The following is a 57,671-nucleotide window of genomic DNA, read 5'->3' as shown; positions in this document are numbered from 1 at the left end:
CCGCGGTACCGGAGCAGCGCGGATTCGATCTCGCCGAGTTCGATGCGGAAACCGCGGATCTTGACCTGGAAGTCGCTGCGGCCCAGGTACTCGAGCTGGCCGTCGGTGTTCCAGCGCGCCAGGTCGCCCGTGCGGTACATCCGGGCCCCGGGACGGAGCGGGTCGGCCACGAACCGGGTCGAACTGAGCCCGGCCCGGCCGAGGTAGCCGCGGGTCACCTGGTCACCGGAGACGTACATTTCCCCGATGGTGCCCGGGGGAACCGGGTGCAGGCGCCGGTCGAGGACGTGGACGTGCAGCCCGGCGATTCCGCGGCCGATCACACTGGCCGACGCGGACTCGGCGAATTCGCGGTCGAGCGCGAGGTAGCTGACGTGGACCGTCGTCTCGGTGATGCCGTACATGTTCACCAGCGTCGGGGCGGAGTCGTCGTGCCGCGAGTACCAGCGGCCGAGCTGTCCGAGGTCGAGAGCCTCACCACCGAAGATCACGTACCGCAGCGCGAGCGCCGCCGCGTTCACGTCGATCTCCGAGACGATTCGGTCGGTCTCGGCGAGCTGATAGAACGCGGTCGGGGTCTGGTTGAGGACGGTGACCTGCTCGTTCCGCAGGAGTTCGTGGAACATTTCCGGCGACCGCGCCGTGTAGTAGTCGACGACGACGAGTCGGCCGCCGTAGAGCAGCGGACCCCACAGCTCCCACACGGAGAAGTCGAACGCGTACGAGTGGAACATCGTCCACACGTCGTTCTCGTCGAACCCGTAGAGCGGCTGCGTGTTCGCGAACAGTGTCAGCACGTTGCGGTGCGAGACGACCACGCCCTTGGGACGGCCCGTCGACCCGGAGGTGTAGATGACGTACGCCACCGACGAGGAGTCGAGCGGCGTCACCCGGTCGGCGTCGGCGATCGTCGCCGGCGACTGCTGCGCGAGGTCGGCGGTGGTCTCGGGGTCGTCGAGCAGGATCGCCGGGGTCTCCGAATCCGGCAGGGCGGAGACGTCTCCCGTGGTGGTGATGACACAGTTCGGTGCGGCGTCCTCGAACACGAACGCCAGCCGGTCCGCCGGGTAGGTGATGTCGACGGGCAGGTAGCCGCCGCCGGTTTTGATCACCGCCAGCAGGGCGATGATCAGATCGCAGGTGCGTGGAAGTGCCACGGCCACCAGCGTTTCCGGCCCCACTCCCTGGGCGATGAGCAGGCGGGCCAGCCGGTTCGACCGGGCGTCGAGCTCCGCGTACGTCAGTGCCACGTCCTCCGACGTCACGGCCGTGGCGTCGGGGAACCGGGCCACGCTCTGCGCGAACCGGTCCGCGAGGGTGTCGGTGCCCGCGTCGAATCCGGCGGTGTTCCATTCGGTCGCCATCGCCGACCGCTCGGCGGCATCGGTGATCACGATGTCCCCGACCGGGGCCAGCGGGTCGGAGGTGACGGCGCCGAGGATGCGCAGGAACCGGTCGGCGAACGTCCGGACGGTGCCGGCGTCGAACAGATCGGTGGCAAAGATGAACGACGCGGCGATACCCGACGCCACCCCGTCCGCGTCGAATCCTTCCTCGACACTGAGCTGCAGGTCGAACTTGGCGACCTCGAGATCGAAATCGACGGCGGCCGCGGTCAGTTCCGGGAGCTCGAGCCGCGGTGTCTCGTTGTTCCGGAACTCGAGCAGCGCCTGGAACAGCGGCGAGTGCGCGGTGGAGCGCTCCGGCGCGAGAACGTCGACGAGCCGCTCGAACGGCAGGTCCGAATGGTGGAACGCGGCCAGGTCGGTGGACCGGACCTGATCCATCAGGGCGCCGAAACCTGCCGCCGGGTCGACGGCGCTCCGCAGCACCAGGGTGTTGACGAACATGCCGACCATGTCGTCGAGCGCCGCGTCACCGCGGCCGGCGATGGGTGTGCCGACCGCGATGTCCTCGGTGGACGAGAGCGCGGACAGCAGCACCGACAGGGCCGCGTGGACGGCCATGAACATGGTGGAGTTGTGCTTGCGCGCCAACGCCGCCAGCGCCCGGTGCACGTCCGCCGGAATCGTGAAGTCGACCTGCGCACCGCGGAACGACTGCTGGACCGGCCGCGCCCGGTCGGTGGGCAACTGCAGGAGTTCGGGCAGGTCGGCCAGCTGATCGGTCCAGTACCGGAGTTGCTGGGAGATCAGCGATTCGGCGTCGCTCTCGTCGCCCAGCAGTTGGAGCTGCCACAGGGTGTAGTCGGCGTACTGCACCGACAGCGGGTTCCACTGTGGTGCGCTTCCCGCGATGCGGGCGGCGTACGCGGTCATGACGTCCCGGGCGAGCGGGGTGAGCGAGAACCCGTCGGCGCAGATGTGGTGCACCACGATGACGAGCACGTGGTCGTCGGGGGCGAGTGCGAACAGCGCCGACCGCATCGGCACGTCGGCCGTCACGTCGAAGCCTGCCGTCGCGAGACCGGCGATGTGCTCCCTCAGTTCGTCCTCGGACACCTCGACGATCTCGAGGTTCGGCGTCCACTGACCCGGTGAGAGGACCACCTGGGTCGGTTCGCCGTCGTGGGACGGGAACACGGTCCGCAACGATTCGTGGCGGACGAACACGTCCGTCACCGCCGCGCGCAGCGACTCCACGTCCAGGTGACCGGTCAGCCGCACGGCAAGGGGGATGTTGTAGGCCGCCGACGACGTGTCGAACTGGTTGAGGAACCACATCCTCTTCTGCGCCAGGGACACCGGCACGTGCGCGGGCCGCGGCATCGGGCCGAGCGGGATCCGGACGTGGGCGCCGTCCTGCGCGGGTGCGAATGCCGTCGACTCGATGAGGCGGGCCAGTTGATGGATCGTCGGCGCCTCGAACAGGGTGCGGACGCCGATGTCGGTGTCCAGTTCGGCGGTCAGGCGTGCGGCGACACGGGTGGCGATCAGCGAGTTTCCGCCGATGTCGAAGAAGTTGTCGTCGATGCCGACTCGTTCGATGCCCAGGACCGTGGTGATGACGTCGGCGATCGTGTGTTCGAGGACCGTCGAGGGCGGCCGGAAGTCGTCCGACGTGGGCAGGAACTGCGGTTCGGGCAGCGCCGCCCGATCGAGCTTGCCGACGGGGGTGAGCGGGATCTCGTCCAGGATCATGATGCTCGACGGCACCATGTGTGCGGGCAGCAGGTTCGCCGTCCACTCCTTCAGTTCCGGCGGTTCGAGTGCCGACTCGGCCTCCGGCAGCACGTAGGACACGAGCACGGTGTCGCCGGCGGGACCGGGGCGCCCGAGGGTGACGGCGAACGCCACGGACGGGTGCGCGGCGAGTGCGCTGTCGATGTCGCCGAGCTCGATGCGGAAGCCGCGGATCTTCACCTGGAAGTCGGTGCGGCCCAGGTATTCGACCGTGTGATCGGACCGCCACCGCGCGAGGTCGCCGGTGCGGTACATCCGGTCGCCCGGCTGGCCGTAGGGGTTGGCGACGAACCGCTCGCTGGTCAGCCCGGCGCGTGCATGATAGCCGCGGGCCAGGCCCTCACCGGAGATGTAGAGCTCGCCGGCGACGCCGACGGAGACCGGTTGCAGCCGCGAGTCGAGAATCACCTCGGAGACGCCGCGGACGGGGGCACCGATGGTGACCGTCTCCCCCACCTGCAGGTGGTCGCTGAGGTTGCTCATGATGGTGGTCTCGGTGGGACCGTAGCCGTTGTACATGGTGCGGCCCGGCGCCCAGCGGGTCACCAGTTCCGGCGGGACGGCCTCGCCGCCGGCGACCACGTTCTGGAACACCTCGAGCCCCTCGGGGTCCACCGAGGCCAGGGCCGCGGGGGTGACGAACCCGTGGGTGACGCCCTCGGTGCGGATCAACTCCGCGAGTTCCTCGCCGCCGTACACGGACGGCGGCACGATCACCATGGTCGCGCCGACGGCGAACGACAGCAGGTATTCGAGGACCGAGGCGTCGAAGCTCGGTGAGGAGAAGTGCAACGCCCGCGACGTGGAATCCGTCGCATAGCGGGTCCGCTGCTCCTCGGCGAAATTGTCGAGACCGCGGTGGCTGACCACCACGCCCTTCGGCTTGCCGGTCGAGCCGGACGTGTAGATGACGTACGCCGGGTGTGCGAACCGCAGGGGCGCGACGCGGTCGTCGTCGGTGACGGTGTCGGTGGACATGGCCCGGATGGCCGTCGCGGTCTCGGTGTCGTCCAGGGTCAGCCACCTGACCGTGTCGGGGAGCCGGCCGTGGTCGGCCTCCAGGCGGAGACCGAACGTGCACCCGGAATCCGTGACCATGTGCTCGACCCGCTCACGCGGGTAGGTCGGATCGACCGGAACGAACGCCGCGCCGGTCTTGGTGATCGACCAGACCGCCAGGACCGATTCGATGGACCGTGAGATACCCAGGGCCACGATGTCTTCCGGGCCGACGCCGCGGTCGATGAGCAGACGCGCGAGCTGGTTGGACCGTTCGTCGAGTTCCCGGTAGGACATCCGGCGGTCCCCGAACACGAGTGCGGTCGCGTCACCCGCCGCGGCGGCCGTCTCGGCGAACATCTGCGGCAGTGTCCGCACGGAGCGGCCGGGCAGGCCGCGGGCCGGAACCAGTTCGGCCTCCTCGACGTCGGTGAGCAGCCGCAGCTGCGCCAGTTTCATCCCGGGGTGCTCGGCGAGCGCGATCAGCGCCCGGACGATCCGGTCGCCGATCCGCTCCACGTCGGCCCGGTCGAACAGCTCCTCGACGTACTCGAGCTTCAGCTGCAGGTTCTCGTGCGCCGAGGCGATCAGCGCCAGCGGGTAGTGGGCGGCGTTCGCGCTGTCGTGCACGTCGAGGACGTGCATGCCGGCGATGTCGGTCTGGTCGGTCAGCCCCTCCCGATCGACGGGATACGACTCGAACACGGTCAGCGTGTCGAAACCGGCACCGGGACCGGCCACCGACTGGATGTCCGTCAATCCGACGTAGTGGTGGTCGAGCAGCGCAGCTTGCTCGCCCTGGATGCGTTCGAGCAACTCCCCCAGCGTTTCCCGCGGGTCGAGAACCACGCGCACCGGCAGGGTGTTGATGAACAGGCCCACCATCGACTCGATCCCCGCGATCTGCGGAGGCCGACCGGACACCGTCCCACCGAAGACCACATCGGAGCGGCCGACCAAGCCGCCCAGCACGATTCCCCACGCGGTGCGGATCAGGGTGCTGAGGGTCAGGCCGTGCTCGCGTGCGAGCACACTCAGCTGATCGGTGCGGTCGACGTCGAGTTCGACGAGCAGTTCGCTGGACTGTGTGTCGCTCTGCACCGACGCGTCGGCAGGCGCGAGCAGCGTCGGCTCCTCCACCCCGGCGAGGGCGCGCTGCCACACACCGAGGGAGTCCTCGGTGCTGCGGTGCGACATCCACGCGAGGTAGTCGCGGTACGGGTGCACCCGCGGCAGCGCCGTGGCGTCACCCTCCGTGGCGTACAGGGTCAGGAGGTCGCGGATCAGCAGCGGCATCGACCAGCCGTCGAGCAGGATGTGGTGGTTTGTGATGATCAGGCGCTGCTCGTCCCCTCCGATCTGGATCAGCATGAACCGCAACAGCGGCGGGGTGGCCATGTCGAACCCGCGACGCCGGTCGGCGTCGAGGAGTCGCCCGATCTCGGCCTCGCGGCTCTCCGCGTCCAGCCCGGACAGGTCGATCTCCGTCCAGGGCAGCTCCGCGGACCCGTGGATCGCCTGGACCGGGGTGCCGCCCTCGTCGTAGACGAACGACGCGCGCAGGTTCGCGTGTCGGTCGAGCAGGGCCTGCCCGGCCACCCGCATGCGGGACGGCACGGCACCGCGCAGTTCGAGAGTCACCTGCACCGTGTACGAGTCGATCGTCTGATCGGCCAGCAGTGCGTGGAACAGCAGTCCGGACTGCAGCGGCGACAGCGACCAGATGTCGGACAGCGCCGGGAAGCGCGATTCGATGCGGTCGATGGCGTCCTGGTCGAGGCTGACCAGTTCGAGGTCGGACGGTGTCACGCCGCCGGCGTCGGGGCGGGCCGCGTACGTCGTGAGCGCGGTGAGCGCCCGGACCCACAGTTCGGCGAGTTCCCGGACCTCGGCGACGGTCAGGACACCGGCCGCGTACGCCCAGGTGGCGCGCAGCTGAGGCCGGTCCTCCACCTCGGTGGTGACCGCGTTGACGTCGATGGCCGAGGTGACCGGGGTGTCGAGGTCCTGCGCACGGTCCATGTCGACTTCACCGGTCGGCGTCCAGCCGGCGCGGGTGGCCGCCTCGGACAGGTCGGCGGCGAAGCGTCCCAGGTAGTTGAAACTGATCTGCGGCAGCGAACGGGCCGCGAGCAGCGGGGCGGTGTCGGCGTTGAGGTACCGCAGCATGCCGTAACCCATGCCGTGGTCCGGGATCGCGAGGAGTTGTTCCTTGATCGCCTTGATCGCGGAGCCGGCGGCCTTGCCGCCGTCGAACGCATCGTCGAGGTCGATGCCCGACAGGTCGAGACGCACCGGGAACATGGCCGTGAACCAGCCGACGGTGCGGCCCAGATCGGCGCCCGGCACGACCTGGTCTTCACGGCCGTGACCCTCGAGGCTCACCAGGGTCCCGTCGACGGACCTGCCGTGCAGGGTGTGGCCGCGGGTGCGCCGCCACTGGGTGACCGCCATCGCCAGCGCGGTGAGCAGTCCGTCGTTCACGCTGCCGTGGATGGCCTCCGGCAGGGCCGTGAGGACGGCCTCGCTGACCTCGGCGGGCAGCTGCACCGTGACGCGGCCGACGGTCGCGTTGACGTCGATGTCGGGGTCGAGCGGGCGGCTGCCGACGAGCGGGTCCTCGCAGTCGAGGATGCGCTGCCACAGGTCCAGTTCGCCTGCCCGGCTCGCGGCCTCGTCGACCAGTCCGTGCGCCCACCGGCGCATGGACGTGCCGACCTGTTCGAGAACCGGTTCCTGGCCTGCCGAGATCTGCGCCCAGGCGGTCGCGAGGTCGGGGACGAGGATGCGCCACGACACACCGTCGACGACGAGGTGATGCGCGACGACGAGCAGGCGGCCGCCGGATTCCCCGGCATCGAACCACACCACCTGCACCATGACACCGGCCGCGGGATCGAGCCGGTCCAGCGCGGCGTCGAGTTCCGCGATCACCGTCGCCGCGAATGCCCGGGTTCCCGGGGCGGTGGACACGGGGACCCGGCGGATCAGGTCCTGGGCGTCGACCTCGCCGACCGGGCGGACGGCGAGGTGCGAGTCCTCGGCGGAGACGATCAGCTGCGCGCGCAGCATGTCGTGCCGGTCGAGTACGGCCTGGAACGTGGCGCTCAGGGGTTCGAGTTCGCGCAGGTTCGGCGGTGCGGTCAGCAGCGCCGACTGCGACATGCGGTTGAACTCGCCGCCCCGTTCGAGCAGCCACTTCGTGATCGGGGTGGTCGGCATGTCGCCGACTCCGCCACCGGGCAGTTCGTCGAGGACGACGACGTCGGCGGCACCCACCCACGACGCCACCGCGGCGAGACCGGCAACGGTCTTGGCCTCGAACACGTCCCGCGGGGTCAGCACCACACCCGCCGCCTTCGCGCGGGCCACCAACTGGATCGACATGATGCTGTCGCCGCCGAGGGCGAAGAACGAGTCCTCGACACCGGCCGATTCCAGACCGAGGACCTCGGCGAACAGTCCGGCGAGCACCTCCTCCATCTCCGACACCGGCGCGCGGCCGGTCGACACCCGGGCGCCGAAGTCGGGTTCGGGCAGCGCACGGCGATCCAGCTTGCCTGCGGGGGTGAGTGGCAACTCGTCGAGGACGATCAGCGCGGACGGCACCATGTACGGGGCGAGGAATCCGCCGACGAATTCGAGGACGGCCTCCGGGTCGAGTTCCGCGCCCGCCGTGGGGACGAGGTACCCGACGAGCCGGTTCGCTCCGGTGCTGCCCCTGTGCGCGGACACCACCGAACGGGCGACCCCCGGGTAACGCGTGAGGGCGGTCTCGATCTCGCCGAGTTCGATGCGGAAACCGCGGATCTTCACCTGGAAGTCGCTGCGGCCCAGGTACTCGAGCTGGCCGGCACCGTTCCAGCGCGCCAGGTCGCCGGTCCGGTACATGCGGGCCCCGAGACCCCCGTACGGGTTGGCGACGAAACGCTCCGCCGTCGTTCCCGCCCGGTCCTTGTAGCCGCGGGCCAGACCGGAACCGCTGACGTACAGTTCGCCGGTCACCCCGTTGGGCACCGGGTGCAGGCGTGAATCGAGCACCATCTCCCCGGTTCCCATCGGCGGACGGCCGATGGTGACGCCCTCACCGGGAATCATCGGTCCCGTCACGCTCGACACGACCGTCGCCTCGGTGGGGCCGTAGGCGTTGAACATCCGCCTGCCCCCGGTCACCCACTGCGCCACCAGCTCCGGCGGGCACACGTCGCCACCGGTGGCGACGCACTCGAGCTGGTCGAGACCCACGGGGTCCACGGACGCCATGGCCGCCGGGGTGATGAACGCGTGCGTGACCCGGCCTTCCCGGAGCACGTCGGCGAGTTCGGTGCCGCCGATGACGGACGCCGGAGCGATCACCATGGTCGCGCCGGAGCCGACCGCGAGCAACAGTTCCAGGATCGACGCGTCGAAGCTCGGCGACGAGAAGTGCAGCGTGCGCGACCGCGGGGTGACCCCGAAGCGGACGCGTTCGTCGGTGGCGAAGTTCGCCAGGCCGCGGTGGGTGACGACGACACCCTTCGGGGTGCCGGTGGACCCGGACGTATAGATCAGGTAGGCCGGATTCTCCAGCGCGAGCGGGTGTGTCCGGTCGGCGTCGGTGACGACCGCGGCGGAGTGCGCGCTCACCTCGTCGTCGAATCCGGGTGCGTCGACCACGACGTAGGACGTGCAGTCCGGCAGCGTGGGACGGAACTCGGCGACGGTGAGCGCGAGCGCCGCACCGGAGTCGCTGAGCATGTGGACGATCCGGTCGGTCGGGTAGTTCGGGTCGACCGGGACGAACGCGGCACCGGTCTTGGCGACCGCCCACAGCGACAACACCGACTCCGGCGAGCGCGCCAACGCCAGCGCCACCACCGATTCCGGGCCGATGCCACGCCCGATCAGCAAGCGGGCGAGCCGGTTCGACCGCTCGTCGAGATCGCGGTACGTCACCTCACGGCCCTCGTAGGACAGCGCGGCCGCCTTGGGGTCCACGGAGGCCGCGGCCGCGAGCAGTTCGGGCAGGGTCCGAGGTTCGGCGTCGGGTCCGTCCATCACCGGGGTGAGCGCCGCACGTTCGGACGCCACCATCAGGTCGATGTCACCGACGGCCATCCCCGGCTCGGACGTCACCGCGTCGAAGATCCGCTGCAGGTAGTCGGCGAAGCCGGCGATCGTGGACGCGTCGAACAGGCTCGACGCGTACGTGAAGGCCGCGGAGATCCCCGCCGGCTCCCCCGACGCCCCGAATTCCTCGGTGAGGGTGAGTTGCAGGTCGAAGTTGGAGATGTCGGTGGCCAGGTCGAGGCCGGTGACGGTCAACCCGGGCAGCTCCAGCCGCGGGCGCTCGTTGTTGCGGAACTCGAGCACCACCTGGAACAGCGGCGAATGCGACGTCGCGCGTTCGGGTGAGATCGCGTCGACCAGCCGCTCGAACGGCAGATCCGCGTGGTGGAAGGCGTTCAGGTCGGTGTCGCGGACCGTGGACAGCAGGTCGGTGAACGTGCCGGCCGGCTCGACCGGGGTGCGCAGCACCAGGGTGTTGACGAACATGCCGACCATGTCGTCCAGGGCGGCGTCGCCACGACCGGCGATGGGCGTGCCCACCGACACGTCGTCCGTGTCGCCCAGCCGGGCCAGCAGCACGGCGAGCGCCGCGTGCACGGCCATGAACACACTCGAATTGTGTTCGCGGGCAGTCGTGATCAACCGGCTGTGCACCTGCGGGTCGATGCTGAACGAGTGGATCCCGCCGCGCATCGACTGCTGCGTCGGCCGGGGGTGGTCCGTCGGCAGCGCGAGGAGTTCCGGAAGCCCGGCGAGCGTGTGCGTCCAGTAGTCGAGCTGCGCGGCCAGCAGGCTGTCGGGGTCGTCGGCGTTGCCGAGCACCCGGTGCTGCCAGAGCGCGAAGTCGGCGTACTGCACCGGCAGCGGCGTCCAGTCCGGTGCCTGTCCCCCGGTGCGGGCCGCGTAGGCGGTCATCACGTCCCGGGCGAGCGGGGCCATGGAGAAGCCGTCGGCGCTGATGTGGTGGACGACGATCACGAGCACGTGCTCGCCGGGATCGGTACGGAACAGGGCGGCGCGCACCGGCACCGACACGGTGACGTCGAACCCGGCGCCCGCCAGTCGCGAGATGTGCTCGGGCAGTTCCGCTTCCGTCGTCGCTATCGGCGACAGGTCGGGCACCACGTCCTCGGTCGGCAGGATCACCTGGACGGGTTCGCCCTCCACCATCGGGAACCGGGTGCGCAGCGACTCGTGCCGGTCCATCACGTCGGCGACGGCGTCCTGCATCGCGTCCTCGTCGAGGTCGCCCGTCAACCGCACCGCGAGGGCGATGTTGTAGGCCGGGGAGTCGAGGTCGAACTGGTTGATGAACCACATGCGCTTCTGCGCCAGCGAGACCGGCAGTCGATCGGGGCGCGCCCCGGCCACCAGCGGCGGCCGTTCGGCGCCCTGCACGGCCTCGGATTCGATCCGGGTGGCCAGCGTCGCGACGGTCGGGGCGTCGAAGATCTCCCTGACCCCGATCCGGCTGCCCAGCGCGGCGTTCACCCGCGCGACCAGCCGGGTGGCCACCAGTGAGTTGCCGCCGAGGTCGAAGAAGCTGTCGTACACACCGATCCGGGGCGCGTCGAGCAGATCCGCGAAGATCGACGCGAGGATTTCCTCGATCGGGTTCCGCGGAGTGACGAATTCGGCGGACGGGCTGAGGAACTCCGGCTCGGGCAGGGCACCCCGGTCCAGCTTGCCGGTGGCGCCGAGCGGGAACCGGTCGAGCACGATGATCCGGGTCGGCACCATGTAGGCGGGCAGCGCCTCCGCCGCCGCGTCGCGCACGACGGCGGTGTCGATGTCGGCGCCGGCCACGGGAATCACGTAGCCGACGAGGCTTTCGCCGGTGGCCTCGCTGCGGTGCACGGTCACGACCGCCTGCGCCACCGACGGGTGTGCCAGCACCGCCGCCTCGACCTCGCCGAGTTCGATGCGCTGACCGCGGAGCTTGACCTGGAAGTCGCGGCGGCCGATGTACTCGATGCTGCCGTCGGCACGCCAGCGGACGACGTCGCCGGTGCGGTACATCCGCTGTCCCGGCGCGCCGAACGGGTTCGCCACGAACCGGTCGGACGTCAGATCGCTGCGGCCGACGTAGCCGCGGGCCAGCTGGATGCCGGCCAGGTACAGCTCGCCGTGCACCCCGACCGGCACGGGGTGCAGCCGGGAGTCGAGGACGTACACCTGCGTGTTCCACACGGGTGCCCCGATCGGGACCGAGGCCCGGTCGCCTTCCGTGCACTCCCAGTAGGTGACGTCGACCGCCGCTTCCGTCGGGCCGTACAGGTTGTGCAGCGCCGCGGACCCGAATTCCCGGAACGCATCGGCGGTGGCGGGCGGGAGCGCCTCACCACTGCAGAACACCTGGCGGAGCGAACCGCACAGTTCCGGTTCGGCGCCCGCCGTGAACACCGCGAGCATCGACGGCACGAAGTGCATGGTGGTGACCTGGTGGTCGGCGATGATGTGGGACAGGTAGGTCGGGTCGCGGTGACCGTCCGGCGCGGCGAGGACGAGTCGAGCACCGACCTCGAGGGGCCAGAACAGTTCCCACACGGACACGTCGAACGTGACGGGCGTCTTCTGCAGCACGACGTCTGTGTGGTCCATCCGGTACGTGTCCTGCATCCACAGCAACCGGTTCACGATCGCGCGGTGGCTGACGGCGACCCCCTTGGGCCTGCCGGTCGATCCGGAGGTGTAGATCACGTAGGCGGTCGAATCGGGGTGGATCGGACCGCCCCGCTCGGCGGCGGTGATCGGGGTGCTCGGCCGCCGGGACAGGTTCAGGGTGTCGATCTCGATCACCGCCGCACCCGCCGCGCTGTCGACGCCCTCGCACCGGTCGCGGGAGGAGGTGAGAACGCATGCGGGCTCGGCACTCTCGATCACGTAGGCGATTCGCGAGGCGGGGTGGTCGGGGTCGAGCGGAACGTACGCTGCCCCGGTCTTCTCGACCGCGTAGATCGCGATCATCAGCTCGAGTGAACGGCGCAGGGCGACGGCGACCCGGGATTCGGGTCCGACGCCGCGGGCGAGGAGTTCGCGTGCCAGCCGGTTGGCGCGGGCATCGAATTCCGCGTACAGCAGTTCCTCTTCGGCGAACACGACGGCCACGGCGTCCGGGGTCCGGGCCACCTGCGCCTCGAACAGGCTGACCAGGGTCGCCGAGTCCGGCACGGCGACATCGGTGTCGATCCACTGCTCGAGCATCCGGTGGGTCTCGTCCGCGCCGATCAGGTCGATGTCGCCGACCTTCGCATCCGAACCGGCGGTGATGGTCTCGAGCAGGGTGACGAAGCGTTCGGCCAGCGCCGTCATCGTCGGCGGGTCGAACAATTCCGACGCGTACGAGAATTGGACGTCGAGCGCACCCGGGGCGCCGGATTCCTCGGTGTGCTCGGTGAGGATGACCTGCAGGTCGAACTTCGCGGCGCCGGTCTCGAGCGCCTCGACCTCCACGTCGAGCCCGGGCAGCTCGAGCCGCGTGTTCGCGAATCCCTGCAGCACCAGCATCACCTGGAACAGCGGTGAATGTGCCTCGGAGCGGGTCGGCTTCAGTTCGTCGACGAGCCGCTCGTACGGCAGATCGGTGTTGCTGAACGCCGCCAGATCCACGGAGCGGGTGTGCGAGAGGATCTCGGGGAAGCTGCGATCGGGGTCGACGGTGGTGCGCAGGACGACGGTGTTGACGAACATGCCGACGACGTCGTCGAGTTGGCGCTCCCCTCGACCGGAGACCGGGGATCCGATCGACACGTCGGATGATCCGCTCGACCGGGACAGCAGGACCGCGAGGGCGGCGTGCACCACCATGAACAGGCTGGCGTCGTTGGCGCCCGCGATCTCGAGCAGGGCGGCGTGGATGCGCGCCGGGATCGAGAAGTCGGCGGTGGCGCCGATCATCGACTGCCGGGCCGGGCGCGGCCGGTCGGTCGGCAGATCCATGACCTCGGGGGCGCCGTCGAGGGTGCGGGCCCAGAACGCCAGCTGGCGTGCGAGGAGGCTCGTCGGATCGTCGGGGGAACCGAGCAGCTCGCGCTGCCACACCGCGAAATCGGCGTACTGCACCTCGAGCGGTGCCCACTGCGGCGTGTCGCCTGCGGCACGGGCGTGGTAGGCCACCATCACGTCCCGGGTCAGCGGTGTCATCGACAGGCCGTCGGCGGCGATGTGGTGCACCACGAACACCAGCACGTGATCGTCGGTCGCGGTGCGGTAGAGCTCCGCCCGGATCGGCGGTTCGACGGTGACGTCGAAACCGGTTGCGGCGTCGGCGATCAGGCGGGATTCGAGCTCGTTCTCGGCCACCTCGACCGCGTCGAGGTGCGGGCTCACCTCCGCGACCGGCAGAACCACCTGAATGGGACCGTTGGGGGTGTTCGGGAACACCGTCCGCAGCGACTCGTGCCGGGTGAGGACGTCACTCACCGCGGTCCGCAGCGCCTCCACGTCGAGCGTGCCGCGCAGCCGGATACCGACGGGAATGTTGTATGCGGGCGAGGCGGTGTCGAGCTGGTTGATGAACCACATCCGCTGCTGCGCCAGCGACACCTGCACCGGGCCGGACCCGGCCCGCGGCGCGAGCACGGGGCGGGCGGAGGTGCGGGGCCCGAGAGCGTCGACGCGGGCACTGAGCAACGCGACGCTGGGCGCCTCGAACAGATCGAGCACCCCGATCTCCGTGCTGAGGGCCGCGTTGACCCGGGACACCACGCGGGTCGCGACGAGGGAGTCGCCGCCCAGGTCGAAGAAGCTGTCGTCGACGCCGATGCGTTCGACTCGCAGAAGCGCCGCGAACACCTCCGCGATCTGCATCTCGGTCGGGGTCACCGGCGCCCGGTAGACGGTGGAGGTGGCCTCGAACTGCGGTTCCGGCAACGCCTTCCGGTCGAGTTTGCCCGCCGGGGTCAGCGGGACCTCGCGGAGCACCATCACCCGGGCGGGCACCATGTGCGCGGGCAGCGCGGCCGCGGCGTGCTCGAGGATGTCGCCGACGACGATGTCCGTCCCGTCCTCGGGGAGCACGTACGTCACCAGCACCGTGTCGCCAGACGGTGCGGTCCGTCCGACCGTGGTCGCGAACGCCACACTCGGGTGCGAGCGGACGACGGCGTCGATCTCGCCGAGTTCGATGCGGAACCCGCGGATCTTCACCTGGAAGTCGGTGCGGCCCAGGTATTCCAGCTGTCCGGCAGCGTTCCACCGCGCCAGGTCTCCGGTGCGGTACATCCGCTCGCCGGGCGCCCCGTGGGGGTCGGCGACGAACCGTTCGGCGGTCGGGATCGACCGATTGTGGTACCCGCGTGCCACACCGTCGCCGGTGATGTACAGCTCGCCGGGGACCCCTCTCGGAACGGGGTGCAACCGCGAATCGAGCACCAGCAGACCGCAACCACGGGACGGACGGCCGATCGTCACCGGTTCGCCGACCGTCAACGGTCCGGCCACGCTCGCGACGACGGTGGCCTCGGTCGGGCCGTATGCGTTGAACATGACCCGCCCCGGCGCCCACTGCGCCACCAGCGCAGGAGGACAGCTCTCACCACCGGTGACGACGCACCGGATGTGGTCGAGGCCGGTGGGATCGACGGATGCCAGCGCGGCGGGGGTCACGAACGCGTGCGTCACCCGTTCCCGACTCAGCAGGTCCGCGAGTTCGGTACCGCCGTACACCGTCGACGGCGCCACCACCATCGTGGCGCCGGCACCCACCGCGAGAAGCAGTTCCAGGATGGACGCGTCGAAACTCGGTGACGAGAAGTGCAGGGTGCGGGATCCCGCGGTGACGGCGAACCGCTGCCGCTCGTCCTCGGCGAAATTGGCCAGGCCGACGTGGGTGACGACGACACCCTTGGGTGTGCCGGTGGAACCGGACGTGTAGATCAGGTAGGCCGGGTCCGCGGTCCGCAGCGGCCGGAGGCGGTCGGCATCGGCGACCGTGCCGGCTGCGTGCTGCGCCAGGTCCCGGCCGAACGACGCGTCGTCCATCACGAGCCACGGCGTGGTCTCCGGCAGCGACGACCGGTGCGCCGCCACGGTGAGACCGACGACCGCACCGGAATCGGTGAGCATGTGTTCGATGCGATCGGCCGGATAGTTCGGGTCGACCGGGACGAACGCGGCCCCGGACTTCGCGACCGCCCAGGTGGCCAGCACCGACTCGATCGACCGCGCGATCGCCAGCGCCACAACCGAACCCGGCCCCACCCCGTGCCCGATCAGCATGCGGGCGAGACGGTCCGACTGCGCGTCGAGTTCGGGGTAGGTCAGGGTGCGTCCCTGATAGACGAGAGCGTCCCCGTCGCCGCCCGCCTCCACGGCGCGCGCGAGCAACGTGGGAAGCGTGCGGGGCTCGACCGAGGGTTCGTCGCGGACCGGCGCGAGTTCCGCGTATTCGACCTGCTCGAGGAGGTCGACGTCCCCGATCGGTGCGGTGGGTTCCGCCGTCACCGTCTGCAGGATCCGGACGAAGCGCGCGGCCAGGGCCTCCGCGCTGGCGCGGTCCCAGACGTCCGTCGCGAACCGCAACCGGCCGTTGATGCCGCCCGACTCCGATTCGGTGAGGGAGAACACGAGATCCAGACCCAGGGCCCGGTGTTCGCGCTGGATCGGGCTGACTGTCACGTTGCCCGACGAGTCGTGCGGATGCCCACCGTCGGTGAACTCGAGCATCACCTGGAACAGCGGTGTGTGCGAGGGATCGGATTCGGCTCCCAGGGCGGCGACGAGGTCGTCGAAGGGCAGCGCCGCATGCGTGAAGGCGGCCCGGTCGGCGTCCCGGACCCGGCTCAGGTGGTCGACGAACGACGATGCGGTGTCCACCTGCGACCGCAGGACGGTCTTGTTGAAGAATGCTCCGGCTTCCGGGTCGTCGGAGTCGGCCGCCTCCCGCCCGACGATCGGCGTTCCGATCACGACGTCGTCGGTGTCGCCCAGCCGGCCCAGTAGAACGGCCAGCGCGGCGTGCAGCGCGGTGAAGATCCCGGTGCCCGCCTCCTCGGCAAGCAGTGCCGCGCGGCGCTGTACCTCGGCGTCGACGGCGAACCCGACGACCTCACCGGCCCCCGCCCGCTCGGCCGGGCGCGGCCGGTCCAGCGGCAGTGCCGCCACCTCCGGCAGGCCCGCCAACTCCCGCTTCCAGAACGCGAGCTGGGCCTCCCGCTCGAGGAACCGCGCACCGAGGCGGGCACTCTCGGCGTGAATGTCGGCGGTCCGCGTCTGCGGCTCGGCAGTGACGAACTCCTCGACGAGCTCCACGAACCTGCGGTGGTGGGCGCGCAACTCCTCCGAGCCGTACCGGTTGGGGTTGCCGCGGAAATCGAGGAGCGTCTGCCCGTCACCGCTCTGATAGATGTTGACCAGCAGGTCGTCCACCGGGCCCGACGTCACGATGTGGTATTCGCCCGTGACCGTCCCCAGCGTGAACGCCTGGTGGAACAGCATGACGTTCACCATCGGGCCGGCGAGGCCCTCCGCGGTGCCGGCGAGCCCGGCATCGCGGCGGATGTCCTCGAGGCTGCACCGCTGATGGCGCAGCGCACCCATCAATTCGAGCTGCGTTCGCTGCACGAGCTCGGCCACCGTGTCTTCCGGGCGGACGGTGATCCGCAGCGGGGCGACGTTGACGAGCATGCCACCGGACCGCTGCAACGGCGCCGTGGTGCGCGCCGACACCGGCAGGTTGATGAGCACGTCCCGCTTGCCCGTCATCCGGGACAGATAGCACGCGAACCCGGCGAGCAGCACGGCCGCCGACGTGGCGCCGACCCGCTGATCCGATTCACCGAGGAAGCCCAGTGCGGTGTCGGAGATCTTCGCGCTCTCGAGCCGGCTCTTCGCCGCCGCGGGGGCGTCGTGGGTGGCGAGCGTCGATCCGTGCTCGATGCCGACAATGCGTTCGGCCCAGTACAACCGGTCGTTCTCGAATCGGCTCGACGCCCGGTACTTCTGGTCCAGCTCGTAGAGGTCGCGCAGATCCAGCGCACGGTTCGGTTCCGGTTCGGTGCCCTCGACCGTCGCGGTGTACAGCGCCGCGATCCGGTTCACCATGGTCATACCGCTGTACCCGTCGAGCGCGACGTGGTGAATTCTGGTGTACCACAAGTAGTGCTGCTCACCGACCTGGAGAACGGTCATCTCGACGAGCCGGTCCCGGGTGAGCCGGAGCGGTGTCGCGTAATCCTCGTCGATCCACACCTGCGCGGCACCCATCGGGTCGGACTCGCCCCGGAAGTCGAGGAAGCCGATCGACGGGTCGATGCTGAAATCGACCGCCTGGTAAGGCTCCCCGTCGACGTCCAGCAGTCGCAGGAACGGCGACTGGAACTCCTGACCCGCCCGGACCGCCGCATCGCTCAACAGGTCCAGGTCGATCTCGCCCCGCAACTCGATGTACTGGGCGATGAACTTGGGAACCGTGGGGCTCAGTTGTTGGGCAAACCACATGCTGCGTTGCACCGAGGAGAGCGGGAAGGCCCCTTCGGGAACGGTCACATCTTCGGCGCCGTTATTCGGCTGCGGCGAATTCACACTCGTCATCTCGTTCCCCCAGCGGGTAGAAGACCTTGGATGCGCAAGTCCTGCGCGTGAGACGGACCCACCGACGCCGGTCTCCCACGCTGTACTGATCGTGCTGTACGCGCGGGCCCGGTGTGCGTCGATTCGTGATGTTCGTTTCGGAATCGCCGTCGACGGGCGACGGTCGGACCGGTCGGGCAGAGTGCGTCCTACGCTCCCCCGCCTCTGTCCGAGGCTCAGCGGAAGCGTTCGGCCTCACGTGCGAGTTGCACGAGGTCGGCGCACAGGGACTCCACCTCATGGGCCGCCGCACCTTCGGCAACGGCTGTCGCCACGTCCTCGGCGGCACATCGAACCTGGAAAACCCGGTCGACCATGGCGGAGGCTTCCTCCGAGGTGAGCACCACCGCATCGGCGGGGATGCTCGTGCCCTTGACCTGGTTGCGCTGCTCGTATGCGCGCTGCCGGCAGGATTGGCGGCAGTACCGGCGGCGCCGCCCCATCCCCGTCTCGGCCACTTCGCGGCCGCACCACACACAGGAATCGGGTCTGCGGGAGGCGCCGGTCATGGTCAACCACCTTACTGCGCGGCGCCTCGACGCCCGCCCGGTAAGATGTCGAGGTTGCATCTGCGCGGCGTGCGGGAACCAATCGGGAGGCCGTGGCGTTGTAGATGAGTGTGAACGCTTGGTTCTGGTCCAGGCGTACTCGCGCGGAGACGATCGAGGAGAGGACACAACCATGGCAGATCGCGTACTTCGAGGAAGTCGACTCGGAGCGGTGAGCTACGAGACCGACCGTGACCACGACCTCGCGCCCCGTCGGATGGCCAAGTACCGGTGCGACAACGGTGAGGTCTTCGACATTCCCTTCGCCGACGATGCCGAGATTCCCGGCACGTGGCTGTGCCGCAACGGCCTCGAGGGAACCCTGGTCGAGGGGACTGCGCCCGAAGCCAAGAAGGTCAAGCCGCCGCGTACCCACTGGGACATGCTGCTGGAACGCCGTTCCAAGGAGGAACTGGAGGAGCTGCTGAAGGAGCGCCTCGACCTGCTGAAGGCGAAGCGCCGCGGAGCCTGACATAGGCAACCGAACCGTACGAACGCCGTCTCGGCTCTGCCGGGGCGGCGTTCGCCGCGTTCGGGGAGGCTGCGACCCCGGCTTCGGCGCGGACGGGGTGTTCGACACGGACGAGCTTCTGTTGGTCACTGGGCTGGTCACCGTCTCGACAGGACTCATCCAAGTACTCCGATCTGCTGAACGCGGGCGCGTTACATTCCGAGCACACAAAGCACCGAGCGTCACGCCCCGAACACGCAGTCGAAGAAACCACGTATGACCGACCTCTCGGGCTTCCGTACCGTTTGAGAGGTAGGTCACATGACCGCTCTCAATCTACTATTCGGTACCGCGGAGTCAAGGGTTTGGTCTTCTCTTCGGGTAGATCTCACACCTGGGGTATGAAATCGGCACCCCGAAACCACGACCGGTCGGGCGTCCACGACATTCGGGGTGGTCAACCGCTCGTTTTCTGTACAACCACTCACATTTCGTGGTATTCCCCCACCACCGCCCAAACCAAACCTTCCGGTCTGTCGGGCGGCGGTGATGCGGTCAGCGCACCGAGTGCGGCCGGTTCGCGCTGTCGTCGGGATCGCTGTCCCTGCCGGTGTCGGGCGCGGCGTGCCGCGGCCGGCGATGCGAACGCTCGAGGTGCGGTGCGATCGCGGCGAGAGCATCCGGCGTCGTCATCGTCCAGTGCGTCGCGTCCACCGGGTGCTCGTCGATACTCCCGCGCACGAACTGCCCCCAGCAGGTCACCGGGTCCACGTGGAAACCGTCGTCCAGGGCGGCGGTGAAGAACACCAGCTCGCCGTCGAAGACCCTCGGCCGGTGCGCGTCGATCAGTGCGGGGGCTCGCAGCGCATTGCCGTAGATCCGTTCGAGTTCCGTCGCGGTCAGCGCCGCCAGCGGCCCTCCGACGACCCGCAGCAGTGCCGCCGCACGCTCGGCGTCGAACTGTCCGTCCGGCGCGAGTTCGTCGAGCACGCTGTCGTCCGGGAGGTCCAGGCCGACACCGCCGAGAAGATCCGCGGTGGTCGCGGAGTTCTCCACGCTGCGGTCGATCCCGACGTAGCTGTCGAGGAGCCCCAGCAGACGCACCTCTTCACCGGCATCCTGCAACTGCACTCCCATCTCGTGGGCGATGACTCCACCCAGCGACCACCCCACCAGGTGATACGGGCCGTGCGGCTGGATCGAACGGATCTCTCGGACGTAGCGGGCCGCGAAGTCGGTGATCGTCTCCAGGTGCGGTTCGTCCTCGGTCAGCGCGGGCGACTGCAGCCCGTAGATCGGCCGGTCCTGGGTCAGCTCGCGGCCGAGCCCCGCGTAGCTCCAGGCGAGCCCGATGAACGGATGCACACAGAACAGCGGCTCCGCCGTTCCTCTCGTGCGGATCGGGAGAAGCACGTCGAGTGACGCACCGGCACCGTCCACCCCGTCGTTCGTCCACTTCTGGATGCGTTGTCCCAGCGACTGCGGTGTGGGGTCGCTGAACATCCATTGCAGCGGGAAGTCGATTCCCAGCTCGGACCCGAGCGCGGATGCGACCCGGGTGGCGATCAGCGAGTTGCCCCCGAGGTCGAAGAAGCTGTCCGTGACTCCCACGCGGTCGATGCCGAGCACGTCGGCGAACACTGTGGCGACGGCGCGCTCGGCCGCCGTTCGCGGCGCCTGGTACTCGTCGGCCGCCGACCGGGCGGCCGGTGCGGGCAGGGCCGTGCGGTCGAGTTTGCCGTTCGCCGACAGCGGCAGGGTATCCAGGTGCACGACCTGGGCCGGGATCATGTACGACGGGACGCGCGCGGACAGGTGTGCGCACACGTCGGACCAGTCGGCCGCGCGCGGTCCCACCAGGTACGCCACCAACGCTTCCTCGCCGCGGTCGTCGCGGTGCACCACCACCACCGCCTGCGACACGTCCGGATGCGCCTCCAGCGCCGCCTCGATCTCCCCCAACTCGATCCGCTGCCCCCGCAACTTCACCTGGAAATCGGTACGCCCCACATACTCCAGAACCCCATCCGCGCGGCGACGCACCAGATCCCCCGTCCGGTACATCCGCCCACCCGCCACGTGCGGGTTCGCCACGAACCGATCCGCCGACAGATCCGGACGATTCAGATACCCCCGCGCCAGCTGATCGCCCGCCAGATACAACTCCCCCGCCACCCCGTTCGGCACCGGATGCAACCGCGAATCGAGCACATGCACCTGCGTGTTCCACACCGGACGCCCGATCGGCACCGTCACCGTGTCCGCCGCACCGGTCTCCCAATACGTGACATCGACCGCGGCCTCCGTCGGCCCGTACAAATTGTGCAGATCGGCACCACAGACCGCCCGGAACCGCGACACCTGCTCCGGCGTCAACGCCTCACCTGAACAGAACACCAACCGCAACGAATCACACACCGCCACAGCAGGTTCGGCAGTGAACACCGACAGCATCGACGGCACGAAGTGGGTGGTCGTCACGTGACGTTCCTGTATCAGCCCTGTCAGGTACCGCGGATCGCGGTGTCCGTCGGGTGCGGCGATCACCAGGGAGGCTCCCACCTGCAGCGGCCAGAACAGCTCCCACACCGACACGTCGAACGTCACCGGGGTCTTCTGCAGGACGACGTCCGCGCTGGTCAGGGTGTATTCGTGCTGCATCCACAGCAGTCGGTTCACGATCGCGCCGTGGGTGACGGCGACGCCCTTGGGCCGGCCCGTCGACCCGGACGTGAAGATCACGTACGCCGTGTTCGCCGGGGACAGCGGCCACAGCCGGTCCGCGTCGGTGACGGGCGAGCTGTCGAAGCCGGAGACGTCCTCGGACGCGACGTCGATGACGGGGACCGATCCACCGCCGGCGAGTCCGGCACCGCTGACCAGCACACATGCCGGCTGTGCGGTGTCGAGTACATGCGCGGTGCGCTCGGCGGGGTGGTCCGGATCCACCGGCACGTAGGCGCCGCCGGCCTTCACGACGGCGTAGATCGCGACGAGCAGATCGATCGAACGGCGCATCGCGACCGCCACCACCGACTCGGGGCCGACGCCCTGCTCGATCAGTCGGCGCGCCAGCCTGTTCACCCGGGCGTCGAAGTCGGCGTATGTCAACTCGTCCCGGTCGAAGATCACCGCGACGCGGTCGGGGTCCGCCGCGACCCTCGTGTCGAACAGCGACGCCAGGGTGCCGGCGGGCACCTCGTGCGATGTCGCGTTGGTGCCGGCGATCTGCTTCCGTTCGCCGCTGCCGAGGACGTCGATGTCGCCGACCGCGGTGTCCGGACTGTCGGTGGCCGCCCGGAGAACCTGCAGGAACCGCTGTCCGAACACGTACATGGACGGCTCGTCGAACAGGTCGGAGGCGTACGTGAGGCGGGCCGCGATCCCGTCCGGACTTCCCGCCGAGTCGAACTGCTCCATCAGGGTGAGCTGCAGGTCGAACTTGGCGATGTCGACGTCGAAGTCGACGCCGCTCACCGACAGGTCACCCAGTCGAAGGGTCGCCTGGTCGAGGTTCTGGAACGTGAGCATCACCTGGAACAGGGGATGCCGCCCGGTGGACCGCGACGGATTGACGATCTCCACGAGGCGCTCGAACGGGACGTCCGCGTGGGAGAAGGCGGCGAGATCGGTCTCGCGCACGTCGGCGACCAGTTCGGCGAAGGTCCGGCCTCCGTCGACCTGCTGGCGCAGGACCAGCGTGTTGACGAACATGCCGATCAGGTCGTCGAGTTCGCGTTCGCCACGGCCCGCGACGGGAGTGCCGATGGCGATGTCCCCGGTGCCGGAGAGTCGGCTCAGCAGCACCGCGAGCGCCGAGTGCACGAGCATGAACAGGGACGCGTTCGCGTCCCGCGCCGCACCCAGGAGCGTGCCGTGCAGGTCGGCCGGCACGGCGAAGTCGACGGTGCCGCCCCGGTACGACGCGACCGCGGGACGCGGGCGGTCGGTGGGCAGGTCCAACTGATCCGGTGCGCCCGCGAGGGTGTGCGTCCAGAACGCGAGTTGCCGTGCCGACACCGATTCGGGATCGGTCTCGTCGCCGAGAAGCGCCCGCTGCCACAGCGCGTAGTCGGCGTACTGCACCGGCAGCGGCGCCCAGTCGGGCGTGGTGTCCGCCGACCGCGCCGCGTACGCCGTCATCACGTCCCGCACCATCGGGGCCATCGACCAGCCGTCGCCGGAGATGTGATGGACCACCAGGGCGAGAACGTGTTCCGTCGCGGACATGCGGAAGATCCGCACCCGCACCGGAACCTCCGTGGTGACGTCGAATCCGGTGGTCACCAGGCCGGCGATTCGAGCGGGCAGCGCGGCCTCGTCCGTCGCGACGACGGACATTTCGCCCCCCACCCGGTCGATGGGCAGGATCACCTGGTGCGGGCCGTCCGCGGAGTCCGGGTACACCGTCCGCAGCGACTCGTGCCTGCGGACGACGTCGGCGACCGCATGCTGCAGTGCGTCGACGTCCAGCGCGCCCGACAGCCGGACCGCCGCGGGAATGTTGTGCACCGCGGAATTCGGGTCGAACCTGTTGAGGAACCACATCCGGTGTTGCGCCGACGACAGCGGAATCCGTTCGGGGCGCACCGCCGGTGTCAGCGCCGGGCGGGCGGGTGCGGTGGCGTCGATCGAATCCAGCAGTGCCGCAAGGGCGGCGACGGTGGGCGCCGCGAACAGGGTTCGAATCTCCACACGGCACCCGAGCCGCTCGGACAGGCGGGCGACCACCCGGGTGGCGACGAGGGAGTTGCCACCGAGGTCGAAGAAGTTCGCTGCGGTACCGACCTGGTCGACGCCGAGCACGTCGGCGAACACGGCGGCAACCGATTCCTCCGTGGGCGTCGCGGGGGCACGATATTCGTCTGTCGCCGAGGCGAAGTCGGGTGCGGGAAGGGCCTTGCGGTCGAGTTTGCCGTTCGAGGTCAGGGGCAGTTGCGCGAGCACGACGAGGGCGGCGGGCACCATGTAGCTCGGGACGGCGGCGCCGACCTCGGCCAGAACCGCGGCGGAGTCGACGGTGGCACCGTCCTCGGGGACGACGTAGCCGATCAGGGCGGTCCCGGTGTGCGGGTGCTGGTGGGCGACGACGACGGCCTGCCCCACTCCCGCGCTCGACACCAGGGCGGACTCGATCTCGCCGAGTTCGATGCGGAACCCGCGGACCTTCACCTGGAAGTCGGAGCGCTCGAGGTACTCGAGGACGCCCCTGCTGTCCCGGACGCGCCAGCGGACGACGTCGCCGGTGCGGTAGAGCCGCGAACCGGATGCGCCGAAGGGGTTGGCCACGAAGCGTTCGGCCGTCAGATCCGCGCGAGCGACGTAGCCGCGGGCCAGTTGCTCACCGGCGAGATACAGCTCACCCGCTACCCCGACGGGGACCGGGTTCAAGCGGGCGTCCAGCACGAACACCTGCGTGTTCCACTCGGGTCCGCCGATGGGAACGGTGTCGACATCGTCGGCGGTGTGTGTCCAGGCGGTCACGGACACGGCGGCCTCGGTGGGCCCGTACAGGTTGTGTAGCGCGACGGCCCCGAACCGGCGGCGGAAGCGGGCGGCGGTGTCGACGGGCAGCGCTTCGCCGATGCACAGCACCCGCCGCAGGGCCGGCTGCTCCCCCGCACCCGGCGTCGCCAGGAAGGCCTCCAACAGGGACGGCACGAAATGTGCTGTCGTGACGCGCTGCTGACGCATCAGGTCCGCCAGGTAGGCCGGGTCGCGGTGACCGTCCGGGCGGGCGATGACGAGTCGGGCGCCCGTGGTCAGCGGCCAGAACAGTTCCCACACCGACAGGTCGAACGTGACGGGTGTCTTCTGCACGACGGCGTCGGTGGTGTCGAGCGGGTATTCGTGCTGCTTCCAGCGGAGTTGGTTCGCGATGGCGGCGTGAGTCACGGCGACCCCCTTGGGCCGGCCGGTGGACCCGGACGTGAAGATCAGGTACGCCGTGTTCTCCGGCCGCAGCGGGGCGAGGCGACGCGCATCGGTCACCGGTTCGCGTGGTGAGCCGGTGTGGTCGAGGGTGTCGATCTCGATGACCGGGACGGACTCGGCGGCGAACCCGTCCGAGGACGTGGTGAGGATGCACACCGGTCGTGCGGTCGCGAGCACGTAGGCGAGGCGGTCGGCCGGATGGGTGAGATCGATCGGGAGGTACGCGCCGCCGGCTCGCAGCACCGCGTACATCCCGACCAGCAGTTCGATCGACCGGTTCATCGCCAGTCCCACCACGGATTCCGGTCCCACCCCGCGATCGATCAGGCGGTGGGCGAGCACGTCGACACGGCGGTCGAACTCCGCATAGGTCAGTTCGGTGCCCTCGAAGAACACCGCGGCCTTCTCGGGGGTGCGCGCCGCCTGGGCGGAGAACAGTTCGGCGAGCGTCGTCGGCGGCAGATCGACGCCGGTGTCGTTGAAGTCGGCGACGATCGACTGTCGTTCGGGGCCGTCGAGGAGGTCGATGCCCCCGACCGCCACGTCCGGATCCTCCACGACCGACGCGAGCACGCGGGTGAAGCGTTCCGCGAACGCCCGCACGGTGGATTCGTCGAAGAGGTCGGTGGCGTAGGTGAACTGTGCCTCGATCACGTCCGGGGATCCGTCGGCGTCGTGCTTCTCCGACAATGTCAGGTGCAGATCGAAGTTGGAGATCGTGTTCGGCACGTCGAGTCCCTCGACGTGCAGTCCGGGAAGTTCGAGTGTGGTGGTGGCGAGGTTCTGGAACGAGAACGCGACCTGGAACAGCGGGTGGTGCGCGCGGGACCGGGCCGGGTTCAGCACGTCGACGAGGCGCTCGAACGGAATGTCGGAGTGCGCGAACGCATTCAGATCGGCAGAGCGTGCGTCGGCGAGGCTGTCCGCGAACGAACTCGCGAGGTCCACCCGGGTGCGCAGTACCAGGGTGTTCACGAACATGCCGACGAGTTCGTCGAGGGATTCCTCACCGCGGCCGGCGATGGGTGCGCCGACGGCGATGTCGGACTCGTTGCTCAGTCGCGCGAGCAGCACCGCGAGCGCGGTGTGCATCACCATGAACAGGGAGGTGTTCCGGCCGCGTGCGAGCGCCAGCAGGGCGCGGTGGGTGCCGGCGTCGATGGTGAACGGCACGTGCGCGCCCAGGTGCGACGCGACCGCGGGGCGGGGACGGTCGGTCGGCAGGGACAGCCGGTCCGGCAGACCCTCCAGCGTGCGGGTCCAGTAGGCGATCTGAGCGGCGGCGACCGATTCGGGATCGGTCTCGTCGCCGAGGAGTTCCCGCTGCCACAGGCTGTAGTCGGCGTACTGCACCGGCAGCGGCGTCCAGCGGGGAACGTGTCCCTCGGCGCGGGCGGTGTAGGCGAGCATGACGTCGCGGGCCAGCGGGGCGAGCGACCAGCCGTCACCCGAGATGTGGTGGGCGACCATCACGAGCACGTAGTCGTCGGCGCCGACGCGGTACATCCGCGCCCGCAGCGGCACGTCCGCGGTCACGTCGAAGCCTGTCGTGACGAGTGCGAGTACCCGGGCGAGGACGTCGTCGGGGTGCGCCGCCACCGGTGTCAGGTCGGGCACCGCGTCCCCGGCGGGCACGATCACCTGGTGCGGACCGTCGGCGGAGTCGGGATAGACGGTGCGCAGCGCCTCGTGCCGCCCGACGAGATCGGCGATCGCGATCTGCATGGCAGGCAGGTCCACCTCGCCCGACAGCCGGAGCGCGACCGGCAGGTTGTAGGCGGGCGATGCGGTGTCGAACTGGTTGATGAACCACATCCGCTGCTGGGCGAGCGACAGCGGAATGTGCTCGGGCCGGGGCTTCGCCGTCAGCGCGGGGCGTCGCACACCGCGGGTGGTGGTCTCGGTGATGCGTGCCGCGAGTGCGGCGACGGTCGGCGACTCGAACACTTCACGGACCCCGACGTGGACGTCGAGTGCGGCGTTGATCCGCGACACCACCTGGGTGGCGAGCAACGAGTTGCCGCCGAGGTCGAAGAAGCTGTCGTGGATGCCGATCTCGGGCAACGCGAGGATGTCCGCGAAGATGCCGGCGACGATCACTTCCATCGGGTTCCGCGGTGCCTCGAATGTCGTGGCCGCGGCGACGAAGATCGGCTCGGGCAGCGCGGCCCGGTCGAGCTTGCCCGCCGGGGTGAGCGGCAGGGCGTCGAGGAGCGTGACGGAGGCGGGAACCATGTAGGCGGGCAGGGTGCGCCCGACGAAGTTCGCGACCTCGACCCGGTCCACGTCCTCACCGGTGAACGGCAGCACGTACGCGACGAGGGAGGTCTCCCCGTTCGGGTGCTCGTACCCGATCGTGGTGGCGTACTCGATCTGCGGGTGTGCGGTGAGCGCGGCATCGATCTCGCCGAGTTCGATCCGGAATCCGCGGATCTTCACCTGGTGGTCGGTGCGGCCGACGAAATCGAGGACGCGGTTCTCCCGCCACCGGACGAGGTCGCCGGTGCGGTACATCAGGTCGCCGGGCTCGCCGTACGGGTCGGCGACGAAGCGTTCGGCGGTCAGTCCCGGCCGTCCCAGGTAGCCGCGGGCGAGGCTCGGTCCTCCGACGTACAGTTCGCCCGGCACACCCACCGGCACCGGGCACAGCCGGCCGTCCAGCACGAGTGCCCGCACTCCGCGGCTCGGGCCACCGATGGTGACCGGTTCGCCGGCGCGGAGGGGTTCGGTGATGGACGACATGATCGTCGCCTCGCTGGGGCCGTACGCGTTCACCATGCGACGCCCGGGCGCCCAGCGGGCGACCAGTTCCGGTGGGCACACGTCACCGGCGACCACGACCACGGCGAGGTCGTCGAGCCCGTGATGGTCCACCGACGCCAGCGCCGCCGGAGTGGAGAACGCATGGGTGACGTGTTCCGCGGCGAGCAGTTCCGCGAGTTCCGATCCGCCGTAGATCGTGGGCGGGGCGATGACCATCGTGGCTCCCGCGCCGAGTGCCATCAGCATCTCGAACACCGAGGCGTCGAAGCTCGGGGACGCGAAATGCAGTGTCCGCGAGCCGGAGGTGACCCCGAGGAGCTCACGCTCGTCGGTTACCAGGTTCATCAGACCGCGATGCGTGACCGCGACTCCCTTGGGCCGGCCGGTGGACCCCGACGTGTAGATGACGTACGCCACCTGGTCGGACAGGATCGGCCGCATGCGGTCGCGGTTGGTGAGCGGCAACCGGGATTCGTGGGTGCAGCGCACCGCGAGTGCCGGGTCGTCGAGCAGCATCCACCGGATCGAGTCCGGGAGGAGGTCCTGTTTCGCGGACACGGTGATCCCGACCATCGCCCCGGAGTCCTGCACCATGTGCAGGACGCGGTCCGCGGGATAGCCGGGGTCGACGGGCACGAAGGCTGCACCGGTCTTGGCCACCGCCCACACGGCCACCACGGATTCGAGGGACCGCGGCAGCGCCAGCGCGACCCGGGTTTCGGGTCCCACTCCCCTGTCGACGAGCAACCGGGCCAGCTGGTTCGACCGTTCGTCGAGGTCCCGGTACGTGAGGCTCTCCCCCTCGAAGACGACGGCGGGTCCGTCGGGTGCCGCGGCGACGGCGTCGGCGAGGATCTCGGGCAGCATCTGCACCGGTCGCGCGTCGGCGCCGCGCACCGGGGTGAGCGCCGCGTATTCCTCGTCGCCGAGGACCGGAATGTCACCGATCGGCCGCTGCGGGTCGGCGACGACCGCCTCGAAGATCCGCCGCAGCCGGGTCGCGTACTCGGCGGCGGTGCTCTCGTCGAAAATGTCTGTCGCGTAGACCAGTTCGGCGTCGATGCCGGCGGCCTCGGAGGCGTCGTCGAGCCGCTCGGTGAGCGTGAAGTGCAGGTCGAACTTCGCGATGCTCGCGTCGAGGGTGAGCGGCTCCAGCGACAGCCCGTCCAGTTCGAGTCGGTCGGCGGAGACCGCCTGCACGCCGAGCGCCACCTGGAACAGCGGGTGGTGCGAGGTGGAGCGGACCGGGCTGAGAACCTCCACCAGCCGCTCGAACGGCAGGTCCGCGTGGGCGAACGCCTCGAGGTCGACGTCCCGGGCCTGTTCGAGCAGCGACACGAACGACGCCCCCGGGTCCAGCGTCGTGCGCAACACGAGGGTGTTGACGAACATGCCGATGATGTCGTCGAGTTCCACCCGGCCGCGACCGGCGATCGCCGTGCCGACAGTGATGTCGGAGCTCGTGCTGAGCCGGGCCAGCAGGACGCTGAGCGCGGCGTGGGCGACCATGAAGAGGCTGGCGCCGTGCGCGCGTGCCAGCTCGGCCAGGGCCCGGTGCGTGTCGGCGTCCAGGGTGAAACGCGTTGCCGCACCCCGATGCGACGGAACGGCCGGCCTGCCCCGGTCCCCCGGCAGGTACAGCTGGTCCGGGACACCGGCGAGTGTCCGGGTCCAATACTCGAGCTGGGCGGCGGCGAGGCTGGCCGGGTCGGATTCGACGCCGAGCACCTCCCGCTGCCACAGCGCGTAGTCGGCGTACTGCACCGGCAGCGGCGCCCAGGTGGGCGCATGACCTGCCGCGCGGCTCGAGTACGCGATCATCACGTCCCGGATCAGCGGTTCCATGGACACGCCGTCGGCGGCGATGTGATGGACGACGAAAGCGAGCACGTGCTCGGTGTCGCCGAGCGAGTACACCTTCACCCGCAGGGGCACCGCCTGGGAGACGTCGAAGCCGGTCAGCAGGAATTGTTCGAGATCCGCGCGTAGCCCGGTTTCGCTCATGCGGACCGGTGCGGTGTCGGGGGTGAACTGTCCGGGCTCGAGGATCACCTGGTGCGGTCCGCCCCGGGAATCGGGGAAGACGGTCCGCAGCGATTCGTGCCGGGTGATCAGATCGTCGATCGCCGCGGCCAGCGCCGCCATGTCCAGCGGTCCGGTGAGCCGGACCGCGGCAGGCAGGTTGTATGCGGGCGAGGACGTCTCGAACTGGTTGAGGAACCACATCCGCTGCTGCGCGAGTGACAGCGGGATCCGGTCGGGACGCGGCTGCGGCGCCAGGGCCGGTCCGGCGGAAGCGCCGTCGTCCGCCTCGGACATTCGCGGCGCCAGCGACTCGGCCAGCGCGAGGACGGTCGGGGCTTCGAAGAGATCACGCACGGTGACCCGGATGTCGAGCAGGGCGCCGACCCGGGCGGTCACCCGGGTCGCGGAGAGCGAGTTACCGCCTGCATCGAAGAAATCCGTGTCGAGACCGATGTCCGTACCGCCCAGCACTTCGGCAAACGCATCCGCGATCGACTGCTCCAGGGGGTTCCGCGGTTCCCGGTACACGATCTCCTTGGCTGCCGCACCGAAGTCGGGCGCGGGCAGGGCGCCCCGGTCGAGTTTGCCATTCGGGGTCAGCGGAATCGTGTCCAGGAACACGAGCGCCGACGGAACCATGTATCCCGGCAATGCCTGACGCAGAAACGCGAGCAGAGCTGCCGGATCACGGTCGGCGCCCGCACCGACCAGCACGTGCGATGCCAGTCGGGTTTCCGCGGGCGACTCGTAGCCCAGGGTGGCAGCGAATTCGACATCGGGATGTGCGTTGAGGGCGGCATCGATCTCGCCGAGTTCGATACGAAGTCCACGAACCTTGACCTGATGGTCGGAGCGGCCGAGGTACTCGATCGCATGTCCGGGAAAAGTGCCGTCGGTCATGCTGCCGGTCACACCGGAATGTACTGCGCGCCAGCGCACAATGTCACCGGTGCGGTACATCCGGGCACCGGCGGCCTCGAACGGACTGGCCACGAAGCGGTGTGCCGTGAGCGCGGCACGCTCGTGGTATCCGCGTGCCAGAGCCGGTCCCAGCAGGTACAGCTCTCCCACGACACCGACCGGCACGGGCCGCAACCTCGAATCGAGAACCACGGCGGCGACCCCGGGCAGCGGCCCGCCGATGGTGATGTCTCGGCCCCGGCCGAGCACCGAGCTGAACGTGGCGCCCACCGTCACTTCGGTGGGACCGTACCCGTTGACGAGTTCGAGTCGGTCGGCCCATCGCGCCACCGTCTCCGGTGGGCAGGCGTCGCCGCCGACGACGATCGAGCGTAGATCGTCCAGTCCCTCCGGCTCGACCGACGCCAGAGCAGCATTCGTGATGGTCATGTGCGTGACGCGTTCGGACTGCAACACCTCGTGTAGCTCTACGCCGCCGTACACACCGGGCGGGCAGACCACCAGCGCGGCCCCGGAAGTGTGGGCCAGAAGCAGTTCGAGGACGGACAGGTCGAACGTCGGGGACGCGAGGTGCGCGACCCGGGATTCCTCGGTGGCCCGCACTGCGGTGGTATACGAGCCGGCGAGATTCGCGAGACCGCGGTGGGACACCACCACGCCCTTGGGCAGTCCCGTCGAACCCGACGTGTAGATGAGATAGGCGGGATGATCGACATGCAGAGCGGAGGTACGATCCGCATCCCCGACCGGCGCAGTGCTCGCCGAGGACAATTCGCGGAGCACTTCCGGATCGTCGAGTAGGAGCCAGTCGGTCACCCCCGGGAGGTGTTCGGCGAACTCGGCGCAGGTGACACCGACGACGACTCCCGAATCCCGCAGAATGTGCGCGATGCGGTCCACCGGATGCGCGGGGTCGATCGGAACGTAGGCCGCACCGGTCTTGGCAGCGGCCCACACGCACAGCACCGATTCGACAGAGCGCGGCAAGGCTAGTGCGACGTAGGTTTCCGGGCCGACGCCCATCCCGATGAGTGCACGTGCCAGCTGTGTCGATCGTCGGTCCAGCTCACGGTAATCGATCGAGACACCGTCGAAGACGACGGCAGTCGAGTCCGGATACCGTTCCGCCGTCGCGAGAAGCAGCTCGGGCAGCGTGGCGTTCGCGAGCAACGGCCCGCCCCACACCGGTGCGAGGGACCCTTGCTCGGCCGCACCCAGGATGGCGATATCGCCGACGGCGATGTCGTCGGCGGAAGCGACCGCCTCGAGGATCCGCAGGAATCGGTCCGCGAATCCCGCGACAGTGGCGCGTTCGAAGAGTTCCGATGCGAATGTGAAGGCACCGGAAATCCCGTGATGGTGTCCGGCGTCGTCCACGATCTCGGCGAGCGCCAGATCCAGATCGAACTTCGCGATGTGAGGATCGAAGTCGACGGCCTCTACCACCAACTGCGGCAGTTCCAGCGTCACCGGCCGCAGATTCTGGAAGGCGAACATCACCTGAAACAGCGGGTGCCGATCGGACGACCGGGTGGGACGCAGGATCTCGACGAGCCGGTCGAAGGGAACCTCCGTGTCCTGGAATGCCGTGAGATCGACATCGCGCACCTGTTCCAGGAGAGCGTCGATACTCTCGCCGGGGTCAATCCGTGTGCGCAAGGCCAGGGTGTTCACGAACATTCCGACGAGCGGGTCGAGTCCCTCGTCCCCGCGGCCTGCGACGGGTGTGCCGATCACGATGTCCGTGCTGCCGCTGAGCCTGTGCAAGAGCGTCGCGAACGCTGCATGAACAACCATGAACAGCGTAGTGCCGCCCTTCTGGGCGCGCTCGACCAGCCCCCGGTGGGTGTCGGCATCGATCTCGAAGTCCACGCGTTCACCGCGGTGCGACGCTACCGCGGGACGGGGGTGGTCCGTAGGCAGATCGAGTGCCTCGGGCGCACCGTCCAGCGCCGCACGCCAACGCTCGATCTGCGTGGCGGACAGACTGTCCGGATCGTCCTCGGCGCCGAGCAGTTCCCGCTGCCACACACTGTAATCGGCGTACTGGACGGGCAGCGGCTCCCAGGACGGCGCCAGCCCTTCCACTCGGGATGCATATGCGGCCATCACGTCGGCGGCGAGCGGACCGAACGACCATCCGTCTGCCGCGATGTGGTGCGCGACGAGCAGCAGCACGTGTTCGGAACGGTTCTCCCGGAACAGGTGGATTCGGAACGGGATCTCCCGGGTCACATCGAAACCGGCGACTGCGTACTCGGCGATCCGGAGCATCAGCTGGTCCGGCGCGGTTCGGATCGGTGTGAGATCGAATTCTGCGGCGGCGGCCGGCAGGATCTCCTGATGCGCACCGTCCGCAGAACCTGGGTACACGGTCCGCAACGACTCGTGTCGTTCCAGAACGTCACCGAGCGCGGCACGCAAGGCCGGGACGTCGATACGCCCCGACATCCGCAGTGCGAGTGGAATGTTGTATGCGGACGACGAAGGATCGTATTGGTTGAGGAACCAGATCCGCTGCTGCGCCAGCGACAACGGGATTCGTCCGGGATGCTCGCGTCGGGTCAGCGCGGGCCGACCCGAGGACGCGTCCGGCCCCGACGTGGCCACTGCGGAGACAAGTTGACGCACAGTGGGGTTGTCGAACAGCGTGCGAACGGAGACACGGGTGCCGAACGCTGAACCGACCCGGGAAACCACCTGGGTGGCGGACAAGGAGTTGCCACCGAGAGCGAAGAAGTTGTCGTCCACACCGATGCGTGATTCACCCAGCACATCCGCGAACGCTGCGGCGACTGCGATCTCGTCCGCTGTGTCGGGTGCGGTGAATCGGGTATGGCTCACGAACACGGGCTCGGGGAGGGCGCGGCGGTCGAGCTTGCCCGCCGGTGTCAGCGGGATCGAGTCGAGAACCATGATCGAACCGGGGACCATGTGCGCCGGCAACACCCCGCCGACGAATGCGGTCAAGTCGTCGACGTCGACGTCGTTCCCCGACGCAGCGCAGACATAGGTGACCAGTGCTGTAACGCCGGATTCGGTGTCGTGCGCGATGGTTGCGGCGAATCCGACCGCAGAATGCGCTCGGAACACGGAGTCGATTTCACCGAGTTCCACACGGAATCCACGAATCTTCACCTGGAAGTCGCTGCGCCCGACGTATTCGATGACGTATGTCCCGGTGCGGGACTCGACCCACCGGACGAGGTCGCCGGTACGGTACATCCGCCGACCGGGTGCACCGTGGGGGTTCGCGACGAAACGCTCCGCGGTGAGACCGAGTCGCTGGTGGTAGCCGCGGGCAAGCGCCGGCCCCGATATGTACAGCTCCCCGGGCACACCGGGTGACACGGGATGCAGCCGCGCGTCGAGAACGAAAGCCTCGACACCGCGCACAGGAGCGCCGATGGTCATCCGCTCGCCGAGCATCAGCGGTCCAGACTGCGTCACCATCATCGAGGACTCGGTCGGCCCGTATCCGTTGAACAGTGCCCGCCCCGGTACCCAACGCTCGGCGAGGTCGGCACCCCAGGCCTCTCCGCCGACGACGATGACGGCGAGTTCGTCGAGTCCCGTGGGGTCGACGGACGCCAACGCGGCCGGTGTGATGAAGGCGTGCGTGACCCTCTGCGCGCCCAGGAGTTCGGCGAGCTCCGTACCGCCGTACACCGAGTGGGGAACGACCACCATCGTCGCGCCCCTGCAGAAGGCCATCAGATACTCAAATACGGAGGCGTCGAAACTGGGTGATGCGAAGTGCAGGGTACGGGCGTCGGCGGTGAGCTCGTACTCGTCGGCCAGCTCGGTCAGGAGGTTCGCGAGCCCCGAGTGTGTGACGGCGACGCCCTTGGGCAGTCCGGTGGATCCGGATGTGTAGATGAGGTAGGCGAGTTGGTCCGCGTGCATCCGTCCGAGGCGATCGGCCGCTGTCACCGCGGCCGAGGAGTGGGACGTCACCAGCGCAGTGTGGTCGGGATCGTCCATCACGAGCCACTGTGTCGAGTCGGGCAATCCGGCTCGGAACTCGATCGTCGTCAGGCCGAGCGCGGACCCCGAATCGCCGAGCATGTGTGCGATTCGTTCGGCCGGGTAGTTCGGATCCACCGGCACGAACGCGGCACCTGCCTTGGCAACGGCCCAGACGGCGAGCACCGATTCGATCGAGCGGGCGAGCGCGACGGCCACGAATGTCTCGGGTCCGGCTCCGGCTTCGATCAATTCGCGCGCCCAGAGGTTGGATCGCCGGTCCAGTTCTCCGTAGGTCATCGAACGGTCGCCGAAGACGAGCGCCGTCGCGGACGGGTCGGCCGCAGACTCGGCTAGCACTTCGGGAAGCAGTCGACTAGGTCGACTCGCAGGCCCGCGAACCGGTACCAGGCGGGCCCTCTCGGCGTCGTCGAGGAGATTCACGTCGCCGACCACCGTGGTCGGGTCTGCAATCACCGTTTCGAGGATTCGCACGAGCTGCCCCGCGTACCGGCGCACAGTAACGTCGTCGAACAAGTCTGCGGCGTAGGTGAACTCGGCGCGAATACCCGACGGAACGCCCGCGGGGTCGATGTCCTCACCCAATGTCAGCTGCAGGTCGAACTTCGCGACACGCGCGTCGATGTCCTCGACACGCACCCGGAGTCCGGGGAGCTCGATGTCGTCGATGGCCGTCGGCTGCATCGACAGCGCAGCCTGGATGACCGGGTGATGCGCGGACGTCCGCACGGGGTCGAGTACGTCGACGAGACGCTCGAAGGGGAGGTCCGCGTGGCCGAATGCCCCGATGTCGCCGTCGCGTACCCGCGTCAGCAACTCCGCGAACGTCTCAGTGCTCTCGATGCGCGTGCGGAGCACGAGCGTATTGACGAACATTCCCACCAGGTTGTCGAGAGCACGTTCGCCACGTCCCGCGATCGGAGCGCCGACGGCGATATCGTCCGACGCGGACAGGCGGGCCAACAGGAGCGCGAAGGCAGCGTGCGCCACCATGAAGACCGTGGCTCCGTGTTCACGCGCCAACCGTTCGATTCCGCTGTGAATCTCGGGGGTGATGGTGAAGCCCACGGATCCCCCGACGTAGGACTGCTCAGTCCGGCGCGGGCGGTCGAAGGGGAGTTTCAGCTCGTCCGGGAGACCGTCGAGCGTCCGCGTCCAGTACTCGAGTTGGCGCCGGGCGAGGGACTCCGGCTCGTCCTCGCTGCCGAGAACCGCCCTGTGCCACACACTGTAGTCGGCATACTGGACAGCAAGCGGAATCCACTCCGGACTTCGCGACTCTGCTCGGGCCGCGTACGCGACCATGACGTCCGCGCCGAGAGGTCCGAACGACCAACCGTCGGCGGCGATGTGGTGCAGCGTGATCGCCAGGACGTGTTCGCCGGGACCGGTGCGGAACAGCGTTGCCCGAACCGGCAAGTCCTCGGACACGTCGAACCCGTGCGACGAGAATGCAATCATCCGGGAATCGAGCTCGCCCTCCGGTACGTCCACGACCTCGAGGGGCATCGAGAGATCTGCCGCGGACACGACGACCTGGGCGGGTCCGTCGTCCGTGTCAGGGAAAACGGTACGAAGCGACTCGTGGCGCCCGACTACGTCGTCGAGTGCCTGAGACAGCGCGGCGACATCGAGAGCACCGGACATGCGGACCGCGAACGGCAGGTTGTACGCGGGCGAGGAGGGGTCGAACTGGTTGATGAACCACATCCGCTGCTGCGCCGGTGACAGCGGTATCCGGGCCGGTCGCTGCATCCCGGACAGCACCGGGCGCGCGCCCCCTGCGGCCGTGGGCTCGGCGAGACGACGAGCCAACTCCGCGACCGTGGGCGCGGTGAACACATCGCGCACGGAGAGTCCGGTGCCCGACAACTCACCGAGCCGAGCCGCCACTCGTGTGACGGAGAGCGAGTTGCCGCCGAGATCGAAGAAGTTGTCGTGCGCGCCGACCCGGCTCGAACCGAGCACGTCAGCGAACACTGCCGCGACTGTGCGCTCGGCCTCATTTCGCGGCGCGATGTACTTGGTTGAACTCCCGTGGAATTCAGGAACGGGCAACTCCTTACGATCGAGTTTTCCGCTGGTGTTCAGCGGGAACTCGTCGAGCACTGTGATCGCGGACGGCACCATATACGACGGAAGGGATTCCGAAGCCTGCCGGCGAAGCTCCGCGACGTCCAACTCGCCGGGTGTACCGACGACATACGCGACCAGATGATCGCCGACGGTGGTGTCGGAGTACACCGATACGACGGCGCCGGTGACCGCCGGGTGCGACCGGAGCACTGTCTCGATCTCGCCGAGTTCGATGCGCTGACCACGGAACTTCACCTGGAAGTCGGTACGTCCGATGTAGACGAGCGCTCCCGACGACGTCCATCGCACGAGGTCGCCGGTGCGGTACATGCGCTCGCCCGTGCGTCCAAACGGGTTCGCGACGAATCGGTCGGACGTGAGATCGACGCGGCCGAGGTATCCGCGTGCGAGCTGAGCACCGCCCAGGTAGAGCTCTCCCGGAACGCCGACGGGAACGGGGTGCAGCCGGGAATCGAGCACGTAGGCCTGTGTGTTCCATTCCGGCACACCGATCGGCACGTTCGTGGTGTCGGCGTCACCGGTCTTCCAGTACGTCACCGACACTGCGGCCTCGGTGGGCCCGTACAGGTTGTGCAGTCCGGCCGCGGAGAGTTCCCGGAAACGCAGAACTGTCGCGGGCGGCAGCGCTTCGCCGATGACGAACACGAGCCGCAACGAACGGCACGTCCCCTCCGGGGCGGCCGCGACGAACACGTCGAGCATGGACGGCACGAAATCGGTAACCGTCACCGCACGCTCGTCGATGACCCGAGTCAGATAGGCAGGCTCTCGATGCCCGTCCGGAGTGGCCAGCACCATGGTGGCACCCACCTGAAGGGGCCAGAAGTAACCCCACAACGACACGTCGAACGTGGTTGCGGTCTTCTGCAACCACACATCCCGATCGGTGAGTGCGTACTCCGACTGCATCCAGAGCAGTTGATTCACGATTGCCGCATGCGGTACCGCGACCCCCTTGGGCTTGCCGGTGGAGCCGGAGGTGTAGATGACGTACGCAGGGTGTGCAGGCCGCAACGGTTCGATACGCTCGGCGTCGGTCAACGGCACCGCAGAGACACCCGAGAGGTCGAGAGTGTCGAGGGCCGACACGGGGATCCGGTTCGGCAGGTCCGGTCGGTCGGCCGAGGTGGTCAGCACGCACACCGGCTGCGCCGACGCGAGCACGTAACTCGTTCGCTCCGCCGGGTGATCGGGATCGACCGGCACGTACGCACCACCGGCCTTGAGTACGGCATAGATTCCGACGACCAGTTCCAGCGACCGCCGCATCACCACGGCCACTCGGGTTTCGGGGGCCACGCCCAGCGCGATCAGATGCCGGGCCAGCTGGTTCGCGCGCGCATCGAGGGCTGCGTACGTCAGCACGTCACCGTCGAAATCGACAGCAACAGCATCGGGTGTACGCGCAGCCTGCGCCTCGAACAACGTCAGCAGCGTCGACTCCGGCACGTGGTGGTCGGTGGCGTTCCAGTCGTGCATCACCCGCGCATACTCGCCCGGGATGAATCCGGTGACCTGGGCGACCGCGGCGGAGGGCTCTGCGATCAACGCTCGAATCACCGAATCGAGCCGCGCCGCAATCAACCTCGCTTCGTCGCGCTCAAAGGTGTCCGGCAGGTAGGCCACCCCGAGCCGCAGGGTGTCGTCGACCTGGGCCATCAGGCTCAAGGGGTAGTGGGTGACACTGTGCACCTGGACCGAGTCCACGCGCATACCTGCGATGTCGGTCTGCGCCTGCAGCGCCGCCTGATCCATGGGGTACGACTCGAAGACGGTGAGCGTGTCGAACAGCGCCCCGACCCCCGCCTCTGCCTGGATTTCCGTCAGGCCGAGGTAGTGGTGATCGAGCAAATCGGCCTGCTGCCCCTGCACCCGTACCAGCAATTCGGCCACCGACTCGTCGGCGTCGATTCGTACCCGGACGGGGACGGTGTTGATGAAGAGCCCGACCATCGACTCGATCCCGGGGATGTGCGGGGGGCGGCCCGAGACGGTAGCGCCGAATACGACGTCGTCCCGTCCGGTGAGTCGCCTGAGCAGCAGAGCCCAGGCGGTCTGGATCACCGTGTTCGGCGTGACGCCGTGCTGTCGGGCGAACGCCAGCAGCTCGGCGGTGTCCGCCGCGGAAAAGTGGACCGGAACTTCCTCCGGGTCCGCCGTTGCGCTGCCGCCGGTGCGGGCAGGTGCAAGCAGAGTCGGCTCGTCGAAGCCTTCCAACGCGTGCGCCCACGCGGCCCGCGAGGCGGAGGGGTCTCGACGGGTCAGCCAGTCGAGGTATTCCCGGTAGGGCCGCACCGCCGGCAGTGCGGACTGATCGCCCGCGGTCGCGTAGAGCACCAGCAGGTCCTGGACGATCAGCGGGATGGACCATCCGTCGAGGAGGATGTGGTGGTTGGTCATCGCCAACTCGTGCCGATCGGCTCCCGTGCGCACGAGCAGCAGTCGCAGCAGCGGCGCCTCGGACAAGTCGAACGGCGCGGTCCGGTTCTCTGCGACGAGCGACGCGAGTTCCCTTTCCCCGGAATCACTCTCACGGCCCGAGAGGTCGACCACGGTCAGTGGGACCTCCACCCCGCGGAGGGGGATCTGCGCGGTGACGTCGCCGTCCTGCACGAACACCACCCGCAGGTTGGAGTACCGGTCCAGGAGCGCAGCAGCAGCGGCCCGCATCCGATCCGCCGACACGTCGCCGAGCAGGGTCATCCGCAGCTGAGAATGGTAGACATCGACACTGTGCTCGGCGGCCAACAGTGAATGGAAGTGGAAACCGGCCTGCAGCGGCGACAGCGCCCACACATCCTCGAGGGTCGGGTACGCCCGCTCCCAGAGGTCGATCTGGGACTGGGTGAGCGCCACCGTGCCGATGTCCGACGGGGTCAGCCCCCCACCGGATCCGGCGACGACGTGCTCGATCTGTGAGACGAGCGCCTGCTGCCACAGATCGACGAGTTCGCGAACGTCGTCGGCTGCGAGCAGTTCACCGGCGAACCGCACTGAAGCTCCGAGTCGCGGTCCGGCATCCGTATCCGTCACTCCGGCATTGATCTCGATCGCTGCGGAAGCGCTCATGTCCTGATCGGTTTCACCTGAGAAGACGCGCGACGACTCGAGATCCGGCACCCAGCCGATCTCGCGCATCTCCGGGGACAGATCGCCCATCCCGGTCTTTCCGAGGTAATTGAAGACGACCTGGGGCGGGTCGAAGCCCGCGAGAACGGTGGCCGTCGCCGGATTGAGGTACCGCAGCAGTCCGTACCCGACGCCCCGGTCGGGGACCGCCAGGAGTTGCTCTTTCACCGCCTTGATCGCGGCGCCGGCGGACGCGCCGCCGACGAGTGCGTCCTGTGTGTCCACCCCCTCCAGGGCGAGCCGCACCGGATAAACGCTGGTGAACCAGCCCACGGTACGAGACAGATCGGCGCCCGGCACGACCGACTCTTCGCGGCCGTGACCCTCGAGCGTGATGTACGCAGAGGCGGCGGGCACCCCGCGCGCACGGCGCCATTCGGTGAGGGCCACCGCGAAGCCGGCAAGCAGCGAATCACCGACAGAGCACCCGAATGCCTCCGGCACGCGGGCCAGCAGCGTGGCCGTTATCTCGGTGGACAGCTCGACGTGCAGCTCCTGCGTGGTCGAGGTCCGGTCCCGCACCGGATCGAGAGCCCTGCCGCCGAGGAGCGGGTCCGCAGCGTCGACAACACTTCGCCAGTAGTCGAACTGCGCGACGGTGGACGGCTGACGGGCAGCCTCCGACAACCCGTGCGACCACCGCCGCAACGACGTACCGACCTCCGGCAGGTTCGGAGCGTGACCGGCCGCGACGGCACCTCCCGCCGCAACGAGGTCCGGCACGATGATCCGCCAGGACACACCGTCGACGACCAGGTGATGCGCAACCACGAGGAGCCGCCCGGGCCGGGTCGCACCACGATCCAACCAGACGAACTGCGTGAGCACCGGGGTCTCGAAGTCGAACCGGTCGGCCGCGGCGGAGAGTTCGCGGTCGATCAGCGCATCGAAGGCTGCGTCGCCGAGGTCGGGATTCACGGACACCGTCGTGACCAATCGATCGGCGTCGACGGCACCGGTGGGCAACACCGAGTGACGCACGTCCGCACCGTCGCGGACCAGCCGGGACCGCAGCGCGTCATGCCTGTCGAGCACCGCCTGCACCGTCGCCACGATGTCCGATCGCTCGATCCCGGTCGGCAGCGTCAGTAACACGGACTGCGAATACCGGCCCACCGAACCCGACCGGTCGAGCAGGGATCGGACAACCGGTGTCAACTCGATGTTTCCCACGCCGCCACCCGCCAGTTCGGCGAGCGCGAGTCGATCCGCCGACGCGACGGTAGCCACGTCGGCGAGCGCGGCAATGCTCTTGCGCTCGAACACGTCCCGTGGGGTGAATACGATCCCCGCGGCCTTGGCTCGCGAAACCAGTTGGATCGATACGATGCTGTCGCCGCCGAGAGCGAAGAACGAGTCGTTCACCCCCAGGTCGTCGACGCCGAGCGCCTCCCTGAACAAGGCCGCGAGTGATTCCTCCATCGGAGTACGTGGCTCCACTCGATCGACCGCGACGTCACCGACGGCCGGGGCAGGCAACGCCACTCGATCCAGTTTGCCGCTCGCGTTGAGCGGGAAGGCGTCGAGCGTGACGAACCCGTCCGGAACCATGTATTCGGGCAGCCGACTCGCGGCATACGCCGTCAGTGCCTCTAGGTCGACCCTCGTGCCCGCACGTGCGACGAGATAGGCCACCAATTGTTCGCTCGCCGCTCCGGAGTACACGGTCACGACCGCCTGGGCAACCGAGTCCGCCGACTCGAGTACCGCCTCGATCTCACCGAGCTCGATCCGCAGTCCGCGCAGCTTCACCTGGAAATCGTTGCGGCCGAGGTATTCCAATTCGCCCCGGCCGGTCCAGCGAAGACGGTCACCGGTCCGGTACATCCGAGTGCCCGGCGCGTCGAAGGGGTTCGCCACGAACCGTTCGGCGGTGAGGTCGGGGCGTCCCGCGTATCCGCGAGACACCTGCGTGCCGGCCAGGTACAACTCACCGGTCACCCCGGCAGGACTGGGGTGGAGCCGCTGGTCCAACACGTAGGCTCGGGTGTTCCACACCGGTGTACCCACGGTGACGATGGCCGAGTTCGAGGTGTCCACCCATGAGGTGGTGGAGGCGGCCGCGACCTCCGCGGGACCGTATGCGTTGAGGACGGCAGCATCGGAGACGGCCGCGAACCGCCGCGCCACATTGACGGACAGTGCCTCGCCGCCGACGAACACGGTACGCAGCGACGAGAACCGGGACGGCGCGATCACGTCGGTGAAGACGGCGAGCATCGACGGGACGAAATGTATCGCCGTGATCTGCTCGGAATCGATCAGTTCCGCGAGGTAGTCGGGATCCTTGTGTCCGTCCGGTTCCGCGATCACGACGCGTGCGCCCACAGCCAGGGGCCACAACAGTTCCCAGAGTGATGCGTCGAACGACTGTGGTGTCTTGACGACAACCCGATCGGTCTCGTCCAGCGCGCAGAGAGACATCAGGAACTCGAAGTGGCTTCCGAGACCGGCGTGCGAGACGGCCACTCCCTTGGGTCGGCCGGTCGAACCCGAGGTGAAGATGACATACGCGAGGTTGTCGGCCGCGAGAGGCCGCAGCCGGTCGCGGTTCGTCACCGGGGCATCGTCGAACCGGTCGAGTTCGAGACCGTCGATCGGGAGAACCCGGACTCCGGAGTCCGACTCGAACTCGCCTCGAACTGCGGTCAGAACGAGAACCGGGTGGGCTGCCTCGATGACATGGGCCACTCGCTCCGCCGGAAGGTCGACGTCGAGTGGCACGTACGCCGCACCACTCCGCAACACGGCGTGCAGGGCGATCAGAAACTCGATCGACCGGCGGGCTGCGACCGCGACGGTGGTTTCGGTTCCGGCGCCTTCGGCGATGAGTTTGCGGGCCAGCCGGTTGACCCGCGAGTTGAATTCCCGGTACGTCACAGACACGTCGCGGTACACCACCGCCACCGCATCAGGCGTCCGTGCCGCCTGCTTGTCGTAGCGGGCGAGGTAGGGGCGCCCGCTCACCTCCACGTCCGTGGCGTTCCATTCGCGCAGTACGCGAACCAGTTCCCGTTGATCCAGCACCGGCAGGTCCCCCACCGCCGTGTCCGGATCGGCCAGCGCCGCCGTCACGATCCGCGCGAAACGGTCCGCGAACGACTCCACAGTGTCGCGGTCGAACAGATCGACCGCATACGTGAACGCACCGGTGAGACCGGACACGGTGCCGCGCTCGTCGCGGATCTCGGTGAGCGTCACGTTCAGATCGAATTTCGCGATCTCCGGATTCATCTCGACGGCGCTCACCGTCAGACCCGGTAGTTCCAGCACTCCCGGTTCGAAGTTCTCGTATGACAGACCCACCTGGAAAAGTGGGTGACGGGCTGTGGACCGCGCGGGTTCGAGTACCTCCACGAGACGCTCGAACGGCAGATCGGCGTGCGCGAACGCGGCGAGGTCGAACTCCCGCACCTGCGCAAGCAGGTCGGCGAATGACAGGTCACCGGACACTCGAGCGCGCAGGGTGAGAGTGTTGACGAACATGCCGACGAGGTCCTGCAAAGAGGGTTCGGCACGACCGGCGACGGGCGTGCCCACGGTGACGTCCACCGCGTTCGACAGCCGTGAGAGCAGAACCGACAGCGCGGCGTGCCACACCATGAACGGCGTGGCAGCGGAGCGGGCCGCGAGGTCGGCGACGGCTTTCGACGTGGCAGCGTCGACCGAGAACGGTACCGTCGCACCCGAATTCGTCGGCATGGCCGGGCGGGGCCGATCAGCAGGCAACTCCAGCAGGTCGGGGATGCCGTCGAGCGCCGCGGACCAGAATTCGATCTGCTCGGTGGCCTGTGACCGACCGTCGGTCTCGTCGCCGAGAAACTCCGCCTGCCAATAGCTGTAGTCCGCGTACTGCACGTCCAACGGCGGCCACGACGGTGCCCGCCCAGCCGTACGCGCCGTGTAGGCGAGCAGGATGTCACGTGCGAGCGGGGCCATCGAGGATCCGTCGGCGGAGATGTGGTGCACCACCACGGCGAGCACGTACTCATCGACGGACAGTCGTAGCAATGCCGTGCGCAGCGGCACCGCGGACGTGACGTCGAAGCCCTCGGTGGCGAGCTCCACGAGTCGCGTCGGCAGCTCGGCCTCGGTGATCGGCTGCACGTCGAGATCGAGGGGCACCTCGTCGGCGCCGACGATCACCTGATGTGGGCCGTCCGTCGAGTCCGGATACAGGGTGCGCAGGGACTCGTGACGCTCGAGGACGTCGCGAATCGCCGAACGCAGGCCGTCACAGTCGAGAATGCCGGACAGCCGCAGGGCGAAGGGCATGTTGTAGGCGGCAGATGCGGTATCGAACTGGTTGACGAACCACATGCGACGTTGTGCCGGGGACAGCGGAATCCGTCCGGCGCGCGTGGCGGCGACCAGTGGGGCGCGCGGTGTCGTCTGCACTGTTCCCTCGATGCGCTCCGCGAGCGCCCCGACGGTGGGGGCATCGAACAGGTCACGCAAGGCGAGCGGCGCACCCAACTCGGCCCGAATACGCGAGGTGACCCGCGTCGCGACAAGGGAGTTACCGCCGACGTCGAAGAAGTTGTCCCGGAGGCCGATACGGTCGAGACCGAGAACCTCGGCGAAGATCTCCGCGAGGTTGGCCTCGACGGACGTGCGCGGGGCCACGTACTCCGTGCCGGAACCACCGAATTCAGGTGCGGGCAGGGCCTGACGATCGAGCTTTCCACTTGTATTGAGCGGGAATTCGTCGACGACCATCAGCGCCGCCGGAATCATGTACGCCGGCAGGGACGCGGCCGCGCACTCTCGAAGTCGCGTGGTATCGAGGTCGTGTCCCGGCTCGGGCACGACGTACGCGACGAGGCGATCGCCGGTGCCGGGATCGGAATGGACCAGCACGGCAGCGCTGGTGACCGACGGTTGTGCCCGCAGGACGAATTCGATCTCGCCGAGCTCGATGCGCTGACCTCGGAACTTGACCTGGAAGTCGGTGCGCCCGATGTATTCGAGGGCGCCCGCCGACGTCCATCGCACGAGGTCGCCGGTGCGGTACATACGCAGGCCGGGAGTAAACGGATTGGCCACGAACCGGTCCGAGGTGAGATCGACGCGGCCGAGGTATCCCCGGGCGAGCTGCTCGCCCGCCAGGTAGAGCTCGCCGGCAACGCCGGGGGGAACCGGGTGCAGACGCGAATCGAGAACGTAAACCTGGGTGTTCCACTCGGGCACGCCGATCGGCACCGTGCCGGCGACCGTGGTCGCGGTGTCCCAGTACGTGACCGAGACTGCCGCCTCGGTGGGCCCGTACAGGTTGTGCAGTCCGGCATCGGACAGCGCCCGGAACCGCGTGACGGTCTCCGGGGGCAGCGCCTCGCCGATCACGAAGACGTGCCGAAGAGTGCTGCACGAGGTGATGGGCACGGACGCGACGAAGGCGTCGAGCATCGACGGCACGAAGTCGGTGACGGTGACACCGTGCTCGTCGATGACCCGAGCGAGGTACTCGGGGTCGCGGTGACCGTCCGGGGTGGCCAGCACCATCGTGGCGCCCGTGTGCAGGGGCCAGAAGTAGCCCCACAGCGATACGTCGAAAGTGGTTGCGGTCTTCTGCAGCAGCACGTCCCGTTCGGTGAGCGCGTATTCCGACTGCATCCACAGGAGCTGATTGACGATCCCGCGGTGCGGCACCGACACACCCTTGGGCCGACCGGTGGAGCCCGAGGTGTAGATGACGTACGCGGGGTTGTCGGGGCGGAGTGGTGCCAGTCGGTCGGAGTCGGTGACGGGTCCGCCGGAATAGGAATCGAGCGCGATCCGATCGATCTCCACGAATGACTGACCCGCGGGAAGTGCGCCGCGGTCGGCCGAGGTCGTGAGCACGCAGACGGGCTGTGCGGAGTCGAGCACATACCCGATCCGGTCCGTCGGGTGGTCGGGATCGACCGGCACGTAGGCACCGCCGGCCTTGACGATCGCGTACATGCCGACCAGCAGGTCCGGTGAGCGCCGCATCGCCAGCCCGACACGGGATTCGGGTCCCACTCCCCGGTCGATCAGGTAGCGCGCCACACTGTTCGCGCGGCAATCGAGTTGGGAATACGACAGCGTGACGTCTCCGAACACCACCGCGACCGCATCCGGGGTGCGGGCAACCTGCGCGTCGAACAGCTCGGGCAGACACATCGCAGGCACGCGGTGCGCGGTGTCGTTCCACGTGCCGAGAAGACGGTCGCGTTCGGCGGCGTGGAGCAGGGGCAGATCACCGACCGCCGTCGCGGAGGAAGCCGCGACCGAGCGCAACAGGTTCGCGAATCGCTCGGCCATCGACGCTACGGTCGACTCGTCGAACAGATCGGTGGCGTAATCGAAGCCGGCCGCGAGACCACCCGGCATGCCCGCCCCGACGAACCGTTCGGTGACGGTCAACTGGAGGTCGAATTTCGCAACATGGACATCGATTTCCGCCGCCGCGACCTCGAGGCCTGGAAGTTCGACGGAGGTCGGCGCGGTGTTCTGGAACGAGAGCATGACCTGGAACAGCGGATGACGCGCGGCGGACCGGTCGGGGCTGAGCACCTCCACGAGGCGCTCGAACGGGACGTCGGCGTGGGAGAACGCGGCAAGGTCGGCGTCCCGGACCCGGTCGAGAACCTCCTCGAACGTGTCGCCCGGCTCGGCGGTCGCACGAAGCACCAGGGTGTTGACGAACATGCCCACCAGGTCGTCGAGCGCCTCCTCGCCGCGTCCGGCGACCGGGGTGCCGATGACGATGTCCGTCCCGGCGCCGAGGCGATGGAACAGCACCACGAGGGCTGCGTGGGTGACCATGAACAGCGTGGTGCCGGTGCTCTGCGCCAGATCGACGAGACGCCCGTGGACGTCGGCCGTGATCGTGAATTCGACACGACCGCCCCGATGCGACATCTCGGCGGGCCGCGGCCTGTCGGCGGGCAGCTCGAGCAGCTGAGGCACTCCGGCGAGCGCCGACTGCCAGTGGGCGATCTGCCGCGCGGACACGCTGTCCGGGTCGTCTTCCGAACCCAGTAGTTCACGCTGCCAGAGGGTGTAGTCGGCGTACTGCACCGGGAGGGGCGCCCAGGTGGGCGCGTGACCGGCGACGCGCGCCGCGTATGCGACCATCACGTCGGCGGCCAGCGGCGTCATGGACCAGCCGTCGGCGGCGACGTGATGAACCACGAGGACGAGAACGTGCCGGTCGGGCGCCTCCCGGAACAGCCCGGCGCGCAGCGGCGTGTCGGTGGTGAGGTCGAATCCGGCACCGCCGAGGGCCGTCACTGCGGCGGTGAGCGACTTCGCGTCGACGTCGATCGGATCCGTCTCGGCCAGCACGCTCACGACGGGCACGACCAGCTGGTGGGGTCCGTCCGGGGTGTCGGGGAAGACGGTGCGCAGCGCCTCGTGCCGTTCCTGGACATCGCCGAGTGCCGCTCGCAGGGCTTCCCGGTCGAGTGCGCCGGTGAGCCGAAGGGAGATCGGCAGGTTGTAGGCGGGCGACGCCGTGTCGAACTGGTTGAGGAACCACATGCGTTGCTGCGCAACGGAGAGCGGCACCTGGGCGGGTCGTTCCCGCGCCTCCAGCACCGGACGCGAGTCGGCCTGCGGGCCGGTGTTCGCCGCCGGGACCGCCAATTGCGACACCGACGGCGACTGGAAGAGGTCGCGGACCCCGATCCGCACACCGAGGGCGGTGTTCACCCGGGACACGACCTGGGTGGCCATCAGCGAGTTGCCGCCGAGTTCGAAGAAGCTGGTGTCGACGCTCAGTTCGGGCAGGCCGAGGACGTCGCGGAAGATCCCGAGGATGATCTCCTCGGTGACCGTTCTCGGGCGCACGATGTCGGCCGAGCGTGCGGCGAATACCGGTGCGGGCAGGGCGTTGCGGTCGAGTTTGCCGGCCGGGGTCAGCGGCAGCGAATCCAACACCATGATCGACGACGGCACCATATACCCGGGAAGACGCTCCCCGACGAACTCCGACAACACCCGGGTTTCGACGTCGGTTGCCGGCACCGGCAGCACGTACGAGACCAGGCGACTGCTCCCGCTCCCGTCGTCATAGCCGACCGTGTAGGCGAACTCCACCACCGGATGCGCAGTCAACGCGGCGTCGATCTCACCCAATTCGATCCGGAACCCCCGGATCTTGACCTGGAAATCACTGCGGCCCAAAAACTCCAGAACCGGAGGCCCGTCCGGGGCGGTCACCCAGCGGACCACGTCACCCGTGCGGTACATCCGCCCGCCGGTGCCGAACGGACTCGCCACGAAACGCTCCGCCGTCAGCCCGGCCCGGCGCACATACCCGCGAGCCAGGCTGGAGCCGAGGACGTAGAGTTCGCCGCGCACCCCGGCCGGGACCGGACGCAACCGGTGGTCGAGGACGACGAGATCGACGCCCACGGTCGGTGACCCGACGGTGACCGGCTGCCCGGGCACCATCGGTCCGGTAGCGGACGACATGATCGTGGTCTCACTCGGACCGTACGCATTGACCATGATCCGGCCCGGCGCCCACCGCGCGACCAACTCCGGCGGGCACACATCACCCGCCACCACTACCGTTCTCAGGTGGTCCAGACCGCGGTGATCGAGCGACGCCAAGGCCGCCGGCGTGCAGAACGCATGCGTCACCCGCTGCTCGGCCATCAGCTCCGCCAACTCGGTGCCACCGTAAATCGTGGTCGGCGCCACCACCAGGGTCGCACCCGCACACACCGCCATCACCAACTCGAACACCGAGGCATCGAAGCTCGGCGACGCGAAATGCAGCACCCGCGAACCCGACGACACCACCAGACGGTCACGCTCGTCCGCCGCCAGATTCACCACACCCCGGTGCGTGACCGCCACACCCTTCGGCCTGCCCGTCGACCCCGACGTGTAAATCACATACGCCGGATGATCAACCGACAACGCCCGCGTCCGATCGGTGTCCGTGACCGCATCCGGGGGATACGCCGCCGCGGTCGCCCGAAACTCGTCGTCGTCCAACACGATCCAGTGCGTGCACTCCGGCAGACCATCCCGCAACGCGGCGGTGGTGATACCGATCGGCGCACCACAATCCTCCAGCATGAACGCGATGCGGTCGGCCGGAAGGCTCGGATCGACCGGAACGAACGCCGCGCCCGCCTTCGCCACCGCCCACACACTGGACACAGACTCCCGCGACCGCGGCAACGCCAACGCCACCATGACCTCCGGGCCGACCTGGAGGTCGATCAGTAGCCGCGCGAGCCGGTTCGACGCTTCGTCCAGGGCGCGGTAACTCAGGGTGTCGGCGGAGGAGATCCCGTGCCCGGGTGCGACGAGTGCGTCCCCGTCCCGGTTGCTGCGGACGGCACCCCCGAGGAGGTCGGGCAGAGTGACGGGTGCGAACCCGGCGCGGCCGGAAGCCGGAACGAGGGTGCGGCTCTCGTCGTCGTCGAGGATGTCGAGGTCGCCGACCCGTCGAGGTTCATCGGTGTCGGAGGTCAGGAACGCGCCCAGGAACCGGGTGAAGCGGGTGTGATGGGCGCGGAGGGTGCCTTCGGAGTACAGGTCGGGGTTGGCCTCGAAGTCCAGGTTGAGGCTGGTACCGGCGACTCCGTGATAGACGTTGACCGCGAGGTCGGTGATCGGACCGGTGGACAGCAGTTCGAGCCTGCCGACGATGCTGCCGAGGGTGATCTCGTCGTGGAACAGCATGACGTTGATCAGGGGACCGTAGAAGCCCTGGTGCTCGGTGGCGGCGTCCCGCCGGATGTCGATGTGCGGATAGCGCTGGTGGCGGAGTGCCGCGGTGACTTCCAGCCGGACCGCCGCCACCAGGTCCGCGTTCGTCATGTCCGGACGGACGTGCAGGTGCAACGGGACCACATTGGAGACCATGCCGCCGGAGCGGCGGAGCAGCGCGGTGGTGCGGGCGGTGACGGGCAGGCTGACCGCGACCTCTTCGCGTCCGGTCATCCGGGACAGGTACGCGGCGAACGCCGCAATGACCTCGAACGCGGTCGACGAGTCGTGACGATCCGTCGCGGCCTCGAGGTGGTCGACGAGGGTCCCGGGGATCTGCCCACCCGCCGTTCGGCTTCGTGCCCGTGCGGGCGCCGAGCGCTCGACGAGGCTGTGCGTTTCGCCGATGGTGGATACCCGCTCGGACCAGTACTCCTGGTCGGCGCGGTAGCGCGGCGAGATCCGGTAGTCGTCGTCGACCCGGGCGACGTCGGTGAGTGCGGCGGCCCTGGACGGTGCGGCGGTGCGCCCCTGCACGGCTGCGGTGTACAGCTGCGTAGTCCGGTCGATGAGCGTCATCGATCCCATGCCGTCGAGTGCGACGTGGTGGACACGGCTGTACCAGTAATGACGATCCGGCCCGGTGCACAGGACCGCCGAGGTGACGAGCCGGTCGCGGCACACGTCGAGCGGAGTGGTGTACTCCTGCCGCATCCACTCCTTGGCCGCCGCCCGCGGATCGGGCTCGCGCTGCAGGTCGACGAACCTGACCGACGCGTCCAGGGTCGGATCGACCAGCTGATAGGGAACTCCGTCGACCTCGACGAGGCGGAGGAAGGCGGAGCCGAGTTCGCGGCCGGCGGTGATCAACGACTCCGACAGCAACGCCACGTCGAGGACACCCACCAGTTCCACGCACTGCGCGATGGTGACGGGCACCTCGGGATCGAGCTGCTGGGCGAACCACATCCCCCGCTGAGCGGTGGAGAGTGGGAATGCACCGTCCGGAATACGATCCACGGCGGTGACATCACCACTCGGCACAGCGTCGACCACCTTGTTCGTCCTCTTTCCCACTACGGCGGTGGGCACGACACCCACCGGCCACCCACGGAAACTCATAGTGACCTGCGAACCTGGGAATTTACCGAACCTTACCCGGGAGTACGCTTCAAGTTCCTATCGGACGTACGGTTCAAACCGTTTCAGCCCGTCTCAAAATGTGGACTGACCGCGCATTTGCCCATGGGTATCACGTTTCAGAGCATCTACCCCAGCACTGCCCCACTGCTTCCGTCGACGGAATGGGGCAGCGGTTGGTACCCGGGTGCTACCTCGCTGCCGCACCCTTGAGCTTGGCGATCCGGTTCCGCAGCCCCCACTGCGTGACCTTGAGGAGCGCCTCGCGAACGATCCCGCCGCTCATCTTCGATTCGCCGATCTCTCGTTCGGTGAACGTGATGGGAACTTCGCGGACGTCGAAGCCCTCCTGAATTGCCCGCCATGCGAGATCCACCTGGAAGCAGTAGCCGTGCGACTCCACCGCGGCGAGGTCGAGCTTCTCGAGCACCTCACGGCGGTACGCCCGGTATCCGCCGGTGATGTCCTTGATCTTCACGCCCAGCGCGAGCCGCGAGTAGATGTTCCCGCCGCGCGAGAGCCACTCACGGTGCTTCGGCCAGTTGACGACCGTGCCGCCCGGCACGTACCGCGAACCGAGCACGAGGTCGGCGCCGGCGTCCACCTGGTCGAGTAGGCGATGCAACTGCTCGGGCGCGTGACTACCGTCCGCGTCCATTTCGACGAGGACGGTGTAGTCGCGGTCCAGACCCCAGTGGAAACCGGCGATGTACGCGGCTCCGAGACCGTTCTTCTCGGTGCGGTGCATCACGTGGATGCGACCGGCGTCGTCACTCGACGCGAGGGCGTCCGCGACGTCGCCGGTGCCGTCCGGGCTGCCGTCGTCGACGACGAGAACATGCGTCCACGGCAGCGCCGCATGCAGGCGACCCACGATCAGGCCGAGATTCTCCCGCTCGTTATACGTCGGAATGATCACCAGAGTCCGTGCGCTCGGTGCCCCGCTCTGCCCGGAATCGGTCTCCGATGCCATGAGGATCCTCCCTGCCGGCAACTGCCGGCGCCTTCTCGGTACTGCGTTGAACCTTCTCGGTACTGCGTTGAATCAGTGTGCGAACTGTGCGTCGTCGTTGCACCACGGCGAACGCGACGGCAGCGACGGCGCCGACACAGAGAAGAACCTCCGGAATCGGGCCGAGCCGACTTGCCAGCGTAGTACCGGTGCGCAGCGGCACCTGTGACACCAGGGCCGCGGGTACGAAAAGTGAGGTTTCCGCCGCCGTGGACCCGTCGGGGCCGATGATCGCGCTCACACCGCTGGTCGCGGCGACGACGACGGCGCGGCCGTGCTCCACGGCCCGCACCTGCGACATGGCGAGCTGCTGGTAGGTCATCTCGGTGTCGCCGAACGTGGCGTTGTTGGTGGGGACGGCGAGCAGTTCGGCGCCGCTGCGCACCGACTGCTCGAACGCCCGGTCGAACGCCACCTCGTAGCAGGTCGCGACGCCCACGGCGATCCCGTCCGCGTGGACGACGCCGTCACCGTCGCCGGGAACGAAGTTGCCCGCCCGGTCGGCGTACGCGGAGAAGTGCCGGAAGAACCCGCGGTACGGCAGGTACTCGCCGAACGGCTGGATGATCTTCTTGTCGTGCTGCTCCTGTGGTCCCGCATCGCCGTCCCACACGATCACCGAGTTGGTGGTGGTGCGGTCGGAGTTCACCAGCACCGCGCCCACCAGAATGGGCGCACCGATCGCCTCGGACGCCCGGGAGATGTCGGCGGCGGCGTCGGCGTTGCGCAGGGGATCGATGTCGGACGCGTTCTCGGGCCAGACGACGAGGTCGGGCTGCGGCGCCACGCCCGACGCGACATCGTCGGCGAGTTCGAGGGTGCGGTTCACATGATTGTCGAGGACCCGCTTGCGTTGGTCGTTGAAGTCGAGTCCGAGCTTGGGGACGCTGCCCTGGATCGCGGCGACGGTGATCGTCCGGTCTCCCGAGTCCATGCCCGGCAGTGTCGGCCACAACGCGAGCGACACGACGGTCGCGGCGAGGGCGGCGACCAGGCCGCCTGCGAGCGGCCGCGTCCAGTTCGTGGCACCGCTCGCCCGGGCCCGCACCGTCACGGCGACGGATGCCAGTCCGGCGCCGGTCAGTGCGACGGCGAAGCTGAGCAGCGGGGCACCGCCGATGCTCGCGAGCGGCAGGAACCAGCCCTCCGACTGGCCGAACGCCAATCGCCCCCAGGGGAAGCCGCCGAACGGCACGCTCGCGCGCAGCCATTCGGTGAGCGACCAGCACGCCGCGATCCACAGCGGGGCCCAGCGGAGCCGGGAGACGAGCACGGCGAGCACCCCGAACAGTCCGATGTACAACGACTCGACCGCGGCGAGCGCAAGCCACGGGAGGGCTCCGACGAACACCCCGATCCACGGGAGCAGCGGCACGAGGAAACCGAGTCCCGCGAGATACCCGTAGCCGAAACCCGCGCGCAGTCTCGGTGCCGCACCCCCGGCTCCGGTGAGGATCAGCGTCAGCAGGGCGATGCCGATGGGTGCGAGGAACCACAGGGGCCGGGGCGGAAAGCCGGCGAACACGAGGAATCCCGCAGCCACCGACAGGACGGAACGCACCAGCACGCCGCGCTTTCCGATAGTCCAGCGAGGTGTGGTGCTACCGCTCATGGACGACGCTCCCCCGGTGCACCGAACGCAGCAGGACCGGTGTGGGCGCGTCGTCCTCGAGCCGCGGCAGGGCCGGAACCCGGGACCGGGGATCGGTCGACCACCGCTGCACGGAGTCCTTGGGCGCGCTGACGACGAGTTCCCCGGCATCCCACACGGCGTACGACGCGGGCGCTCCCGGGTCGAGCGTCCCGGCGAGACCGTCTCGGACCCCGCCTGCCCGCCATGCACCCCGGGTGGCCGCCGAGAACGCCGCGCGGGGGGAGATCCCGCTGCCGGGGGTGCGGTGATGGACGGCCGCGCGCAGCATCGCCCAGGGGTCGACCGGGGTGACGGGCGCGTCGGAGCTCAGCGCCAGCGACACCCCGGCGGAGGCGGCGGCGGCGAACGGGTTGAGGGTGAGGGCACGCTCGGTTCCCAGGCGCTGCGCGTACAGGCCGTCGGTGCCACCCCACAGGGCGTCGAACGCCGGCTGGACGCTGGCGATCACACCCCATTGCGCGAGCCGCGCCGCGTCGTCCCCGGTCATCATCTCGACGTGTTCGAGTCGGTGCCCGGCCTTCGCGACCGCGGGCCCGCCCAGGTCGGCGGCGACGACGGCGAACGCGTCGACCGCGGCCCGGACGGCGGCGTCGCCGATGACGTGGAACCCGGCCTGGATTCCGGCGATCGTGCAGGCCCGCACGTGGGCGGCGATCTCGTCGACTCCCAGGTAGCTCTTGCCGGTGCCGCCGTCCAGATCGGCATAGGGTTCGCTGAGCCACGCCGTGTGGGAGCCGAGGGATCCGTCGATGAACAGGTCGCCGCCCAGCGCGTGGGCGCCGGTGGCGTTCAGCAACTTCCTGGCCTCGTCGGCGTCGGTGACCGCCTCACCCCAGTAGCCGCGGACCTCGACGCCGTGCGGGGTGGCGAGGAGTTCCCGGAAATCGTCGAGTCCGGCGATGTCGGGCCCTCCGCACTCGTGCACAGCGACGATGCCGCGGGAGGCGATGGCGTCGAGTGCGGCGGTGCGGGCGGCGGAACGCTGCTCGGCCGTCAGCAGCGAGCGCGCGACGGTGCGGGCGGCGTGGTGCGCCTCGAACGTCAGCGGCCCCTCCGGCGAGAACCCGGCGGTGTCGCTCAGATCCGGGACCGACTGGCGCAGGGCGGTCGAGCAGACCGCCGAATGGACGTCGATCCGAGACAGATACACCGTGCGACCGGGTGCGGCCTCGTCGAGCTGCGCCGTGGTGGGACCGGCGCCTTCCGGCCACGCCGATTCGTCCCAGCCGTGTCCCCAGATGACCGCGTCGCCGTGGGTGCGGGCGAAGGAGGCGAGCCGGTCGAGGCATTCGCGAAGCGACCCGACACCGACCAGATCGAGCCCGACGATGTTCAGGCCGAGCGCCGTGAGGTGCACGTGGGTGTCGACGAATGCCGGGGTGACGAACGCGCCGCCGAGGTCGACCACGTCGGCGCCGGGATGCAGCGCGCGGGCCGCGCGGTCGTCGCCGACCCACGACACGACGCCGCCGGTCACTGCCATCGACGTGGCGTCTGGTGCAAAGGAACTGTAGATTCGGCCGCCGACCAGCAGTTGTGTAGTCACAGGCAACCAGTCTGCCTGTTAGGGCAGAACGTGGGGATCACGGGTCGGGGTTCGGGGTTCCTCGTCGATCACTTCGCCCTCGAAGACCTCGTCGACCACCTCCCCTTCGATCACCTCGCCGCGACCGCGTCGGGGTGCCCGCGCGAAGGCCTCCGCCCCGGCCGCGACGGTCGCGGCACGCCGGCCTGCCAGCAGGACCACGACGGGCCGAAGGGCCCACCGGGTGGGGGGAACGAGGAAGAGCAGACCGAGCACCGACGTGACCAGGCCGGGGACGAACATCAGCGCGGAGCCCAGTGCGACGAGCGCGCCGTCCGCGACCGCGGCACCCGGAGAGCCGTCGCCGCTCGCCGCCCGGCGCAGGCCGTCCATCACACGACGCCACTGCGACCGCATCAGCAGCAGTCCGATCAGCGTTCCACCGAGCAGGAGGAGCACGGTCCACAGCACGCCGATCGCGTGACCGACCAGGACGAGCGCGGCGATCTCCACCACTACGTACAACAGGAACAGTGCGGCGTACATGACGCCCCCTTTCGGACGGCCGGGTTCATCGAGGGTCTGGGGTCAACCGTCTGATCGTTCAACGCTCGACGGCGCAGTTTTTCTCCCGGCCGGAGATATCGAAGCGCTCACAATGCTAACCCTCAAGTTGACATTGAGACTCTGCGCATGATGCAGTTCACTGCGATGGGGGTCTTCCGACCCCGCGCACAACGAGGAGCCGATATGACTCGTTCCACCGTCTTCCGCCGAGCCGCAATCGTTCTCGCGTCCGCAGCCGCCTTCGGCATGCTGTCCACGGGACCGGTATCGGCAGCACCGGTCGCCGACTTCGCGAAGGGTGCCGCCGAACTGCAGGCGCTGGCCACCGAGGTCTCCCCCGCCGCGACCGCCGCCGTGGACGCCCTTCTCGGCGCCAGCGTGTTCATCCCGAAGGACGTGCTCGAGGTCGGACTCACCACACCACAGGACTTCATGTACCCGTCCCCCACCCTCGGGTGCGGCGTCGCCGACAAGCCCGCGACGGTCACGCTGGCGAGCGCCCAGGGCGGACCGAACCTCTTCCCCCAGATCTCCGCGAACCAACTCCGATTCCAGGCCGTCCCCGCCTACGTCGCGATCCCGCAGTCGTCCGATCTCAGCGTCGCCTGGATCAACCTCACGACGTTCCAGGGCGGGATCGTCAAGCTCGACGACAAGCTGCCGCTCATCAATACCCCGTTGCTGTCCAAGGTCGTCGACACCGGCAAGGGAACCGTTCTCGCGACGATGTTCGGCACGGTCGGCTACGCCGACTCCGTGACGTGCACCGTGGTCCCGACTGTCGGCACCTTCACGGTCTAGCCGCAGTTCGCTTCCCCACCCGCCGGCCTACGAGCCGGGTCGCACCAGGCCCGTCTCGTAGGCCAGCACCACTGCCTGCACCCGGTCGCGGACGTTCAACTTGGTCAGAATCCGGCCCACGTGCGATTTGATGGTCGACTCCGAGAGGAACAGCTGACCGGCGATCTCCGTGTTCGACAACCCGGTGGCCACCAGCTGCAGCACTTCCCGTTCACGCTCGGTCAGCACGTCGAGGACCTCCGGGTCACGAAGCGGGCCCGGACCGTCGTCGAGGAACTTCGCCAGCAGCCGGCGGGTCACCTTCGGCGACACCACTGCGTCACCCGCCGCCACACTGCGGATGGCCGACACCAGGTCTTCCGACGGGGTGTCCTTGAGCAGGAAGCCACTGGCCCCGGCCCGCAGTGCACCCATGGCGTGCTCGTCGAGGTCGAAGGTGGTCATCACCAGCACGCGGCTCGCGACCCCCGACTCCAGGATCTGGGCGGTCGCGCTCACCCCGTCCACCACCGGCATGCGGACGTCCATCAACACCACGTCGGGTTCGAGTTTGCGGACCGCGGCGACGGCGGCCGCGCCGTCGCTCGCCTCACCGACGACAGTGATGTCGTCCTGAGCGTCGAGCACCATGTTGAGGCCCATCCGCATCAGTTCCTGGTCGTCGACGAGTAGCACGGTGATCGGCACAGCGCCAACCTAACACCGCTGTCCCGGTGGGCGCCCGGCCCGCACGACGGGCACCGAGCGCCGCGGTCACGAGTGGGTAACCAAACCAAGACCGGCAGAAGCGCTGGCATACGCTCGAAGTCTGCCTATGATCGAACCGGCGGCCAGTCGGAGTGCCCACAGATCGGGGTGTCCAGATGCGAATCGCGGATGTGTTGCGGAACAAGGGTCCGGCCGTGGTGACGGTCGATCCGGAGATGCCGGTCAGCACGCTGATCGGCGAACTCGCCAGGCACAATGTCGGCGCCCTGGTGGTGACGGAGAACGACGCCGTCGTCGGGATCGTCACCGAACGCGACGTGGTGCGCCGCATCCACGAACGCGGCCCCGACATCCTGAATGCCCGGGTCGTGGACATCATGACGACGTCGGTGTTCGCCTGTCTCCCGACCGACACCGTGGACAGTCTCGCCGAAACCATGACCGAACGCCGGATCCGGCACCTGCCGGTGATCGTGGACGGGCAGCTGGTCGGCATCGTCAGCATCGGCGACGTGGTGAAGAGCCGGATCGGCGAGTTGCAGACCGAACGCGACCAGCTCGAGTCCTACATCGACCACGGCTGAACGAGAACCTCATGGCCCTGTTCGTCGTCGAATACACGTACAGCCCCGAGACGTCGTCCCTCCGCGACGATCACCGGACGCAGCATCGTGGGTGGCTCACCGAACTCGTCCGCCGCAAGGTGATGCGCTCGACCGGCCCCCTCGCCGATGGCCACGGTGCGCTGTTCATCGTCGACGCCGAGGACGAGGACGCCGTCGCACGCCTGTTCACGCAGGATCCGTTCGCCCAGGAGAATCTGGTGCAGAAGGTGCAGATCCGCGGATGGACGCCCGCGATGGGCGAATTCAGCGAGTAGGACGCACGTCACACCCAGCCGAACAGGGCTCGGCTCCGAATGCCTCTAGCGGATCGTTCTGCGCACGCCGC

Annotated in this window: 12 protein-coding genes (1 of these 12 cut by a window edge); 4 read left to right on the top strand and 8 right to left on the bottom strand. The window is 68.7% G+C overall.

Translation table 11 applies throughout. The features are described from left to right. Together JVH1_RS36755 and JVH1_RS36750 are read right to left on the bottom strand one after the other, a co-directional pair. Positions 1–17,723: the 5' portion of a non-ribosomal peptide synthase/polyketide synthase gene (locus JVH1_RS36755; RefSeq protein ID WP_043777421.1), read on the bottom strand. The gene continues 9,064 nt to the left of window position 1, outside the view; only the first 17,723 of its 26,787 coding nucleotides appear in the window; its start codon is at positions 17,721–17,723; its stop codon lies off the left edge, out of view. Positions 17,724–17,938: 215 nt separating this feature from the next. Next, a complete protein-coding gene (locus JVH1_RS36750) occupies positions 17,939–18,271 on the bottom strand; it encodes a hypothetical protein (protein WP_005246337.1) in 333 nt (110 codons plus the stop codon). Between the two features lie 172 nt (positions 18,272–18,443). On the opposite strand from JVH1_RS36750, the gene JVH1_RS36745 reads away from it, so the two are divergent. Continuing rightward, the gene (locus JVH1_RS36745; RefSeq protein WP_005255751.1) at positions 18,444–18,782 is read left to right on the top strand and encodes an RNA polymerase-binding protein RbpA; all 339 of its coding nucleotides are present in this window, start codon (positions 18,444–18,446) and stop codon (positions 18,780–18,782) included. A 534-nt stretch (positions 18,783–19,316) separates the two neighbouring features. Here the strand turns inward: JVH1_RS36745 and JVH1_RS36740 are convergent. The 5 genes from JVH1_RS36740 to JVH1_RS36720 all read right to left on the bottom strand — a co-directional run bounded on the left by JVH1_RS36740 (position 19,317) and on the right by JVH1_RS36720 (position 55,190). Beyond that, the gene (locus JVH1_RS36740; protein WP_063720681.1) at positions 19,317–50,435 is read right to left on the bottom strand and encodes a non-ribosomal peptide synthetase; all 31,119 of its coding nucleotides are present in this window, start codon (positions 50,433–50,435) and stop codon (positions 19,317–19,319) included. A 208-nt stretch (positions 50,436–50,643) separates the two neighbouring features. Next, positions 50,644–51,426, bottom strand: a complete 783-nt coding sequence (locus tag JVH1_RS36735; RefSeq protein ID WP_043777425.1) for a polyprenol monophosphomannose synthase — start codon at positions 51,424–51,426, stop codon at positions 50,644–50,646. Next, the gene (gene lnt, locus JVH1_RS36730) at positions 51,353–53,077 is read right to left on the bottom strand and encodes an apolipoprotein N-acyltransferase (RefSeq protein WP_043777428.1); all 1,725 of its coding nucleotides are present in this window, start codon (positions 53,075–53,077) and stop codon (positions 51,353–51,355) included. Before lnt ends, JVH1_RS36735 begins: the two co-directional genes overlap by 74 nt. Further along, positions 53,067–54,671, bottom strand: a complete 1,605-nt coding sequence (locus JVH1_RS36725) for an amidohydrolase (RefSeq protein ID WP_011593466.1) — start codon at positions 54,669–54,671, stop codon at positions 53,067–53,069. Before JVH1_RS36725 ends, lnt begins: the two co-directional genes overlap by 11 nt. Before the next feature lie 12 nt (positions 54,672–54,683). After that, on the bottom strand, positions 54,684–55,190 hold the full coding sequence (locus tag JVH1_RS36720; protein WP_009472693.1) for an FxsA family protein: 507 nt from the start codon (positions 55,188–55,190) through the stop codon (positions 54,684–54,686). A gap of 204 nt (positions 55,191–55,394) precedes the next feature. On the opposite strand from JVH1_RS36720, the gene JVH1_RS36715 reads away from it, so the two are divergent. Then, a complete protein-coding gene (locus JVH1_RS36715) occupies positions 55,395–56,012 on the top strand; it encodes a hypothetical protein (RefSeq protein WP_009472694.1) in 618 nt (205 codons plus the stop codon). Positions 56,013–56,039: 27 nt separating this feature from the next. Here the strand turns inward: JVH1_RS36715 and JVH1_RS36710 are convergent, their stop codons facing one another. Beyond that, the gene (locus tag JVH1_RS36710) at positions 56,040–56,699 is read right to left on the bottom strand and encodes a response regulator transcription factor (RefSeq protein WP_009472695.1); all 660 of its coding nucleotides are present in this window, start codon (positions 56,697–56,699) and stop codon (positions 56,040–56,042) included. Positions 56,700–56,875: 176 nt separating this feature from the next. On the opposite strand from JVH1_RS36710, the gene JVH1_RS36705 reads away from it, so the two are divergent. Next, positions 56,876–57,304, top strand: a complete 429-nt coding sequence (locus JVH1_RS36705) for a CBS domain-containing protein (RefSeq protein ID WP_009472696.1) — start codon at positions 56,876–56,878, stop codon at positions 57,302–57,304. An 11-nt stretch (positions 57,305–57,315) separates the two neighbouring features. Continuing rightward, on the top strand, positions 57,316–57,600 hold the full coding sequence (locus tag JVH1_RS36700; protein WP_009472697.1) for a YciI family protein: 285 nt from the start codon (positions 57,316–57,318) through the stop codon (positions 57,598–57,600). Positions 57,601–57,671 lie beyond the last annotated feature (71 nt).

It is taken from the genome of Rhodococcus sp. JVH1, from assembly GCF_000280725.2.
GTDB classification, from domain to species: Bacteria; Actinomycetota; Actinomycetes; order Mycobacteriales; family Mycobacteriaceae; genus Rhodococcus_F; species Rhodococcus_F jostii_A.
The sequence above is the reverse complement of the archived record's forward strand: the minus strand, read 5'-3'. Positions and strand labels throughout refer to the sequence as shown.

What these genes read in the sequence shown, in the direction of transcription:
- lnt (WP_043777428.1), bottom strand. Translation starts at nt 53,077, where the DNA reads ATGAGCGGTAGCACCACACCTCGCTGGACTATCGGAAAGCGCGGCGTG.
- JVH1_RS36740 (WP_063720681.1), bottom strand. Translation starts at nt 50,435, where the DNA reads ATGAGTTTCCGTGGGTGGCCGGTGGGTGTCGTGCCCACCGCCGTAGTG.
- JVH1_RS36735 (WP_043777425.1), bottom strand. Translation starts at nt 51,426, where the DNA reads ATGGCATCGGAGACCGATTCCGGGCAGAGCGGGGCACCGAGCGCACGG.
- JVH1_RS36745 (WP_005255751.1), top strand. Translation starts at nt 18,444, where the DNA reads ATGGCAGATCGCGTACTTCGAGGAAGTCGACTCGGAGCGGTGAGCTAC.
- JVH1_RS36720 (WP_009472693.1), bottom strand. Translation starts at nt 55,190, where the DNA reads ATGTACGCCGCACTGTTCCTGTTGTACGTAGTGGTGGAGATCGCCGCG.
- JVH1_RS36715 (WP_009472694.1), top strand. Translation starts at nt 55,395, where the DNA reads ATGACTCGTTCCACCGTCTTCCGCCGAGCCGCAATCGTTCTCGCGTCC.
- JVH1_RS36700 (WP_009472697.1), top strand. Translation starts at nt 57,316, where the DNA reads ATGGCCCTGTTCGTCGTCGAATACACGTACAGCCCCGAGACGTCGTCC.
- JVH1_RS36750 (WP_005246337.1), bottom strand. Translation starts at nt 18,271, where the DNA reads ATGACCGGCGCCTCCCGCAGACCCGATTCCTGTGTGTGGTGCGGCCGC.
- JVH1_RS36705 (WP_009472696.1), top strand. Translation starts at nt 56,876, where the DNA reads ATGCGAATCGCGGATGTGTTGCGGAACAAGGGTCCGGCCGTGGTGACG.